The organism is Achromobacter sp. MYb9 (genome assembly GCF_002975275.1).
In the GTDB taxonomy this organism is placed as follows: Bacteria; Pseudomonadota; Gammaproteobacteria; order Burkholderiales; family Burkholderiaceae_B; genus Achromobacter.
This window is the reverse complement of sequence record NZ_PCOQ01000031.1, coordinates 1-57,671: the sequence shown is the minus strand read 5'-3', so window position 1 is coordinate 57,671 and position 57,671 is coordinate 1. Positions and strand designations below refer to the sequence as shown.

General features: G+C 65.3%; 49 protein-coding genes. 26 read left to right on the top strand and 23 right to left on the bottom strand.

What is annotated here, in order from left to right:
* The first annotated feature begins 189 nt into the window (after positions 1-189).
* Genes CQ050_RS27920 through CQ050_RS27900 form a run of 5 tightly spaced genes read left to right on the top strand, consistent with a single transcriptional unit; the run spans position 190 to position 5,938 of the window.
* Complete coding sequence (locus CQ050_RS27920; protein ID WP_105560080.1) at positions 190-966, top strand: Asp/Glu racemase; 777 nt, start codon at positions 190-192, stop codon at positions 964-966.
* A complete protein-coding gene (locus CQ050_RS27915; protein WP_105560079.1) occupies positions 963-1,799 on the top strand; it encodes an alpha/beta fold hydrolase in 837 nt (278 codons plus the stop codon). Before CQ050_RS27920 ends, CQ050_RS27915 begins: the two co-directional genes overlap by 4 nt.
* A 45-nt stretch (positions 1,800-1,844) precedes the next feature.
* Entirely contained in the window at positions 1,845-2,918 is a 1,074-nt protein-coding gene (locus tag CQ050_RS27910) for a 2,5-dihydroxypyridine 5,6-dioxygenase (protein WP_105560078.1), read from the top strand.
* Positions 2,915-3,601, top strand: a complete 687-nt coding sequence (locus CQ050_RS27905; RefSeq protein WP_105560077.1) for an isochorismatase family protein — start codon at positions 2,915-2,917, stop codon at positions 3,599-3,601. The genes CQ050_RS27910 and CQ050_RS27905 overlap by 4 nt, the downstream gene beginning before the upstream one ends.
* Positions 3,602-3,643: 42 nt before the next feature.
* The gene (locus tag CQ050_RS27900) at positions 3,644-5,938 is read left to right on the top strand and encodes a molybdopterin cofactor-binding domain-containing protein (RefSeq protein WP_105560076.1); all 2,295 of its coding nucleotides are present in this window, start codon (positions 3,644-3,646) and stop codon (positions 5,936-5,938) included.
* Here CQ050_RS27900 and CQ050_RS27895 read toward each other — a convergent pair.
* From CQ050_RS27895 to CQ050_RS27885, 3 genes are read right to left on the bottom strand one after another with little or no spacing between them, the layout of a single operon-like run.
* Positions 5,920-6,465, bottom strand: a complete 546-nt coding sequence (locus CQ050_RS27895; RefSeq protein ID WP_105560075.1) for a GAF domain-containing protein — start codon at positions 6,463-6,465, stop codon at positions 5,920-5,922. The genes CQ050_RS27900 and CQ050_RS27895 overlap by 19 nt on opposite strands.
* Positions 6,462-7,817 carry an MFS transporter gene (locus CQ050_RS27890; protein WP_105560074.1) on the bottom strand — a complete coding sequence of 452 codons (1,356 nt, stop codon included), beginning with the start codon at positions 7,815-7,817 and terminating at the stop codon, positions 6,462-6,464. Before CQ050_RS27890 ends, CQ050_RS27895 begins: the two co-directional genes overlap by 4 nt.
* A 34-nt stretch (positions 7,818-7,851) precedes the next feature.
* Entirely contained in the window at positions 7,852-9,081 is a 1,230-nt protein-coding gene (locus CQ050_RS27885) for an amidohydrolase family protein (RefSeq protein WP_105560073.1), read from the bottom strand.
* 263 nt (positions 9,082-9,344) lie between these two features.
* On the opposite strand from CQ050_RS27885, the gene CQ050_RS27880 reads away from it, so the two are divergent.
* Complete coding sequence (locus CQ050_RS27880; RefSeq protein WP_105560072.1) at positions 9,345-10,295, top strand: LysR substrate-binding domain-containing protein; 951 nt, start codon at positions 9,345-9,347, stop codon at positions 10,293-10,295.
* Between the two features lie 55 nt (positions 10,296-10,350).
* Here CQ050_RS27880 and CQ050_RS27875 read toward each other — a convergent pair whose 3' ends face one another.
* Entirely contained in the window at positions 10,351-11,487 is a 1,137-nt protein-coding gene (locus CQ050_RS27875; protein WP_105560071.1) for an FUSC family protein, read from the bottom strand.
* 163 nt (positions 11,488-11,650) lie between these two features.
* Between CQ050_RS27875 and CQ050_RS27870 the strand changes: the two genes are divergently transcribed.
* The 3 genes from CQ050_RS27870 to CQ050_RS27860 all read left to right on the top strand — a co-directional run bounded on the left by CQ050_RS27870 (position 11,651) and on the right by CQ050_RS27860 (position 15,488).
* Positions 11,651-12,667, top strand: coding sequence for an amino acid ABC transporter substrate-binding protein (locus CQ050_RS27870; protein WP_105560070.1), 1,017 nt, complete (start codon positions 11,651-11,653; stop codon positions 12,665-12,667).
* 175 nt (positions 12,668-12,842) lie between these two features.
* Positions 12,843-14,978, top strand: a complete 2,136-nt coding sequence (locus CQ050_RS27865) for an ATP-dependent helicase (RefSeq protein WP_105560069.1) — start codon at positions 12,843-12,845, stop codon at positions 14,976-14,978.
* Positions 14,979-15,206: 228 nt separating this feature from the next.
* Positions 15,207-15,488 carry a peptidylprolyl isomerase gene (locus tag CQ050_RS27860; protein WP_105560068.1) on the top strand — a complete coding sequence of 94 codons (282 nt, stop codon included), beginning with the start codon at positions 15,207-15,209 and terminating at the stop codon, positions 15,486-15,488.
* 94 nt (positions 15,489-15,582) lie between these two features.
* Here CQ050_RS27860 and CQ050_RS27855 read toward each other — a convergent pair whose 3' ends face one another.
* The 4 genes from CQ050_RS27855 to CQ050_RS27840 form a co-directional block, all read right to left on the bottom strand.
* Positions 15,583-16,323, bottom strand: a complete 741-nt coding sequence (locus tag CQ050_RS27855) for an ATP-binding cassette domain-containing protein (protein ID WP_105560094.1) — start codon at positions 16,321-16,323, stop codon at positions 15,583-15,585.
* A gap of 11 nt (positions 16,324-16,334) precedes the next feature.
* A complete protein-coding gene (locus CQ050_RS27850) occupies positions 16,335-17,297 on the bottom strand; it encodes a substrate-binding domain-containing protein (RefSeq protein ID WP_105560067.1) in 963 nt (320 codons plus the stop codon).
* 18 nt (positions 17,298-17,315) lie between these two features.
* Positions 17,316-18,257, bottom strand: coding sequence for an ABC transporter permease (locus CQ050_RS27845; protein ID WP_105560066.1), 942 nt, complete (start codon positions 18,255-18,257; stop codon positions 17,316-17,318).
* A gap of 145 nt (positions 18,258-18,402) precedes the next feature.
* Positions 18,403-19,953, bottom strand: a complete 1,551-nt coding sequence (locus tag CQ050_RS27840; RefSeq protein ID WP_105560065.1) for an FGGY-family carbohydrate kinase — start codon at positions 19,951-19,953, stop codon at positions 18,403-18,405.
* A gap of 123 nt (positions 19,954-20,076) precedes the next feature.
* Here CQ050_RS27840 and CQ050_RS27835 point away from each other — a divergent pair, with 123 nt between their 5' ends.
* From CQ050_RS27835 to CQ050_RS27820, 4 genes are all read left to right on the top strand, one after another.
* Entirely contained in the window at positions 20,077-20,406 is a 330-nt protein-coding gene (locus CQ050_RS27835; protein WP_105560064.1) for a YegP family protein, read from the top strand.
* Positions 20,407-20,565: 159 nt separating this feature from the next.
* Positions 20,566-21,501 (top strand): 3-keto-5-aminohexanoate cleavage protein, encoded by a 936-nt coding sequence (locus CQ050_RS27830; protein WP_105560093.1) that lies wholly within the window; start codon positions 20,566-20,568, stop codon positions 21,499-21,501.
* Positions 21,502-21,547: 46 nt separating this feature from the next.
* Positions 21,548-22,747: an ABC transporter substrate-binding protein gene (locus tag CQ050_RS27825; protein ID WP_105560063.1), complete on the top strand. Its 1,200-nt coding sequence runs from the start codon at positions 21,548-21,550 to the stop codon at positions 22,745-22,747.
* Positions 22,748-22,772: 25 nt separating this feature from the next.
* Positions 22,773-23,576: an SDR family oxidoreductase gene (locus tag CQ050_RS27820; RefSeq protein WP_105560062.1), complete on the top strand. Its 804-nt coding sequence runs from the start codon at positions 22,773-22,775 to the stop codon at positions 23,574-23,576.
* A 6-nt stretch (positions 23,577-23,582) separates the two neighbouring features.
* On the opposite strand, the gene CQ050_RS27815 is transcribed toward CQ050_RS27820, so the two are convergent.
* Positions 23,583-24,512: a LysR family transcriptional regulator gene (locus CQ050_RS27815; protein WP_105560061.1), complete on the bottom strand. Its 930-nt coding sequence runs from the start codon at positions 24,510-24,512 to the stop codon at positions 23,583-23,585.
* Positions 24,513-24,600: 88 nt separating this feature from the next.
* Positions 24,601-26,073: a DUF1254 domain-containing protein gene (locus tag CQ050_RS27810; protein WP_105560060.1), complete on the bottom strand. Its 1,473-nt coding sequence runs from the start codon at positions 26,071-26,073 to the stop codon at positions 24,601-24,603.
* A gap of 161 nt (positions 26,074-26,234) precedes the next feature.
* Between CQ050_RS27810 and CQ050_RS27805 the strand changes: the two genes are divergently transcribed.
* Complete coding sequence (locus CQ050_RS27805) at positions 26,235-26,825, top strand: hypothetical protein (protein ID WP_105560092.1); 591 nt, start codon at positions 26,235-26,237, stop codon at positions 26,823-26,825.
* Positions 26,826-26,884: 59 nt separating this feature from the next.
* Here the strand turns inward: CQ050_RS27805 and CQ050_RS27800 are convergent, their stop codons facing one another.
* Complete coding sequence (locus tag CQ050_RS27800; RefSeq protein ID WP_105560059.1) at positions 26,885-27,451, bottom strand: ureidoglycolate lyase; 567 nt, start codon at positions 27,449-27,451, stop codon at positions 26,885-26,887.
* Positions 27,448-27,687 (bottom strand): Arm DNA-binding domain-containing protein, encoded by a 240-nt coding sequence (locus tag CQ050_RS27795; protein WP_105560058.1) that lies wholly within the window; start codon positions 27,685-27,687, stop codon positions 27,448-27,450. Before CQ050_RS27795 ends, CQ050_RS27800 begins: the two co-directional genes overlap by 4 nt.
* 139 nt (positions 27,688-27,826) lie before the next feature.
* On the opposite strand from CQ050_RS27795, the gene CQ050_RS27790 reads away from it, so the two are divergent.
* On the top strand, positions 27,827-28,207 hold the full coding sequence (locus CQ050_RS27790; protein ID WP_105560057.1) for a cupin domain-containing protein: 381 nt from the start codon (positions 27,827-27,829) through the stop codon (positions 28,205-28,207).
* Between the two features lie 2 nt (positions 28,208-28,209).
* Here the strand turns inward: CQ050_RS27790 and CQ050_RS27785 are convergent, their stop codons facing one another.
* Together CQ050_RS27785 and CQ050_RS30920 are read right to left on the bottom strand one after the other, a co-directional pair.
* A complete protein-coding gene (locus CQ050_RS27785) occupies positions 28,210-29,454 on the bottom strand; it encodes an MFS transporter (protein ID WP_105560056.1) in 1,245 nt (414 codons plus the stop codon).
* An 86-nt stretch (positions 29,455-29,540) separates the two neighbouring features.
* Entirely contained in the window at positions 29,541-29,687 is a 147-nt protein-coding gene (locus CQ050_RS30920) for a hypothetical protein (RefSeq protein WP_158266090.1), read from the bottom strand.
* A 153-nt stretch (positions 29,688-29,840) separates the two neighbouring features.
* Here CQ050_RS30920 and CQ050_RS27780 point away from each other — a divergent pair, with 153 nt between their 5' ends.
* The gene (locus CQ050_RS27780) at positions 29,841-32,957 is read left to right on the top strand and encodes a WG repeat-containing protein (protein WP_105560055.1); all 3,117 of its coding nucleotides are present in this window, start codon (positions 29,841-29,843) and stop codon (positions 32,955-32,957) included.
* 2 nt (positions 32,958-32,959) lie between these two features.
* A complete protein-coding gene (locus CQ050_RS27775) occupies positions 32,960-35,851 on the top strand; it encodes a WG repeat-containing protein (RefSeq protein ID WP_105560054.1) in 2,892 nt (963 codons plus the stop codon).
* Between the two features lie 18 nt (positions 35,852-35,869).
* Here the strand turns inward: CQ050_RS27775 and CQ050_RS27770 are convergent, their stop codons facing one another.
* Complete coding sequence (locus tag CQ050_RS27770) at positions 35,870-36,730, bottom strand: oxaloacetate decarboxylase (protein ID WP_105560053.1); 861 nt, start codon at positions 36,728-36,730, stop codon at positions 35,870-35,872.
* Between the two features lie 104 nt (positions 36,731-36,834).
* Here CQ050_RS27770 and CQ050_RS27765 point away from each other — a divergent pair, with 104 nt between their 5' ends.
* Entirely contained in the window at positions 36,835-37,716 is an 882-nt protein-coding gene (locus CQ050_RS27765) for a LysR family transcriptional regulator (RefSeq protein ID WP_105560091.1), read from the top strand.
* Between the two features lie 33 nt (positions 37,717-37,749).
* Here CQ050_RS27765 and CQ050_RS27760 read toward each other — a convergent pair whose 3' ends face one another.
* From CQ050_RS27760 to CQ050_RS27745, 3 genes are all read right to left on the bottom strand, one after another.
* Positions 37,750-38,565: a siderophore-interacting protein gene (locus CQ050_RS27760; protein WP_105560052.1), complete on the bottom strand. Its 816-nt coding sequence runs from the start codon at positions 38,563-38,565 to the stop codon at positions 37,750-37,752.
* Between the two features lie 25 nt (positions 38,566-38,590).
* Positions 38,591-39,313 (bottom strand): PadR family transcriptional regulator, encoded by a 723-nt coding sequence (locus CQ050_RS27755; protein WP_233214339.1) that lies wholly within the window; start codon positions 39,311-39,313, stop codon positions 38,591-38,593.
* A 99-nt stretch (positions 39,314-39,412) separates the two neighbouring features.
* Positions 39,413-41,452: a transcriptional regulator gene (locus CQ050_RS27745; RefSeq protein ID WP_233214337.1), complete on the bottom strand. Its 2,040-nt coding sequence runs from the start codon at positions 41,450-41,452 to the stop codon at positions 39,413-39,415.
* A gap of 137 nt (positions 41,453-41,589) precedes the next feature.
* Here CQ050_RS27745 and CQ050_RS27740 point away from each other — a divergent pair, with 137 nt between their 5' ends.
* Positions 41,590-42,438: a class I SAM-dependent methyltransferase gene (locus tag CQ050_RS27740; protein WP_105560049.1), complete on the top strand. Its 849-nt coding sequence runs from the start codon at positions 41,590-41,592 to the stop codon at positions 42,436-42,438.
* A gap of 320 nt (positions 42,439-42,758) precedes the next feature.
* On the opposite strand, the gene CQ050_RS27735 is transcribed toward CQ050_RS27740, so the two are convergent.
* On the bottom strand, positions 42,759-43,781 hold the full coding sequence (locus tag CQ050_RS27735; protein ID WP_233214336.1) for a hypothetical protein: 1,023 nt from the start codon (positions 43,779-43,781) through the stop codon (positions 42,759-42,761).
* Positions 43,782-43,798: 17 nt separating this feature from the next.
* A complete protein-coding gene (locus CQ050_RS31210) occupies positions 43,799-43,936 on the bottom strand; it encodes a hypothetical protein (RefSeq protein WP_233214334.1) in 138 nt (45 codons plus the stop codon).
* A 499-nt stretch (positions 43,937-44,435) separates the two neighbouring features.
* Here CQ050_RS31210 and CQ050_RS27730 point away from each other — a divergent pair, with 499 nt between their 5' ends.
* Positions 44,436-46,283 (top strand): alkyl sulfatase dimerization domain-containing protein, encoded by a 1,848-nt coding sequence (locus CQ050_RS27730; protein ID WP_310032225.1) that lies wholly within the window; start codon positions 44,436-44,438, stop codon positions 46,281-46,283.
* A 65-nt stretch (positions 46,284-46,348) separates the two neighbouring features.
* Here the strand turns inward: CQ050_RS27730 and CQ050_RS27725 are convergent, their stop codons facing one another.
* Complete coding sequence (locus CQ050_RS27725) at positions 46,349-47,224, bottom strand: helix-turn-helix transcriptional regulator (protein WP_105560048.1); 876 nt, start codon at positions 47,222-47,224, stop codon at positions 46,349-46,351.
* Positions 47,225-47,349: 125 nt separating this feature from the next.
* Between CQ050_RS27725 and CQ050_RS27720 the strand changes: the two genes are divergently transcribed.
* A complete protein-coding gene (locus tag CQ050_RS27720; RefSeq protein WP_105560047.1) occupies positions 47,350-48,795 on the top strand; it encodes an MFS transporter in 1,446 nt (481 codons plus the stop codon).
* A gap of 38 nt (positions 48,796-48,833) precedes the next feature.
* Here the strand turns inward: CQ050_RS27720 and proC are convergent, their stop codons facing one another.
* Together proC and CQ050_RS27710 are read right to left on the bottom strand one after the other, a co-directional pair.
* Complete coding sequence (gene proC / locus CQ050_RS27715; protein WP_105560046.1) at positions 48,834-49,640, bottom strand: pyrroline-5-carboxylate reductase; 807 nt, start codon at positions 49,638-49,640, stop codon at positions 48,834-48,836.
* Positions 49,641-49,682: 42 nt separating this feature from the next.
* The gene (locus tag CQ050_RS27710) at positions 49,683-50,816 is read right to left on the bottom strand and encodes an alpha-hydroxy acid oxidase (RefSeq protein ID WP_105560045.1); all 1,134 of its coding nucleotides are present in this window, start codon (positions 50,814-50,816) and stop codon (positions 49,683-49,685) included.
* 260 nt (positions 50,817-51,076) lie between these two features.
* On the opposite strand from CQ050_RS27710, the gene CQ050_RS27705 reads away from it, so the two are divergent.
* Genes CQ050_RS27705 through dapA form a run of 5 tightly spaced genes read left to right on the top strand, consistent with a single transcriptional unit; the run spans position 51,077 to position 57,459 of the window.
* On the top strand, positions 51,077-52,504 hold the full coding sequence (locus CQ050_RS27705) for an FAD-binding oxidoreductase (protein WP_105560044.1): 1,428 nt from the start codon (positions 51,077-51,079) through the stop codon (positions 52,502-52,504).
* Positions 52,505-52,553: 49 nt separating this feature from the next.
* A complete protein-coding gene (locus CQ050_RS27700) occupies positions 52,554-53,636 on the top strand; it encodes an ABC transporter substrate-binding protein (RefSeq protein ID WP_105560043.1) in 1,083 nt (360 codons plus the stop codon).
* Between the two features lie 20 nt (positions 53,637-53,656).
* Positions 53,657-54,736, top strand: a complete 1,080-nt coding sequence (locus CQ050_RS27695) for an ABC transporter ATP-binding protein (RefSeq protein WP_105560088.1) — start codon at positions 53,657-53,659, stop codon at positions 54,734-54,736.
* A gap of 4 nt (positions 54,737-54,740) precedes the next feature.
* A complete protein-coding gene (locus CQ050_RS27690; RefSeq protein WP_105560042.1) occupies positions 54,741-56,516 on the top strand; it encodes an ABC transporter permease subunit in 1,776 nt (591 codons plus the stop codon).
* A gap of 37 nt (positions 56,517-56,553) precedes the next feature.
* Positions 56,554-57,459, top strand: coding sequence for a 4-hydroxy-tetrahydrodipicolinate synthase (gene dapA, locus CQ050_RS27685; RefSeq protein WP_105560041.1), 906 nt, complete (start codon positions 56,554-56,556; stop codon positions 57,457-57,459).
* Positions 57,460-57,671 lie beyond the last annotated feature (212 nt).

The window sequence follows — 57,671 nt, the reverse complement described above, 5'->3', positions numbered from 1 at the left end:
ATATCAAATTTTTCAATCCACGCGTAAACCCGAAGACAGATCACCAAAATAGTGCATGTTTTTCACCGTATTAGGTGAAAACCACTACGAAAACCAGGTTGGCTATCTGCCTCGCTCTTTGCAAGAATAGAGCGTATACGCTTCTTTTGAATTTATCGGAAACCCTAGGCCCACCCCTCAAGGCACCCCATGACGAAGAATTTTCGAATCGGCCAGATCGTCCCCAGTTCCAACACGACCATGGAAACCGAAGTCCCCGCGATGCTGCAGGCGCATTCGTCGCTTCGACCCGAGAACCGCTTCACTTTCCATTCCAGCCGGATGCGCATGAAAAAGGTGCAAAAGGAAGAACTGGCAGCGATGGATGCCGAAAGCGACCGCTGCGCACTGGAGCTCAGCGACGCGCGGGTCGACGTGCTGGGTTACGCCTGCCTGGTGGCCATCATGGCCATGGGTCGCGGCTACCACCGGGTCTCGCAGAAGCGCCTGTCCGAGCGCACGGCGGAGAACGGCGCGTCGGCGCCCGTGATCACCAGCGCCGGCGCCCTGGTCGACGCGTTGCACGTCATGGGTGCGAAGAAGATTGCGCTGGTGGCGCCCTACATGGTGCCGCTGACCGAACTGGTCATGGACTACATCGCCGCCGAAGGCTTCCAGATCGTGGACTGGCGCGCGTTGGAAATTCCCGACAATCTTGAAGTGGGCCGCCACGACCCCGCCCGCCTGCCCGGCATCGTTGCCGGCATGAACGTCGCCGACGCCGATGTGATCGTGCTGTCCGCCTGCGTGCAGATGCCGTCGCTGCCTGCCGTCTCGCAAGTCGAAGCCGAAACGGGCAAGCCCGTGCTGACCGCCGCCATCGCCACCACCTACGCGATCCTGAAAGAGCTGGGCCTGGACCCGGTGGTGCCGGGCGCGGGCGCCCTGCTCTCGGGCGCATATCCCTATTCCAGGACCGCACAATGAACCACGCAGCCAGCACCTACCTCTACGGCGGCCACGTCCACGCGAATGGCATCCGCCAGCACTATCTTCGCTATGGCGGCAACGCGGGCGAACGCGCCGAACGCCTGTCCGTCATCATCATCCCCGGCATCACCAGCCCCGCCGTGACGTGGGGCTTCGTGGCCGAACACCTGGGCCGTCAGTTCGACACCTATGTGCTGGACGTGCGCGGACGTGGGTTGTCGGCATCCGGCCCGGGCCTGGACTACGGGTTGGACGCGCAAGCCGCCGACGTGACGGCCTTCGCCCAGGCGTTGGGCCTGGACCAGTACGCGCTGGTCGGCCACTCCATGGGCGGGCGCATCGCCGTGCGCGCCGCTGGCCAGAAACCTCGGGGCCTGGCGCGCCTGGTGATCGTCGATCCGCCGGTATCCGGCCCGGGCCGCCGCGCCTATCCCGCCAACCTGGCCTGGTACGTGGACTCCATCCGCCAAGCCACCCACGGCATGACCGCCGAAGACATGCGCGCGTTCTGCCCCACCTGGACGGACGCGCAACGCCAACTGCGCGCCCAGTGGCTGCACACCTGCCATGAACCCGCCATTGTGCAGAGCTTCGAAGATTTCGGGCGTGACGACATTCATGCCGACTTGCCCGGCATCGCCGTGCCCCTGCTGCTGATGACGGCGGAGAAGGGCGGCGTCGTCGGCGACGACGACGTGGCCGAATGGCAAAGCCTGGCGCCGCAGACCCAGCATGTGCGGGTGCCCGGCGCCGGCCACATGATTCCCTGGGACAACGAAGCCGGGTTCTACGCCGCCTTCGGCGACTTCCTGGGCCGCCCGCTGGACTGAACCGCCGCCCATCCCTTCCTTCTGCCGCCTTCCCAAGGAAATCCCATGTCCGTCAGCGATATCGACCTGATCCACGCCTGGAAACAGGTGCTTGCGCTCTCCCGGCTAGAGGCCGGCCAGATCGTCACCGTGCTTACCGGCGCCGACACGCATCCGCAAACCCTGCGCTGCGCCATCGCCGCCGCGACCGACATGGGCGCCCGCGTCAACCGGCTGGATCTGCCGCCGGTCAATGCCGACAAGTCCATCAGCCGCGACGCCCTGGCCTACCTGGGCACCACGCCGCTGACGGGCAACCCGGCCGCCATCGCGGCGTTGACGGCCAGCGATCTGGTGCTGGACCTGATGACGCTGCTGTTTTCGCCGGAACAACACCAGATCCTGCAGACCGGCACCAAGATCCTGCTGGCGATCGAACCGCCCGAAGTGCTGTGCCGGCTGGTGCCCACGGAAGCCGACCGCACCCGCGTCCAGGCTGCCGCGCGCCGGATCGAGGCCTCGCGCCAGATGCACATCACGTCCGCCGCCGGCACCGACCTGCGCTGCCAATTGGGAGACCTTCCCGCGATCTCCGAATACGGGTTCGTGGACCAGCCCGGCCGCTGGGACCACTGGCCCAGCGGCTTTGTGCTGACGTGGCCCAACGAAGGCCAAAGCGAAGGGCGCGTGGTGCTGGACCGCGGGGACATCCTGCTGCCCATGAAAGACTACGTGACCGAGCCCATCGAACTGGTCATTGAGAAAGGCTACGTCACCCGCATCAACGGCGGATTGCAGGCCGAGATCCTGAAGGAATACATGGCGGCCTACGAAGACCCGGAAGCCTACGCCGTGTCCCATATCGGCTGGGGCCTGCAACCGCGCGCGCAATGGTCCATGCTGGCCCACTACAACAAGGAAGCCCACATCGGCATGGACGCCCGCGCCTTCGAGGGCAACTTCCTGTGGTCCATGGGCCCCAACAATGAGGCCGGCGGCAGCCGCACCACCGCCTGCCATATCGATATCCCCATGCGCCATTGCAGCGTCGCACTGGACGACCAGCCGGTCGTGATCCACGGCGTCGTGCAGGACGAACCCGGGCTGGCCCGCGCCGCCCGCCGCAAGGAAAACAAATGAGCCCCGCTGCCCAGACCATTCCCACCCAAGGCGCCGCCGGCGACATCTCCGCGTATTCGCGGCAAGGCTTTGGCAACCCGTTGCCATTGAAAGCCCCGTTCGGGCTGCTTATCGTCGACTTCGTCAACGGCTTTGCCGACCCCGCCGTGCTCGGCGGCGGCAACATTCCTGAAGCCATCGCGCAAACGCGTCATCTGCTGGCCCACGCCCGCGCGCGCGGCTGGCCGGTGGCGCACAGCCGCATCGTGTTCTCGGACGACGATGCCGACAGCAACATCTTCTGCCTGAAAGTGCCCGCCATGCTGGCACTGAAGGAACATAGCCACAACAGCGCCATCGTGCCGGAACTGGCCCCCGCCGCCGGTGAATACGTGGTGCGCAAGAGCACCCCATCCGCCTTCTTCGGCACCATGCTGGCGCCATGGCTGGCGCAACGCGGCGTGCAGACCCTGCTGGTGGCCGGGTGCGTCACCAGCGGCTGCGTGCGGGCCAGCGTGGTGGACGCGATGCAGGCAGGTTTTCGGCCATTGGTCGTGGCGGACTGCTGCGGCGACCGCGCCCTGGCTCCCCACGACGCCAACCTGTTCGACATGGCGCAGAAGTACGCCGCCGTCATGCCGCTGGATCAGGCAATCGCCGATACCAACGCCCTGGCGCCAGCCCCACTGTCTGATGCCGGGTAATGGCGGCATAATCCCTTTTCCGGCCCGGACGCCCCCTGCCCCATGAACCTGCCTCAGCCTCACGTACTGGTCGGCACGCTGCTTGCGCACCCCGACGCCTTGCTGATCGTGCGCGAGCCCTCTGCCCCGCCCCGGCCGGCACCGGGCCAACCCGGCACCGCATCGGATTACGTGCAGGCGACGCCCGAGATATTCATCGCGGTACTTGGCGACGGCGCAGAACCCGGCTGGCGCGTGCTGGCCTTCAATGGCCACGTGGACCTGGGCACGGGCATCAAAACGTCCCTGGCCCAGATCGTCGCTGAAGAGCTGGACATTCCGATGTCGCGCCTGGACATGGTGCTGGGCCACACCGCTACCGCCCCCAATCAGGGGCCCACGATTGCCAGCGCCAGCATCCAGATATCGGCGGTTCCGCTACGCCGCGCCGCCGCGCAGGCCCGCGAGCATCTGCTGGCCATGGCGGCGCGGCAGTGGGACTTGCCGCGCGATGCGCTGCGCGTGCGCGACGGGGTGATCCGCCCGGCAGACAGCAGCGACCCGCGCCAATTGCACTACGGGCAACTGGCGCGCGGCCAGCACACGCGGCTGATGCTGGCACCGCCCGATCAGGCGGTGCGCCTTAAACCCGTGGAAGACTACCGGATCGTGGGGCAAGGCGTCGCCCGCGTGGACATTCCGGCCAAGGCCACCGGCGAACTCAGTTTCGTGCACGATGTGCGCGTGCCGGGCATGCGCCACGGGCGCGTCGTGCGACCGCCCCACCCGGGACGCGACGCCGGCGACTTCATTGGCCATTGCCTGATCGATCTGGACCGGGAATCCGTGGCCCACCTGCCCGGCAACGTGCAGGTCGTGGCGCAGGGGGATTTCATCGGCGTGGTGGCGGATCGCGAAGAACAGGCCATTGCCGCGATGCGCGCGCTGAAAGTCCGCTGGAAGCCCATTCCCCCCGCGCCCCGCCTGGACAACCTGGCCGATGCCATCCGCGCCCAACCCGCGCGCGCCCGGCCCCTGATCGAAGACGGCGACGTCGATACCGCATCCGCAGGCGCCGCCACGCATCTGCGCCGCAGCTACGTCTGGCCCTACCAGATGCACGCCTCCATCGGCCCCTCGTGCGCCGTCGCGGACTTCCGCGATGGCCGCCTGACCGTCTGGACGGGGTCGCAAAACCCGCACATGTTGCGCACCGACCTGGACCGTCTGCTGAAACTGGGTGAAGGCCAGATAGACCTTGTGCGGCTGGAAGCGGCGGGGTGCTACGGCCGCAACTGCGCCGACGACGTCTGCGCCGACGCGGCGTTGCTGTCCATCGCGGTCGGTGCGCCTGTTCGCGTGCAGCTCACCCGCGAACAGGAGCACCAGTGGGAACCCAAGGGCACGGGCCAATTGATGGACGTCGCCGCCGCGATCAACGCCAACGGCGATCTGCTGGCCTACGACTTCGCCGTTCGCTATCCGTCCAACGACGCGCCCATCCTGGCGCTCTTGCTGACCGGCGCCATCCCGGGCGAGCCCCGCACGCTGGAAATGGGCGACCGCACGGCCGCGCCGCCGTACCGCTACCCGAACCGGCGCGTAGTCTGCCACGACATGGCGCCACTGGTGCGCGCGTCGTGGTTGCGCGGCGTGTCGGCGCTGCCCAATTCGTTCGCGCATGAATGCATGATTGATGAACTGGCGCACGCCGCCGGCGCTGACCCCGTCGACTACCGCGTGCGGCATCTGGACGATACGCGCGCCATCGCGCTGATCCAGGCCACGGCCGAGCGCGCGCAATGGCACCCGTTCACACCAGGCAGCCGCGGCACGCCCGGCCCCGACGGCCAATTGCGTGGCCGGGGCGTCGCCTATGCGCGCTACGTGCACAGCAAGTTTCCGGGTTTCGGGGCCGCGTGGGCCGCCTGGGTCATCGACCTGCGGGTGGACCCCGCCACCGGCCGCATCCACGTCGAACGCATCGTCGTCGGCCAAGACACCGGCATGGTCGTGAACCCGGACGGCGTGCGCCACCAAATACACGGCAACGTCAATCAGACGCTAAGCCGCAGCCTGCTGGAGAAAGTCGATTTCGACGCCGCCGGCGTGGCCAGCCGTGAATGGGGCGGCTACCCCATCATCGGCTTCAAGGAACTGCCGCCCATCGACGTCTTGTTGATGCCGCGCCAGGACGAACCGCCCATGGGCGCGGGCGAGTCCGCCTCGGTGCCCGGCCCCGCCGCCATCGCCAACGCGCTTTTCGACGCCACCGGGCGGCGCTTCAATGAAGCGCCCTTCACGCCCGACGTCGTGCGCGCCGCGTTGGCCACGCCCGCTCAGACGCTATCGAGCTGAGCGCGATCCACCTGCGCCGCCGCCGACTGCGCAGCCCGCATTTCGTCAAGAAAGATTGGCGCGCACAGGCCGGCGATCAGCGCCGCCAGATCGTGATCCGCCGCATCGTAGGCATGGCGGCCAGCCAGCAGGTTCAAAGAGCCGATCACCCGGCCCTGGTGCCGCACGGGCAGGTTCAATGCCGATTGCAGGCCACGGTCGATCAGCATCGACGCCTCGGAAAACACCGAGCGCACGTCGTCTTCGTTGCTGGCCACATACAAACGCCCCTGCTCCAGCACATGGCGCGACCAAGGGCCATTTCCCGTTGCCTTGAAGCCGCCCAGCGGGCTGATGCTTTCGTCGGACGTGTACAGGCGCTTCATCAGACGATGCTCTTCCAGATACAGCAGCGCGGTGAACAGCCGATGTCCAAAGGCCGCTTCCAGCAGCCCGGACACCACCTGCCACTGCGCCTCGCGGCTGCTTGCCAATCCCAGGGCGCGCGCGTGGCCCGCCCAGGGCGAAAACACCGACGGCGCCGTCATGCGTTGATCTCCTCAAGAACGACGCCGCGCGTGTTCTTGCCAAAGAACAGGATGCCCAGGCCGCCGACGAGCAGAATCGCCGTCATCATCGCGAACACCCCCGCAAAGCCCAACACCGGATACGCCACGCCCACGATGGTCGGAGAAGCAATCGAACCGATCCGCGCAAAGGCCGACGCAGCGCCCATGCCGGTCGCCCGGATGGAGGTGGGATAGATCTCGGCGGTGTAGGTGTACTGGCCCGCGATCACGCCATTCATGCCGAACGACAGCAACATGCTCAGCATGATGATCTGGTGTTCGCCGCTGGCCAGCGCCAGGCCCAGCGCCGACAGGCACGACAACAGCATGTAGATCAGGATCGTGTATTTGCGGCCAATCCTGTCGTTGAAATACGCGGCCGAGAAGTAGCCCGGAATCTGCGACAGATAGATCAGGATGGTGTACGAAAAACTCTTGGTGATCGTGAAGCCGCGTTCGACCAACAGGCTGGGAATCCACACCAGGAAGGCGTAGTAGCAGAACAGCACGGTGATCCAGAACACCCACACCAGCACGGTCGTGCCCAGGTAGGTCTTCGAGAACAAGGACGTCAGCTTGTCCATCGCGCTTTGCGGGTTTTCGGCGGCGGTGGCGGCACGGCGCGTCGCGATGGGCATGGGCAGCGGATGGCCCAGCTTCTGCTGCACTTCGGCCTCGATGGCCGAGCAGATGCGGTCGGCTTCGGCGGTCTGGCCCGTGTGTTCAAGCCAGCGCGGCGATTCAAACAGCGACTTGCGCCACCACAGCAAAAACACCACCGGCACGGAGGCAATCACCATGATCCAGCGCCAGCCGTCGTCGCTCATCGGAACGATGAAATAGCCCAGCAAGGCCGACAGCACGAAGCCGAACGAAAAGAAGCCCGCCAGCGCGCCCGTGAAGCGGCCACGGTATTTGCTGCTGACGAATTCGGCCAGGTACGGCGCGATGATGGCGCCTTCCGCTCCCATGCCAATGCCGGCGATCATGCGCAGGATGTAGAACTCGTGGTAGTTGCGCGCAAACGCGTTGATGAACGTGGCGACGCAGAACAGCATCAACGCCCACATCATGATTTTCTTGCGGCCGTAGCGGTCACCCAGGATGCCCGAGAACAGCGCGCCCACCAGAAAGCCCACGTACGTGCTGCTGGCGATCCAGCCGATCTGGCCGGTGGATAAGCCCCACTGCGTGCGCAACGAAGGGATGATGAAGGCGATGATGCCGGCGTCCAGCGCTTCAAACGCAAGTCCCAGGCCGCCGATCATCAGCAACCTGAAATGGAAGCTGGAAAACGGCAGCCGCTCCAGGCGGTCCGATACGGAATACATGGTGAAGATTTCCGGGAGTAAGGGTGAAAGAACGTCAGCAGGCGTTCTTGTGCAACAAGCCGCGGTTCATGATGAGCTTGATGGAATCGGGCTGCGTCAACAGGGCAATGTCGTCCAGCGGGTTGCCGTCGACCAGCAGCAGGTCGGCGTGCGCGCCTTCGCGGACTTCGCCCAGCAGGCCTTCCTGGTTCAGGATTTCGGCGCCGATCAACGTGGCTTGCTGGATCACCTTGGCGTTGCCCAGCACGCGGGCGCGCAAGGGCAGCTCGTCGGCTTGCATGTAGTGGGTTTCGCCCAGCAGGTCGCTGCCGTAGCCCATCTTCACGCCGACGTCGTCCAGGATTTCCAGCGCCTTCAAGCCTTGCGTGCGCACGGTGGCGATCTTCTTGACCGAGTCGGCCGGCAGGCCATAGCGCTCGCCGTCATTGGCCAGCCCTTCGTAGGTGATCAGCGTGGGCACCATGTAGGCGCCGTGTTCCTTCATCACCTCGGCTGCCTCGCGGTCAACCAGGTTGCCGTGTTCGATGGTACGAACGCCGCAGCGCACGGCACGCGTGATGGCGCGCGGCGTGTAGGCATGCGCCATCACATAGGTGTTGGCATTGCTGGCTTCTTCAACGATGGCGATCAATTCGGATTCTGAAAACCCCAGGTTCTGGATCGGGTCGTTCGGCGACGCCACGCCGCCCGACGCCATGACCTTGATCTGCGTGGCGCCTTTCAGGATTTCTTCGCGCACGGCCAGGCGGCAGTTGTCGACGCCGTCAACCACGCGGCCGATGTTGCCGATCTTGACCGAGCACGGGCACGGGTCCAGTTCGTCGTTACGCGGCCGGAAGTCGCCATGGCCGCCCGTCTGCGACAAGGCCTTGCCCGAGCAGAACAGGCGCGGGCCATCGACCACGCCATCCAGCACGGCTTGCGCCAGGGCCCAATCCGCCCCGCCGGCATCGCGTACCGACGTGAAGCCCCGGTCCAGCATGCCCTGCATGATGGGCAGCGCGCGCAGCAGCGCCAGCGCATTCGGCAGCGCCGCCACGCGCCCCAGGTTGAACGACGAGGCCACCACGTGCACGTGGCAGTCAATCATGCCCGGCATCAAGGTCATGCCCTTGGCGTCGACCACTTCGGCGTCGGGCACCGTCAGGTCGTCGGCGCTGATGCGGGAGATCATTCCGTCTTCGATCAATACGTTGGCCGCGTCTTCGAGGACCAATGATCGGGTATTCAAGATCTTGCAATTCTTAACAACAACCGGCTTCATAAATAAATCACGCTATCTGTTCAACATGCAGGAAATTCAGCATGGCGAACTCTACCGGTACAATCCAAACGTCCGATACCGGGTCTCCCCTTAGGCGTTCGACACAAAATTGAACAGCCTTATGAGCTTTACTCATACCCCCCTTTGCGGGGCTCACGTCCACACGGCTTCATATCTGGATTACGTATCCGCATTCCCTATCCGCAACGCATAGCGGGATTTCGCACACCACCATGAGACGTCGCTGCCCCACCCTGTCCGAGTTGAACGCGTTCACCGCAGCGGCACGCCATCTGTCGTTCTCCAAGGCGGGCAAGGAACTGTTCGTGACGCAAAGCGCGATCAGCCGGCACATTGCCACGCTGGAAAGCTATCTGGGCCACGCGCTGTTCATCCGCGCCACCAATGGCTTGCAGCTGACACGCATGGGCGCCACGTATCTCAGCCTGATCCGGCCCGCGCTGCATACGCTGGAAAGCGCCACGTCGCAGGTCATGGCCACGCAGCAGTCGGCCAAGTCGTTGAACGTATCGGCGGCGCCCACTTTCGCCGCGCAGTGGCTGTTTCCCCGGCTGAAAACGTTTCGCGCCTTCAATCCCGATATCTCGGTCAACTTCGTGCGCTACAGCGTGGCGGATTACAAAAGCACTGAACTGGATTTCGATGCATCCATTCAGTATGGCTACGGGGATTGGCACGATGGCGATGCCAAGTACCTGACCGGGCGTGAAACCCGCCTGGTGTGTTCGCGCGATTATCTGGAACAGCACCCCATCAACAGCCTGGAAGATATCAAGCAGTGCACACTGCTACAGCACATCGAGATTCCGCTGTCTTGGGAATATTGGTTCTCGACGTATATCGGCGATTATGACCGCGCGCGCTTTGGCCCCGGGTTCAATCTGTTTTCAATGATTATCCAGGCGGCATCGTCCGGCTTCGGGGTGGCCTTGATGCCGCATTGCCTGATCGAAAAGGAACTGGCGACGGGACAGCTGGTCGATGTGTTCGACCGCACGTTTGAAAGCCCGCTGGGGTATTACCTGTGCGCGCCGAATTGGCGCAGCAACATGGAAAGCTATGACCGCCTGAGCCAGTGGCTGTCGCATGAATGTTTGCATCGGGCGGCCGTGGAGGGTGGCACGGCGCCACTCCCCCCGCCGGATGCCGATTGCCCCTATTGCGTGGCGGGGCTGGCGGCCACGGGCGGATAAGCGCTACGCAAACATAAGGGCAACGGGCGGCATCCGCAGGCCCGAGCCAGCGCAATCAGTTCACCCGGTTCGGCAGCACCGCACGCATCCACCGGCTTAGGCGTGGCCGGATGCGCTGGTTATGCAGCAACACGGCGCCCAGCACCCCGATGAACGCGCCAATGACCGTATCCACAAACCGCGCTTCAATGACGTCGGCGGGATAGCCCTGGCCCAGATGCGGCGCTTCGGCCAGGAATATGGTCAACGGCGTAATCAGCGCCACCGCGCTGGCATAGTGCCTGACCACCAGCGTTTCAATACCGAATGACAGCGCCATCATCACCAAGGCAAGCGTCCACACATTCAACGGCAGGCTCAATAACGCCCACGCCACGCACAAACCTACCGCCGTTCCCAGTATCCGATGCAGTTGCCGATTCCACGCGGCCCACAGGCTTGCCCCCTGGATAATCGCCAGGCAACTGACCGGCACCCAATACGGGCGTGGCAGTTGCAGTAATTCGGCCACCAGCAAGGAAATGCCCACGAACAGGCCGATGATGACCGAGTCGTACACAACAAAATCAAACGTGGGTTTGGGCGGCACGGCTTCCGGCGGCGGTGGCGCCACGCGCGTCATGTGCAGGCAATACGCAAACGCCACCAGGCAGGCCACCAGGCATCCCAGCGCGACCATGCCGACGCGCATCGGCACATCTTCGATATGCCCGGGGGTATACGCGGCAATGGCGGTGGCCATGATGAAGAACAGGCTGCCCGGCGGCCCCAGCCGATAGCAGCGGCACACCATGTTCACCAAAATGGCGATGACGGTCAGCGCGGCAATCATCGCGGTCGGCCAGAACTGGGTCAGCGCGCCAACGGCGTAGCAGGCCACCATGCCGAACGAGGCGGCCAGCAACATCATCATCCGTTGCGCAAGTGAAGTATTGGGCAGGCTAAGAAACACCATGCCGCCAAGGCTGGACATCAGGCCATAGTCCATGCGGCCAAAATACGCGCCCACCATTAATGGCAAGCCGGAAGACAGCGCGGCCGCCAGTGGCATTTCCCAACGCCGGTCGCTGGCATTGACGCGGGTCAGTTCGCGCCACGTGCCTTGCACCTGCTGCTTGACGAAGCCACGTCCCGGGCGGTGCCGGGGCTGACCGCCGTCGCCAGCGTCTTCCGGTGGTTCTTTCTGGTTCATTTATCACCCCTGTGTTGGCCCGCAAGAATTATCCCGCGTAAATTCCGCCCAGTGGATTTAACGGGAATTCCCTGATACTCCCGCCCAGACGGCGTGGCTACCATTCCGCGCACCTCGGCCCGCGGCCGACAGAATACCAATGCGCCCATCGCGCGGAGACACCATGAAAGCACTCAAACACGTTGCGGCAGGCACCGCCTTATTCCTTTCGTCCTGGGCCGCCACGGCTGGCGTGACTTTCGACAGCGTCAAGAACAAGGGCTTTGTCCAGTGCGGCGTCTCGACCGGCGTGGCCGGCTTTTCGGTCAATGACAGCAAGGGCGGCTGGATCGGCCTGGACGTCGACCTGTGCCGCGCGCTGGCCATCACCATGTTTGGCGACCCCGCCAAATCCAAGATCATGGCCGTCAGCGCCGTGCAGCGTTTCACCGCGCTGCAATCCGGCGAAGTGGACGTGCTGCCGCGCAACACGACCCTGTCGCTGACCCGCGACACGACCCTGGGCCTGATCGGCGTCGGCGTCAATTACTACGACAGCCAGGGCATCATGGTGAACAAGTCCCTGAACGTGAAAAGCGCCAAGGAGCTGGACGGCGCGACCGTGTGCGTGCAGCCCGGCACGACGACCGAACTGAATCTGTCCGACTGGTTCCGCTCGCAGAACATCGTCTTCAAGCCGGTGGTGGTGGAACGCCTGGACGAGATCATCCGCGCCTTCGCGGTGGGACGCTGCGACGCGTTCACCGGCGACAAGTCGCAGCTGGCCGCCGCCCGCACCAACCTCGAGAACCCGGAAAAGTACGACATCCTGCCGGAAAACTTCTCGAAGGAACCGCTGGGCCCCATGGTCCGCCAAGGCGACGAACAATGGTTCAACGTGGTCCGCTGGACGATGTTCGCCATGCTTGAGGCCGAGGAATATGGCATCACGTCGAAGAACGTGGACGAGATGCTGAAAAGCACCAACCCCAATGTGCAGCGCCTGCTGGGCGTGACCCCGGGCATGGGCAAGAACCTGGGCGTGGACGACAAGTGGGCCTACAACATCATCAAGCACATCGGCAACTACGGCGAGAGCTTTGAAAAGAACCTGGGCCCCAGCAGCCCGCTGAAGCTGTCGCGCGGCTTGAATGCGTCGTACCGTGATGGCGGCCTGATGTACGGCTGGCCGGTGCGCTAAGCGCCGCCTTAGCGGGTGATACGAGGCCCCTGTAATGGGGCCTGAACGGCCGGCGGCCGCCCTGTGCGACCGCCGGCCGTCTGCATTGCGCGGGCGCACTTTCGGAATCGTTACACTGGCGTCTGACCCCAGCGACATTCCTCAGCGACTTCCTGCTCGCGCCTTCACCGCCCCGATGACGACAACTTCCCCTTCGACCCAGTTCCTCCCTGCCGGATTCGTTCCCACCGACGAACAGAAAAAGATCCAGGCCTCGCGGAACCGGACCAGTCTGGTGGTCGCCAACGCGGGGGCCGCCAAGACGACGACCCTGGCCCTGCGCATCGGCGAAGCGCTTGCCAGGGGCTTGCCGCCTGAAGACATCCTTGGCCTGACGTTTACCGACGAAGCCCGGCAGGTTCTGCAGGCGCGCTTGGTAGAGGTCGGCATCGCGTACAACACGGCCAAGCGGGTCAACGTCCAAACCGTTGAAGATTTTGCACGGCGCGTGCTGTCCGGCATCGAGGACGGCAAGCCGGAACCCCTGCCGTCCACACGGGAACAGCAGGACTATGCGCTGTCCGTGTTGGAGAACGTGGCGCGCAACCATCCGCAGTACACCGACCTGCTGGATATCCGCACGCACAACACGGCCGTCAGCCAGTTCCTGGACAACCTGCTGAAGCTGAAAGCCACGATGACGCTTGCGCCGGATGGCGGCGACGATCCCGTCTACGCGGCAGAAACCCTGAGACTGCCGCTGACGGATTACCTGTGGGCCGTGGAATATGAGAAACAGCGCGTCGATGTATTCGGCTATGTCGACGCCCGCGGTTTTTTCGACGCCACCTATGATCTGGCCTGCCTGCTACGGTCCAATCCGGATTCGCGTTTGGACCTGCCCCGCTACAAGCTGGTGGTCTGCGACGAACTGCATGACATGAACGAAGCGTCGTTCTGCATTGTGGAAGCGCTGGTCAGCGCCGACACCACCTACTTCGTCGGCGTCGGCGACAAGGACCAGGTCATTTATTCGCACCTGGGCGCGGACGAATCGTTCCTGCAGCATCGCATCGCGGCCAGCTTTACGGACTGCGCCCATTTCCCGTTGACGATGACGTACCGCCATGGCCCTCATCTGGCCTACGCGATGGAAGCCTTCAAGCAGAAGCCCGTCGACTCGAATCTGCCTGTGCGCACGGATATCCACGAACGAACCTACGCCAGCGCGCCCGGCGCTTGCGGCGCCGAAGTCGTCAAAGCCGTTCTGCAGTGGAAGCAAGACGGCCAGGCGCTGGACCAGTGCTGCATCCTGTTCCGCGACGCCCACCAGTCCATAGAAATAGAAAATGCCCTGATGAACGCCGGCGTGCAATATCGCACGCTGACCATGGACAGCTACCTGCTGCGCGAAGAGATTCTGTTCCTGCGCGGCATGGTCGCCATCGCCCTGGACGACTTCCATCACGTGGCGTCTCCCAAGACACGCGAGGCCATCGTGGAAGCGCTTGCCACGTTCGCGGAAGTGCCGCTGGAACCCGACGAACTGCGCGAAGCCAAAACCACGCTGGCCAAAGAACCGTCGGCGCTGAAGCACTTTTTCGACGGCCAGATCCAGCGCGTAGGCAGCGTGTCGGCCCGCACACGCATCGCGGACGCCGTGTCTTACCTGCGCGGCTTGTCAGTCGATTCCCTTGCCCAACCCGCACTGGAGCAAGTCTGCAACATCATGGACATGGATAAATTGGCCAAGCGCCTGTACATCCATCCCTACGAAGCGTCGGTGGTTACGAAGTCTGTCGCCGGATTCATCGCCACGGCACGGGATTCCGGAAAGACGCTGAATCAGTTCTCGGAATGGATCGGCGCCGCGGAAGCGTTTGCCGGTGGACGGCCAGGGAAAAACGCCGTCTTGATGGACTGCATCGTGAACGTGAAAGGCAAGGAATTCCCACACGTCGTCCTGCCGTTCCTGGACGCGGGAGAGTTTCCGAATCCGCTGCGGGAATTGGGGGAAGAAGAGAATCTGTTTTACGTCGCGGCAACACGGACGAAAACGCGGCTGACGCTGGTCTCGTCGGAGGACCCGGCGCGGCGTAGTGTGTTTGTAGACCGGATGCAGCTGGCGGCAATTCAGAAACGGGCGGATACCGCGTTACGTCGAAACATGGCCGCACCCACACAAGCCGTGGGGCACCGCGACCTTCGGGTCGCGTATGAGAACAAGGACGTGGTGAAGGCGCTGGGGGCACAGTGGGATAAGACCAGGAAGGTCTGGTATGTGCCCAGTGGAATGGATTTGGAGCCGTTCCGGAACTGGTTGGCGGACTGAGAAAAAGCCTTGGGACCCGAGTCATTTACTCGGAACCCGAGCCTGCATGGCGCACCGTTTCTTTTTGCAACATAACGGGTTCTCTTCCGCGTAACTTGAAAGCACATGCAAGAACGGGCGGGCTCACCGTCCGGGGCCGCCCGAATCCCCGTTTATGATTGCAAGGTAGCGAGTATGCCCAAATGCGTTACTCTCCCCTCCCTCAATCATTCCCCCCAAGGAGCCCCCATGGCACAAGCCTCCGCCCGTCACATCCTCGTTTCCACCGAAGCCAAGTGCAACGAACTCAAGACCGCCATTGAAAACGGCGCTGACTTCGCACAAGTCGCCAAGGAAAACTCCAGCTGCCCGTCGAGCCGTGACGGTGGCAACCTGGGCACCTTCGGCCCGGGCCAGATGGTCAAGGAATTCGATACCGTCGTGTTCAGCGCCCCGGTTGGCGAGGTTCAGGGCCCGGTGAAGACCCAGTTCGGTTATCACCTGGTTGAAGTGACCAGCCGCAAGGACTAAGTCCCGCTGCTGCACGCGAAAAGGCCGCCGCCAGGGGAAACCCGGCGGCGGCCTTTTTCTCGCTGCAATCAGTACCTGCTATGCCCGCCCTAACTCATTCCTTGCCCGTCATCACCATATGCGCCAGGGCATCGGCATTCAGCCCGGCCACGTCGCGCTCGATGACTTTGGCGCCGCTCTTCAGGATCGCGACGCGGTCGGCCAGGGCGACGACGTCGGCCATGTTGTGGCTGATCAGGATCACGGTGCGCCCTTCCTCGCGCAGCTTGCGCACCAGATTCAGCACCAGCGCCGTTTCCTTCACGCCGAGCGCCGCGGTGGGCTCGTCCATGATGACGACGCGGGCATCCCAGCGCAGTGCGCGGGCGATGGCGACGGCTTGGCGTTGGCCGCCGGACATGCGTTCGACGGGACGGTCCATGTCGTCGATGGGTACCGACAGGCGTTGCAGATAGCCGCGCGCGTCCAACGCCATGCGGCGCTTGTCCAGCACATTGAACGGCCCCACGCGACGCACGAGTTCCGCGCCCATGAAGACGTTTTCCCAGATGGACAGGCGCGGCGCCAGCGCCAGATCCTGGTAGATCGTCGCAATGCCTTGCACCAGGGCGTCATGGGGGGACCCGAACACGACCTTCCGGCCGTTCAGGCTGAGTTCCCCGCCCGAGGGTTCCTGCGCGCCGGAGATGATGCGGATCAGCGTGGATTTGCCGGCGCCGTTGTCGCCGCAGATGGCCATGACGCGGCCCTCGGGCACGTCCAGATCGACGCCCTTCAAGGCTTCGACCGCCCCATAGGACTTTCGGATCTGGCGTAGCGACAGCGCGGCGGTCATGGTGGTCACGGTTACTTTGCGGCGGGTTGCAGGAATTTCTGGACGTTGCCGGCGTCGACCAGCACGGAGTCCATGAACAGATACGGCCCGGCGACGACCTTGTCCTTGGGTTCCTTCTTGACGACGATGCGGTCGATGGCGTCGATGGCGCTTGCGCCCAACTGCTCAAACGGGATCATCATGGTGGCGGTGATCAGGCTGTTGGGGTCGGCGATGCGGCGGTAGGTTTCCGGGCCGCCATCGACGGACACCAGGGTGATGTCGCCTTTCTTCATGCCTTGGGATTGCAGCAGGTCGTCGATGACGTAGGCCTGGCCATCGAACGATGCCCACACGCCTTTGAACTGGCCCTGGTGGCGCAGGAACAGCGCCTGCATGCCATTGCGCACGTCATCGCGCCAGCTTTGGGTGCGGGCCATGCTGAATTTGGCCAGATCCTTGACGGCCGTGTTTTCGGTCAGGACGGCATCCAGCATCTTGCCGCGGATGCGCGTGCCCGAGTTGCCGTCGAAGCGGGCGGACAGGATGTTGCCCTGGTAGCCCATCTTGCCCAGCAGATACAGCACGGATTGCGCGCCGGTGGCGTATTCGTTGACTTCGACGTCGAACAGCATGTGCGGGCTGGCGCCCGACATCACGCCCACGACGGGAATGCCCTTCTCTTTGGCGGCTTGCAACTGGGCGTCGGTTTCCACGGGCTTGCCCATGGCGACGACGATGGCGCCGACCTTTTTGTTGACCAGGGTGTCCAGCTGTTCGGCCAGCTTGGGCAGCGACCCTTCGGCGTTCAGTTGCGTGACCGTCCAGCCTTTGGCGCGAGCGGCCTCGGCCGCGGCATTGGCCACGCGGGCATGCGTTTCGGACGACATCTGAAAGGCGACGATGCCCACGTCCAACGCGTAGGCGGCGCTGGCAGCCAGCGACTGCAAGGCAAATGCGCTGGCCAGCAGCGTGCGCTTCAAGGTTTTGGTCATGGTGGTTTCCCCTTCGAATCAGAATTTGAAGGCCGCTTTCTTCAGCACGGCCGATGACACCGCGACGGACGCGATCATGATGAAGCCCAGCACGATGTCCTGCACGTAGTACGGCGCGCCCATCAGTACCAGGCCGTTGCCCAGCACTTTCAGGATCAATGCGGCGACGAGGGTGCCGGGGATGTTGGCGTGGCCGGGGTTGAACATGGTCATGCCCAGCAACACGGCGGCAATGGCGTACAGGAAGTAGTCGCCGGCCATGTTGGGCGCGGCGGACGACAGGCTGGACGTCAGCAGCACGGCGGCCAGCCCGGCGCAGAGGCCGGACAGGGCCAGGCCGATGCGCTTCATGGTGCCGATGTTGATGCCGGCCAGCCGTGCGGATTCGCCCGCTTCGCCAGTGGCCGTCATGCGGGCGCCGGTGCGAGTCCACTTGATCAGGAAATAAGCGACCAGCACCGCGCCCAGCATCCACAGCACCAGCGCGGGGATGCCGAAGGGCTTGGCGCGGGCCAGGTCGGTGAACGCGGCAGGCCAGCGCCCCACATAGGACACGCCGTCGGTCAACATGAAGGCGAAGCCGCGTGCCATGGCCGCCATGCCCAATGTGGCGATCAGGGACGGGACGCGCAGGCGGGTGACGGCGATACCGTTGACCAGGCCGCAGACGAGACCGATGCCCAAGCCCGCGGCGATGGCGACCGGCACGGGCTGACCGGTGTGTACCAGAGCCCCAGTGACGACGGCGGCCAGGCTGGCAACATCGGCCACCGAAAGGTCCAGTTCGGCGGTCACCAGCGCCAGCGTGAAGCCGATGGCGATGATGGCCAGGAAGCTGGTTTCCTTGGCAATGTTCAGCAGATTGTTGGGCGCCGCGAAATTTGGAGCGGCGATGGCGAAGAAGCCCACCAGGATCAATCCCGCGATTGCCGTGCCGTACTTTTCCAGGATGCCGCGCATCGACTCAACCCTTGCTGCGTTGGTATTCGTTGTAGTGCAAGGGTTATCCACCACCTGCCGGGCGTTCACGCCCTGATGGCGTAGCAGTTTATACCCGGGCGGCGCGGCGCAGGACGGTCGTGTCGCCGCGCCGTACCTAGGGTTTTTACGGCAGGCGCATCGCGGCCAGATCATGCGACACCGGCATCAGCGCGGCTTCCGCTGCACGGAATTGCGCGTACATCTGGCGGTAGGCGTCGCGGCGGTGAGCTTGGGGCGCGTAGCGGTGCGCGGTGCGCACCAGGGCATCCTGCGCCGCAGCGAAGCCGTCGTAGCGGCCCAGCGCGGTCCAGGCGGCGACGGCAGCGCCCACGACACCCGGCTGTTCGGCCTGGCCCACGACAATGGCGCGCTCGCAGATGTCGGCCTTGACCTGGCACCACTGCGGGCTGGCCGCCGCGCCGCCGCCGAAGCGGATTTCTCCGACCGGCGCGCCCAGGGCGGCCTCGGCGCGTTCCAGGACGGTACGGTTCAGGAAGGCCACGCCTTCCAGCACGGCCCAGGCCAGGTCGCCCGGACCATGGCGCCGGTTCAAGCCGATGAAGGCGCCGCGCAGGTTCGGATCCCAGTACGGCACGCGTTCGCCCTGCAGGTACGGCAGAAACAGGGCCGGCTGCGGGTCGCGGGGCGCGCCCAGCAACGCGTCCATGGCGGGGCCGACGCCTGCCATCCCCTCTGCGCCCAGGCGGCCCAACAGCGGCAGCAGCCAGGCCACCGTATCGGCGCCGTTCTGGCCGGGGCCGCCAATCTGGTGAGTGCCGTTGCCCCAATCCACGGTCATCAGGCCCTGCGCCTGGACAGGTTCGGCGCCCACCGCGCCAAAGACCTCGGTCGTGCCCGATATGTTGTAAGCGTAGCCCTCGCGCAGCGCGCCCAAGCCTGCGACCGCCGCCCAGGTGTCGTTGGCGCACGCGATGACGCTGCGGCCCGCCAGACGGGCCAGCGCGCCGCCCAAGCCGGCTTGGACGGGGCCGACGACATCCAGGGGGGACAGCAGGGGTGGCACCCACGCGGGGTCGGCGCCCAAGGCCGCCAGCAGGCCAGGCCCCTGCGCATGTTCGCGAGCAGCCGCTGCCAGGCGCGCCATGGAAACGGTGTCGCTGGCTGCCCTGCCCGTCAGGCGGAAGTTCAGGTAGTCCTTCGGTTCCAGCACGACGCGCACCCGCGCGGCATGCTGCGGCTCGGCGTGCAGCAGCCACGCCACGCGCGCCCAGGGATGGAAAGCGTTGATCTGCTGGCCTTCGGGATGCCCGGCCGGCATTGCAGCCAGCCATCCCGCCACGTCCGGGGCCGCGCGCGTATCGCGCCAGGTGATGGCCGGGCGGATGGCGGCGCCTTGCGCGTCGACAAAGACCTGGGTGCGTGTCACGCCGCAGATGGCAACAGCTTGCACGGTGTCGAACGCCGCGCCCGCCTGCGCGGCCAAGGCGTCGGACAGGGATTGCAGGCCGCGCCACCAGGCGTCGGCATCGATCTCGTCCCAACCGGGGTGGCGGCCTGCCCCGGCGGGGCTATCCATCACGCAGGAATGGGCGATACCGCCGTTTTCGTCCACCAGCGCCGCGCGAAAGCGGGTGCCGCCCAGGTCTACCGCCAGGACGTATCCGTTGCGGGGAGTCTGGGGGGAAGTCGGGCGAAGAATCGGGCTGTCGGGCATAGCCGTCGATTGTATTTCAGCCCGCTATCCCAAAATCGCGCGCATCAAGTATTCTCGGCGCACGCCACCCGGCGTTCTGCAAGTTGCCCAGGCGTTACCCCTTCAACAAGAATGGAGACGACGATGAGCGGTTACTTTGTACTGAAGCGTAGCGGGACGCAGTTCATGTTCAATCTGCACGCGGGGAATCACGAGGTGATCCTGACCAGCGAGCCATACACGACCAAGGCCTCGGCCGAGGGCGGCGTCGCCGCCGTGCAGAAGTACTCGGCCGACGATGCGCGCTATATGCACAAGACGGCAAAAGACGGCTCGCACTACTTCACGCTGGTGGCGGCGAATGGCGAATCGGTCGGGCGCAGCGAGATGTACTCGACCGCGCAAGCGCGGGACAAGGGCATCGAATCGGTCAAGACGAACGGCCCGAAGTCGCCGACCAAAGACCAGACTTGATGGTGTTTTCCCGTAGAGCCGTCGCCCGCCCGGGCGGCGGCTTTTTTACGCGAGCCGGCAACGCCCGGCGTTCACGTTGCGCCGCAGCACCGTAAAGCCTATCAGTTGATAATTTCTGTTCAGGTGACAAGGCCAGGACCGTGCGACAGAATGAGCCGCATGAAAAAGCCCAAGAACAATGTGATCATCACCTGCGCCATTACCGGTTCGGTGCACACGCCGTCGATGTCGCCGTATCTGCCCGTGACGCCCGAGCAGATCACGCAGTCGGCGCTGGAAGCGGCCGAGGCCGGCGCAGCGATCGTGCATCTGCACGCACGCGATCCGGATACCGGCAGGCCCACGCAGGACCCCGCGCTTTACGCGCAATTCCTGCCGCGCATCAAGGCCGCCAGCGACGTGGTCATCAACATCACCACCGGCGGGTCGCCCGTGCTGCCGGTCAGCGAACGCATGCTGCCCGCCACAACGTTCAAGCCGGAGGTCGCCTCGTTGAACATGGGGTCAATGAACTTCGGCATGTATGAATTGCTGGAGCGCTTCAAGGACTTCAAGCACGACTGGGAACGCCCGTACCTGGAAGGCAGCAACGACCTGGTCTTCAAGAACACGTTCAAGGACATCGAGCACATCCTGACGGCTTGCAGCGACAACGGCACGCGCTTCGAAATCGAGTGCTACGACATCGGGCATTTGTACACGGCGGCGCATTTCGTCGACAAGGGTCTGCTGAAGCCACCCTTTTTGATCCAGTCCGTGTTCGGCATCCGCGGCGGCATCGGCACGCACCCGGAAGACGTGATGATGATGCGTCGCACGGCTGACCGCCTGTTCGGCGACGCTTACCGCTGGTCGGTGCTGGCCGCCGGACGCAAGCAGACGCCGCTGGCCACCCAGGCCGCGACGATGGGCGGTTATGTGCGCGTGGGCCTGGAGGATTCGCTGTGGGACGGCCCCGGAGAACTGGCGCATTCGAACGCGGATCAGGTGCGGCGCATCCGCCGCATTCTTGAAGACCTGTCGCTGACCATCGCCACGCCGGACGACGCGCGCGAGATTCTGCAACTGAAAGGCCGGAACAACGTCTCGTTCTGACGCGGCGCCGGAAATAACACAACAACCCACGCGGGGAGACAACACCATGAAGAAGACCTTGAATGCGGCCGCAGCCGCCGTATTGCTCAGCCTGGGCGGCGCGGCCAGCGCCGATGACGGCGTGATCCGCATCGGCTTCATCACCGACATGTCGGGCTTGTCCGCCGATGCGGACGGCCCTGGCGGCGCCGAAGCCATCAAGATGGCGGTGGCGGACATGGGCGGCGCGGTGGCGGGCAAGAAGATCGAAGTGCTGGTGGCCGACCACCAGAACCGCGCCGACATCGCGTCGTCGCGGGCGCGGGAATGGCTGGACCAGAAAGGCGTGGACATGCTGATTGCGGGCGCCAATTCCGCGGCGGCGCTGGCGATGGCGAAGGTGGCTGAAGAAAAGAAGGCGCCGTTCTTCGTGGTCAGCGCCGGCGCGTCCGAGCTGACCAACGCGCAATGCACACCCTACACGGTGCACTACGTGTACGACACCGTGTCGCTGTCTCGCGGCACGGCGCGGGCCATGTTGAAGGCCGGCAATAAAGACTGGTACTTCCTGACCGTGGATCACGCGTTCGGCCACGCGTTGGAGCGCGACGCGTCGGCGGTCGTTCAGGCCGATGGCGGCCAGGTGAAGGGCCGCGTGCGGCATCCGTTGAACACGGCCGATTTCTCGTCGTTCATCTTGCAGGCGCAAGCGTCGGGCGCCACGGTGCTGGGGCTGGCGAATTCCGCCAACGACACCAGCAATGCCGTCAAGGCGGCCGCGGAATTCGGATTGACGCCCGGGATGAAGATCGCCGGCCTGCTGGTGCTGATCACCGATATCCACGCGCTGGGCCTGGCCGCCGCGCAGGATATGTACCTGACCACGGCGTGGTATTGGGACCAGGACGACGCCTCGCGCAAATGGGCAGCGCGTTTCGAGGAACGCATGAAGAAGAAGCCGTCGATGCTGCAGGCCGGCGATTATTCGGTGACGACCACCTACCTGAAGGCGGTGCAGGCCACCAACACCACGGATGGCGACGCCATCATGAAATGGCTCAAGGCCAACCCGGTGAACGACTTCTTCGCCAAGGACGGCCGCATCCGCGCCGACGGCTTGATGGTGCACGACATGTACCTGATGCAGGTGAAGAAGCCGTCCGAATCCAAGGGGCCCTGGGACTACTACAAGCTGATCGCGCAGATTCCCGGCGACCAGATCTACACGTCGCCGCAGGAATCCACCTGCCGCCTGATGAAACCCTGATCCCACCCACTTCTGGAATAGCGCAATGACCCCGCATGATTCGACCGTCCTGCCGGTGGACCTGAGCGGCCGCCGCGTCATCATCACCGCCGGCGCAGGCGGCATCGGCGCGGCCCTGGCCGATGCCTTCGCCGACCGCGGCGCCCGCGTCCACCTGTGCGACGTGGACAAGAACGCCGCGGCGGCCAGCCGCCACGCCGCCAGCCACGCCGACGTCAGCCGCCGCGAAGACGTCGACCGCTACATGGAGACCGCGCTAGCGCACCTGGGCGGGCTGGACGTACTGGTGAACAACGCCGGCATTGCCGGCCCTACCGCCCGCATCACCGATATCCAGCCCGACGACCTGAGCGCCACGCTGGACATCAACCTGGCCTCGCAATTCCACACCGTGCGCCACGCGGTGCCTGCCCTGCGCCAGTCCGGCGGCGGCGCCATCATCAACATCAGTTCCGTTGCCGGCCGCATGGGCATTCCGATGCGCACGCCGTACACCGCGTCGAAATGGGGCGTGATCGGGCTGACGCGTTCTTTGGCGGTGGAGCTGGGCGGGTATGGCATCCGCGTGAATGCGCTGTTGCCCGGCCTGGTGGCGGGCCCGCGCATCGACCGGGTAATCGCCGCCCGCGCCCACAACATGGGGCTGACGGTAGAGGAAGAAACCAAGCTGGAGCTGGCCGGCGTCAGTCTGCATCAGTTCGTGCGCGCCGCCGATATCGCGAACATGGCGCTGTTCCTGGCGAGCCCTTACGGCGCGATGGTCAGTGGGCAGGCCATCAGCATCGACGGCGACCTGCAGTCCCTGCCCTGGCAACCGCCGGCCGACTGAAGCGCACTAGGTGATGAGCTGAATCGTATCCGCATAGACGCCTGTGCGCCGCGCTTGCGCCGTGGCGTGCAGCGCTCCCAATAGCCGGCCGGTCAGCTCGTGGTTCTGTGCGTCCCGACGCGTGATCAACACGAATTCGAACCACTGCCGCGAGGCCAGCGGCAGCGCCACCAGGTCGGGGTAGACCGACGCGATGTCGGACGCCGACAACGCGTTGACCAAGCTGATGCCCTTCACGGCACGGACGGTTCCCGGCACCAGCGTCATATGCGCCTGCATGCCGAATTCCAGCTGCGCGGAATCGCCGGTATCGCCCTGCGCCACCACGTAGTCGGACCAAAGCGGCTTCACGAAGGTGTCAGGCGCGATATCCGCCACGGCCACCACGCCGCGTCTGGCCAATGGATGTTCGCGATGCGCGATGGCCATGACATCGGTGCGCAGGAACGGCGTGAAGTTCAGGCGCGGGCTGTCGCCCCCGACCGCGCCCAGGCCGAAATCCGCGCGCATGGTCTCCACCGCGCTGATCAGCTGCACCGACGACTCCACGTCGACCGAGAACGGCCGCTTGCCGTGTTCGTCCAGGTAGCGCTTCACGGCCTCGGGCGCATAGCTCAGCGCCAGCGCCGGCGACGACGCGATGCGCAAGCCACGGCCGCCGAACTGCTCGATGCTGTGCAGCGCTTCGTCGATGCGCACCAGTTCGTCCAGCACGAACTTGGCCTCGGTGTACAGGTACTTCCCCGCCTCGGTGGGCCGCAAGGTCTTGTGCGAACGGTCGAACAGCTGCACGCCCGTGGCGGCTTCCAGGCGCGAGACTGCATGGCTGATCGCCGGTTGCGTCAGGTTCATCACTTGCGCCGCCTGGCGCGTCGATCCGGTCATGACGACCGTATAGAAGATACGCAGATCATGGATATTGAAGTTGCGCTTCATGCCCCTGAACCCTCCCGATGGGACAAGCGGCCGGCCTTGGCCCGGCCGGTCTTCGGCGTCCCAATCCAGGCGATGCGCGCCGATGTGCCTATTGCGCCACCCGCTCTATTCCCGGCGATTCCCACTTGCCTTCCAGCAAGGCCGGCTTCGGCCAGTAGTAGCGCATCGTCACCATGAACGGGCCTTGCGGCGCGGGCAGCCAGTTGGATTCCTTGCCCTTGCCTGGCGATTTTGCCTGGATGTAGATCGTCAAGCCCCCGTCTGCGTCCTTCTTCAGGGACGACAGCATGGGCGAGTTGATCAAGTAGCGATTGATGGGATTCGAGACCAGCAACTGCGAGGGCAACCCGTACATGGTCATGGACCAGAACGCGTTGACCGGCGGCAGGCTGCGCGGCGCGAAACGCACCTTGTAGGCGTACTGACCATCCAGCTCCTGGCCGCGGCTGTCCTTTTCCAGCACCGGATACAGCGCTTCATCGCGGCTGTTGGCGCCAATGCCGACCTGCGTGCCGGTGGCGCGCGACAGATAGTCGTTCTTCAGCGTGTTGCGGTCGCCGAACAGCGTGTCGGTCTTGCCGGCAAGCGCCGCGCGGTTCTTGTCGATGTCGTTCTGCGCCGAATGCATGCCTTCTTGCAGCGCGCGGCGCAATGCAGGGTTCATGCCCTCGGTTTTGAAGGGCTGCCCAGGCTTCAAGCCAATGCTGGCGAAACGTTCACGCAGCCATTTCTCGGTGGGGTGCGTAGGCGCGAATTGCAGCAAGAAAGCCAGTTGGTTGTAGAACTCGAGCGACGAGCGCATTTCGCCGGGAGGCACCGGCGGGATCCAATCCACCGCAGGCGGCGCGGGTGGCGCAGGCCGCTTGGCGAAGGCCGACAAGGGCTGGATCTTGTAGCGCGCCTGGATGCGTTTGACGTTCTCAAGGTCTGCCGGGTTGAACAACTGGGTCCGGCCCACCATGTTGACCAGTTCGGTTTCCGACTTGATCACCTTGGTGATGCCCTTGGGCACGCTGCCTTTCCAACGCGGGCCGGCGATCAGGAAGTTGCCGCCGCCGTTGCCGGTGGTGCGGCTGCCGATGTAGGCAAAGTTGTACGTGTACAGGTCCATCAATTGCAGGACGAAGTAACGGCGCTTTTCCATGGGGGGCACGGAAATGACGACGGGTTCGGCGCGCAGGTCCAGGATGGCGAACGAATAAGGCGTATCGGCGTTCGGCGTGACGAATGCCGTGTCTTCGGGCGTGAAGACGCGCGAAATACTGTTCACTGTATTGAACGGCCCCTTGTATTGCGGGTTGTTCTTGTCGATGCTGAACGCGTACATGGTCTGGTAACTGGCGACCATGGGCGTGCCGTACAGATAGGCCTCGCGGGCGATGCTGCGCGCCTGCTGGCCCGTCACGCCCTGGATGCCCACCGATTGCGACCCGGTTGCCTCGTCCGGCGACGTGAAGCTACACCCGGCCAGACCGCCTGCCAGCAGCGCCGCCGTGAACCACCGCGCGGGCTTGCCACGCAAGGCGGAGGAAAATCCAGTGCTACTCTGGCGGTCGCGCATGGTGGCTCCAACACGTGGCTGATGTTGGCAACGCCCTGGTGGCGGCAGCGTCGCGGGCTAAGCAGGAAATCCGGAAAACGATTCTGGCATATTTCCCGTTGATGAAAAAGGACCGGTGCAGCAAGTTCAGCACGGGTTCGCACAGGAACAACACAACAGGCATGGGCATACTGAATCAAGAGAAGGACGGCGACGAACTGGGCGCAAACCTGCGAGCACCGTCGTACTACGTGCTGCAGGCTTCGTGCCGCTGCTCCCAATGCGGAGAATCCACGCCCGTGTTCGCGCTGGCCGTGCCGCCCGACCACGAGAGCACGGAAGGCGACCTTGACCTGGACGCCGAGGGGGACAGCACTGGGCTGGACCCTGGCGCGTTCCACCAATGGCTATTCAGCCCTGCGCAATGGCAGCACATCGAGGGGCCCGCGCTGCTGTCGCAGGTTGGCATCTTGTCGGACCCCGTCGCACGCACGCTGCGCGCACTGGCCCCCACCGTGCGGCAGAACCCGGAGCGCAACGGCCAGTGGACCAATTTCTGCGAACACTGCGACAGCGCCGTGTGGGAAGGTGCGCTGTACCCGACTCCCGGCCAGCCCTTCTGCCCGAAGGACGATGCGGCGGCGGCGCAGATCGTGGTGCATGCGGTGGACGAACCCCTGGCAGCGTTTACCGCCATGTGCTGGACGGACGGCTACCGCAACAAATGGCCGCTGTTCAAGCGCCTGGGCGCAGCGTGCCGCAAGGCGGAATGACCGTCGCGGAATAACCATCGCGGAATGAAGCGGGAATTGCGCCGCGCGCCTGGCCGCGCTTATTGCATGGCGGTTTCCGGCGTCATTTCGGCCAGGCTTTCCAGCTGATGGAGGGGAATCTCCACGATGGCGCTTTCCGTGGCGCGCGCCTCGGTGGTCAGATGCTGGATCAGGTCCACCGTCGTGGACCTGCGCGTCAACATCAGGCAAGTAACTTCGTGCTCGACGACACGGGTCGCATGCCAGCAACCCGGCCGCATGCAGACGCCCTGCCCCTGCGGCACGCGAAACGCGGCCAGCGTGGTGAGATCCGGGCTGCCGTCGGCGGCGCTCTTTGCAACCACCTGGATGATCTGGCCCGTCAGCGGCACGATGGCCTGTTGCGTCAGCAGGTGCTTTTCCAGACTGGCGATTTCCACGGACGGGCTGCGGTAGTTGACCCACAGCAGTTCGGCGTCGCCGCCCGCGCCCGTGTTGAACACGTGTTCCTGCCAGAAATCCGTGGCCGGATTGGAAAACAGCGGCACGCCATTGCCGTCCGGCATGGGCTTGCCCAGCATCCAGCCGTAAGCCGAAAAGGCCTGCGGCGTAAGGTCGTTGACGATCAGTTGCGTGTGGCTTGTCATGCGGAACCCTGTGATGGCTTCGGAAGCGTGCCGCGCTTGGGAAACTCGGCGTCGTAATCGAAATCGCCGCGCGCGATGGCTTCCAAAATGGCTGCCCGGCGGTCGGCGGCGCGTTTCAGGTTGGCGGCGGTGGGCTTGACGCGGATGCGTTCAACGCAGTGCCGGCCGTCATAGAAGAAGCCGATCTCGATGGACGATTCGGACGCGGGCCTGACCCCATCGAACCCCTGGCTCATCGCCTTTCCCGTTATGGTTGCTGATGGGGGACATGATATCGCTTCGCGGCGCCACGCTGGAACCGGCGCGCGCGCCTGGGACGAATCCGGTTCGCCTCGTTACTATGACAGCACGACTCCCCACCCGAGGATGCGCAAAATGGCTACCGATCTGTCGTCGCATTATGTCTTGCTGGACGCCTCCGGCGCGGCTTCCACCGTCAACGGCGGGGATGCGTTCTGGTCGCAGACGCCCGAGGAACTGGACCGCTACGGCCGCGGCTGGCTGGTGTCGGAATACACCTTCGCCGCCGACTGGCCGCAATGGGAGATGCACCCTGAAGCGGACGAAGTCGTGCGCCTGATGTCGGGCGCGGCCGAGCTGCATCTGGAATGGCCGACAGGCATCCAGGCAGTGAAGATGCTGGGCGGCGACGCCTACGTGATCCCGAAAGGCGTCTGGCACACGGTGAAGGTGATCGAGCCCTGTCGCATGCTGCACATCACCATGGGCGCGGGCACGCAGCACCGGCCGCTGTAGCGTCAGCCGGGCGCGCTGGCGGTCTGCCTCCGCGTGATTTCGCGGTCATCGATCGGCCAATGCAACATGGCCGACAAGACACCCAGCGCCATCGCGATCAACCAGATCAGGTCATAGGACCGGGTAGCCTCGAACACGATGCCACCCAGCCACACGCCCAGGAACGACCCCAGCTGGTGGCCAAAGAACACGAAGCCGAACAGCGTGGTCAGGTACCGCACGCCGAACACCTGCGCGATCAGCCCGTTGGTCAGTGGCACCGTGCCGAGCCAGATGAAACCCATGACGGCCGCGAAGGCATAGACCGTCCAGGAAGACAGGGGCAGCAACAGGAACAGCGCGATGGCCGCGGTGCGCACCAGATAGATGCCGGCCAGCAGGTACTTGCGGCGATGCCGCGCCCCCAGGATGCCGCAGGCATACGTGCCCATCACATTGGTCAGCGCGATGATTGCCAGCGCGCCCACCGCGTCGGACGCGCGCAGGCCCTTGTCCATCAGGTACGCGGGCAAGTGTGTGCCAATGAACGCCAGCTGGAAGCCGCAAGCCAGAAACCCCAGGTTCAATAGCCAGAAACCCGGCTGGGCGAACGCTTCGCGGATCGATGCGCGCAGGGACAGGCCGGCGTCCGGCGCGGCCGGGTCGTGCGCGGCGCGGGCCGGTTCACGCAACGGCCAGGCCAAGGGCAGGACGATAGCCAGCAGCACCGCGAACACCAGCAGGGCGCTGACCCATCCGCCGCCACCGATCAGCCATTGCGCGGCTGGCACCAAGATGAACTGGCCCAATCCGCCGACGGCGCCCGCCACACCCAGCGCCCAGCCCCGGCGTTCGGGCGGCACCAGCCGGCTCAGCGCCCCATAGATGACGGCGAACGCGGAGCCGGATAGCGCGATGCCAATGCACACGCCCGCCGTCAGCAGGAAGGCGACAGGCGTCGCCGCGTGCGCCATGCCGACCAGGCCCAGCGCGTAGAACACCAGCCCCCCGCCAATGACCTTGGCCGATCCGTAGCGGTCGGCAATCATGCCGGTGAAGGGCTGGGCGATGCCCCAGGTAAGATTCTGCACCGCCATCGCCATGGCGAAGGTTTCACGGCTCCAGCCCCGGTCCATCGAGACCGGCAGCAGGAACAGACCCTGTACATGGCGCACGCCCAGGGCCAGGCCCATGACGATGCCGCCGGCCAACACCAGCAGCCACAGCCGCGAGGCATCGGGGTAAGACCTGGCAAACGGGGACGGCATGGTGCTCTCTCCTGTCTGGCGCGGCGCACTGGCGTCAAAGGCGCGTGGCATCCATTACAGAAGCGCCAAGCCGGGACTTCAACCGATTATTTTTTGTCCGCGACATGCACGGGGGGAATGTGACCCGGCGGGATCGACGCGGGCGCATGGACCGAGAACACCGAGCCCTTGCCCGGCGTGGACCGCAGCCGGGAGACACGGTGGTCTTCAGGCTGCGGTACGTGATGGCGCATTAACGTTTTCTTCTTAATCGTTACATTTGCCGCTTTATTGTTTGCTACTGCTGGTTACAGTGCTGCCTCTCCCAATTTTTGACAGGCAGCTGACATGTGGCACGTCCGGCTTGGCGCATTCCTTCCCGCGGGCCTGCCCCGCGCCCTCCTGCAATGAGGGCCGCGATCAAGCCCCTGACGCTGGCCTTGGCGTTTGCCCTGCCCAGCCTGGCCAGCCCGGCGCACGCCGATTCGTGGATCAACCGGTGCACCGCCAGCTACTACGGCCAGGGCTCCGACACGTACTGCCATCAGGCCTACAGCGAAGGCCTGGCGGCCGTGCTGACCGGCTCGGCCGACGACCCGGCGGGCGTCTGGGGCTACCTCGACAAGCAAGGACGCATGGCGATCACCCCCGCCTACGCCGAGGCCTCTCCGTTCCAGAATGGCCTGGCCGCGGTGAGCCAGGACGGTCTTTGGGGCTACATCGACACCCGGGGCCAGTGGGTCATCAAGCCACGCTTCGGCAGCGCGTCGGGATTCAATGCCGAAGGCACGGCCTTGGCCGAAGAAGACGAACGCGACGTGCTGATCGATCGTCAGGGCAAGGTCATCAAGACCTTCGAGCTGGGCACGCGCACGTGGGGTTTCCGGCCCGGACAGAAATTGGCGTCGATCGAAGTGCCTACGCCGCCGCGTCTCTTTAATATCGCCACGGGCAAGGCCGCCTCGTTGCCCGCAGGCGTGATGGCGCTGGCCGCCCCCACCGAGGGCTATCTGCCAGCCCAGTTGCGCGAATCCCGCTACAACGGCTGGTGGGGCCTGTTGGATGACAACGGCCGCTGGGCACTGTCGCCGGACGTGCTGCGCTCGCAGGCCGCGCCGATTCGCGACGGCGGCGTGCTGGCCGTGCGCCGCGATGAAAAATGGCAATTCGTGGATCCGCGCGGTGCTGCGCTGTCGCCCGCACGCTACGAACGCGTGCAGCGGGTGGCGGCCGGCCTGTGGCTGGTGACGCCCGAAGACGGCAAGGCGGCGCTATTGGACGCCAAACTCCAGACGCTGCACACCTTCTCGAATGCCTACGTCGGCTTGCAGGAGCGCGATGGTTGGCGTTACCTGCCGGATGTCTCGATGACGCTGTTGATCAGCCCGGCCGGCACGCTGGAGCAGTTGGCGCTGGACCATGGCCGCGTCGAGATCAATCAGGGGCGGGCCTGGGTCTACGGCGTGCGGGCGTCGTCGCCGGGCGCGGCGGACGCCGGCGCGGCCGATGACGCCACCCGCGCGACCGGCCTGATGGATGCCGCGAAGGAAGGAACGCCGGCCGAGGCCGATCCCGGCGAGGCCGTCGACGCCGCAGGCATTGCCGGCGACGCCGGAGCCCCCGCGGATGCGGTTCCCGCGGCGGCGGCGGCCGATACCGCCGCGACCGTCATGACGGACGTCGCGGCCCCGCCGACGGCCGCGGACAGCGCGCAGGCCGCGTCCGACCCGAATGCCGATACCGCGGCGGCCACCGACGTGACGGTATCCGCCGTTCTGGCAGACGGCGACAGTCAGACGACGTCCATGGCCGCGCCGGGCGTCGAAGCCCTGATCCAGATCTACGCCGAGGACGGCAAACCGCTGCTGGACGCCGACACCGTCGCGCGATTGCGCGCCTACGAGATCACCGCCTTTTCCCCGGGCAAGACCGCCGGGCGCAGCGGGGCCGCGGCGGGCATGCCGCTGGCGTTGCTGCGAACCGGCGACTACCAGCAGCCGCCGTCGATCCTGACGGCGTCGGGCACGGTGGTCTCGAACCCGGAATGGGAGGCCATCGACGCCTATGACGCAACGATGCCGCTGGTCGTGCGCACCTCCGGCGGCAAGTTCGGCGCCATCGACGGCAAAGGCGCCTGGGCCGTGCCGCCCAAGTACAGCGGCATCCGCAAGTTCAGCGGCGCCTATACCTGGGCCCGCACGTCGAACATGTCCCGCGACGACGCCTTGCTGATCGACGCGCGCGGCAAGACGGTGCCCATTCCCGCCGACGTCGCGGCCGACGCCACGCACCTTGACGGCGACCTGCTGCTTTACCGCGCGCCGGACGAGAACCGCGCACGCCGCTGGGGCATCTGGAACATCCGCCGGGGCGCGCCGGCGCTGAAACCCGTCTACGAACACATCGAGGAATTCGAAGACGACTGGGCCCGCGTCCAGGACAAGGACCACTGGGGCGTCGTCAACCGCGACGGCCAGTGGGTCGTGCGCCCCACGCACGAGAGCGCCTACAAGATGGAATACCTGGGCGACGGCTTCATGCTGGTGGACGACCCCGACGCCAAGGACACCGCCAACCGCTACGCGGACAGCCCGTACCGTCTGGTCAATCTTCGCACCGGCAAGGCCAGCGCCACCGTCTATGGCAAGCCCGCCAAGATCAAGGACGGACGCTATATCGGCGAACTGGCGGACGGCAGCCCCGTGCTGTTCGACGCGCAGGGCCACGCAACCCGCCTGTCGCAAGGTAAGCCGGAAAGCCGGGAGCAGTACGGCGACTGGGTCATCATGCGCAACGACGAACGCGAAGGCGCAATCGACGCCCGGGGCAATTTCGCCGTGCCCGCCCTGTATGGCGAATTCAATCCCTTCTTCGTGCAGCCGGAAGGCCTTGCACGGGTCAACCTGGGCACCGGATACCGCCTGATCGACCAAAGCGGCAAGACGGTGCTGGAAAAACGCGGAGACGGCTTTCCGCTAGCGTCGATGCAACGCCTGCTGTTCACCGACGCTTCGGAATCCAGCGCCATCATGACTGACCTGCAAGGCCGGGAAATCACGCGTTTCCCCGGCCGCTATTCGGTCGAGTACAACGGCGCCAGCGAAGGCGTGGCGCCCTACAGCGACGAAAGCGGCCGCTCGGGTTTCGTGAACGCGGACGGCAAGCGCGTCGTCGGCGCGCACTTCTCCCAACTCGGCCCGATGAAAGACGGCCTGGCCCGCGCGCGCCGCCTGGAGCGCACCGGCAAGCTGTATGGATTCATCGACTTGACCGGGCGCTACGCGATTCCGCCCGCGTTCAAGTGGGCCGACGATTTCCATGACGGGCGCGCGATGGTCCTTCGGGACGGTGGGGTCGAATTCATCGACACCCACGGCAAAATGACCGCCCTGTTCGGCGTGCTGTGCGACACAGTGGTGATCTTCGACGCGGAGGAAAACCTCACGTGGCCGAAAGAGGCGCTGACCTGCCCCGAAGCCACGCAAGTGCCTCCCCCCGTCCTCGACAACGCCAAAGCAGAATAACCATGACGTCACGCGTGATCCGCACCACCCGACTCGCCTGCGCGATTGCCGCGCTGGGCGCATCCCTGTCCGCGCATGCGCAAAGCGGCCATCTGTATTGCCTGGAAGAAGGCAGCTACCGCACCGACACCAACGCCGACGACATCTCCAACAGCAGTCCCTTCACCAACGGCTGCATCCGCGCGCTGTCGGACGGACGCGCCGCGGTGTTGCTGCCCTCGGCCCTGGAAAACATTAACCGCGTCCCCATGGACCAGTCGCTGCGCCGCCACGCCTGGGGGTTCCTGGACTCGAACGGCCGGCTGGCGATCCGGCCGCTATTCGAGGATGTGCGCGACTTCCGCCACGGCCTGGCTGCCGTGCAATGGAAGGGAAAATGGGGCTTTATCGACACGCGCGGGCGCATGGCCGTGCCGCCGCGTTTTGACAGCGTCCAGGACTACGCCGAGATCGGCCTGGCCGTGGCCATGCTGGACGGACGCCAGCAATTGATCGACCGCCAGGGGCAACCCGTGGGCGAACCCCTGGACACGGGCATCCAGAACCTGTTCCTGGCCGATGGCGTGCCGGCCCGGGCCGCGGTGCAATACAAGCAGGAATACCGCGGCATCAATGGCGAACGCCGTTTCGCCAAGCCCGGCATCACCATCACGCAGTCCTATGGCCAGGGTCTGTACATCGCCATCAATGACGAACACCGCTACGGCGTGGTGGACGGCGATTGGAACTGGGTGGTCGAACCGGCCTACGAAGACATCCTGACGCAGCACGACAGCCGCCCGGCCGTGGCCTATAGCCGCGACGGCGCCGTGCTGATCGGCACGGACGGCAAGGTGACCGGCGCGGACCAGCATTACAACAGCCTGCAGCCGGTGGGCAAGGCGTTCTGGAGCGCCGAACTGGATGGCCGCAAGGGCTATGCCGTGCTGGATGCCGCTGGCGCGGTCGTCACGACGATGAAGCCGGACGAAGCCCAGGAGTCCCAGCGTTTCCAGGACACCCTCGTCTACCCCGTGGGGGAAACGCTCATGGCGCTGGTGCCGGGGCAGCCCGCACCGATCAAACTGAGCGGCGCGTCGACGCCGACCCAGAACGAAGAAGGCTTCGTGATATTCGCTGACCAGACGGGCGCGCCCGCCGGCGTGCTGACGCCCAAGGGCGTCTGGCTAGGCGGCGACACCGCGCCTGCCTGGTTGCCACAGGCAGGACCGATGGAGCTGCGCCATGGCCGGCTGTGGATCCGGAAGCAGGAAGGCGGGTTGCTGAACGTCCTGGATGCCGACGGCCGCGTACTGCTCAAGCCCGAAGCGGTGGAAGCGACGCAGAGCATGGAACTGAAGGCGCCGCCGTTGAACATCCCGGGCGCGCCGCTGGGCATATTGGGCCAGGGGCATTGCCAATGCGGCATGACAGGCGCCGGCCTGATTCTGGCCGACGGCAGCTGGGTCACCGATCCGTGGTGGACGGACCTGATTGCGCTGGACGATTCCGATGAGCGCCGGGTCGACGACCCGGAATACCAGGACGGCCCGAACGCGCTGAAGCCCGAACAACTGCGCTACGCGGCCGAGACCGAACGCGGCCTGCAACTGCTGGACGCCAACGGCAAGCCGTTGCCACTGCCGCCGCAGCAGCATATCGGCACATTCCGCCACGGCTATGCGCTGACCTACGCCGCCGGCGTCAACCGCATGATCGACCGCGAAGGCAAGACTTACGACCTGCCCGATGTCTTCCAGACCGACATCGTCGCGCCCGGCGTGGTCCGGTTCTTGAAGACGGCCAGCGAAGACGCGCGATGGGGTCTGTACGATTTCGTGGCCGGCAAGGAACTGGCCGCCCCCGCTTTCCACCAGATCGGCCACTTCCAGAACGGCCAGGCCGTGGCCTCGCTGGGCGCGGACCGCGTGGGCGTGATCGATCTGCAGGGACGCTGGGTGGTGCCGGCGGCGCATCACGGCGTCGCCCGCATCAACGACAAGCTGTGGAAGGTATGGCAGGCCGGCGGGCAGGCAGAAGACTATGAACGCGCCGCGGCCGTGTTCAACGACCAGGGCCGCGCGCTGACGTCGTTCCAGCCGCACCTGCAGGTAACCGCGGCAGCGGGCGGAACCATTTCGGCAGACGGCGAGCAGAACCGCTGGATCGTGTCGGCCGACGGCAGCAGCGCGCTGGACCTGCAAGACGCCACCTACGCTCGCGTTGGCGACTGGCTGGAGATCCGCCGCGCCGTGCGCTATGGCTATCTGAACGCACAGGGCGCATGGCAGATTCCCCCCACGGCGGCTGTCGGATCGATCTTCCAGGGCACGCCTGCGCGCGCGCTGTCCACCGACGCCACCGGGACGCGATTGATCGACGCCACGGGCAAGACCGTCTCGACCCTGCCGGACGGCGAATGGCGCTGGCCGCAAGGCTCGGACTGGCTGCTTCGGCATTACGTCGCGAACGGCAAGCCCATGACCGAATACACCGGGCCGGACGGCAAACCGCGCATGAAGGTGGAAGGCACGGCGTCGGCGTTCTCGGCCGGCCGCGCGGTCACGCTGCTATCTACCCGGGCAGTGCGCGCGGTCGACGCCAAGGGGGCATTGAGCGGTCCGGCGTTCGACGCGCTGGGCGCCCTGCACGACGGCCTGGCGGCCGCGCGCACCGACCTGGACTTCGGCTACGTGGATGGCCAAGGCAAATTCGTCATTCCCACCGCCTACAGTGCGGTCACGCCTTTCGCCGGGAAGCGCGCCGTGGTGTCCACGATGGATCTGTCGAAGATCATCGACCCTGCCGGCAATGCGCTGGCCCGCGTCGAGATGGTGTGCGGCATGCGCGCGCTGTACGGCAGCGCCGGCCAGCGCCTGTGGCCGCTGTCCCTGCCGGCGCGCTGCCGCCGCTAGGGTCGAGGCGTTGGACGCTTATTGCGCGTCCAACGCCAGATAGCGCTGCGTCTGCACGATGGCTTCGCGCTCCTTGAAACTTGTCAGGCGGTCGGCCAGCGCGCTGCTGTCGCCGGTCTGCCGGATGGCCGCCAGCGTGGCCTGCATGGCGTGGATGGCGGCGCGTTGCAGGTCCGACGGAATGATGGCCAGGCGATAACCCATCGCCGCCAGGTCGGGCAATGGCACCAGCGGCGTCTTGCCGCCGTAGAACATGTTGATCAGCTTTAGTCCCGGCAGGCGTTCGGCGATGGCCCGTATCTGCGCCAGCGTTTCGGGCGCCTCAACGAAAACCATGTCGGCGCCCGCCTTCACATAGCGTTCCGCGCGCGCGATCGCGGCGTCAAAGCCTTCGACCGCGATCGCGTCCGTGCGCGCGATGACCAACGCATCGGCATCCGAAAGCGTCTGGCGCGCAATGTGCACCTTGCGGCACATTTCGTCGGCGTCCACCAGGCTCTTGTCGTCCAGGTGGCCGCACCGCTTGGGAAAGGACTGGTCTTCGATATGGAAGGCCGCCACGCCCGCGCGCTCCATGATGCGCACGGTGCGCTCCACGTTGGCCGATCCGCCGAAGCCCGTGTCGGCATCCGCCACCACCGGCAGGCCGCTGGCGTCGACGATCTTTTCCACCCGGTCCATCACTTCGGTAAAGCTCAGCAGCCCGATGTCCGGATAGCCCGCCGCGCGCGCAATGGCGCCGCCGCTGGCGTACACGGCATTGAAGCCCGCAGCGGCCACCAGACGGGCCGACATGCCGTCATAGGCGCCGGGCGCCACGACGATGTCTTGGGCCAGATGCTGGCGCAACAGGGTGCTGGGTTTGATGGGCGTGTTCATGCGGGTTCCTTGAGGGCAATGAATCGATGCCTGCATCATCGGCCCGCTGCAATAGAATGTCCAATATATGGAAAATTGATAATCAGTACTTTTCAGGTATGGATATGGAACTGCGTCATTTGCGCTATTTCGTCGTAACGGCCGAGGCCCAGCACTTCACGCGCGCGGCGGAACTGCTGGGCATGGCGCAGCCCCCGCTCAGCCAGCAGATCCGTCAGTTGGAGCAGGAAGTCGGCACGCCGCTGTTCGACCGCACGGGCCGCGGGGTCATGCTGAACGACGCGGGCCGGGCCTTCCTTGCCTGCGCGCAAGACATCCTGCACCGCGCGCAAGCCGCCGTGCAGACGGCGCAGCGCGCCGCGCGCGGCGAGGTGGGAGAACTGACGTTGGGCTTCACCGAATCCGCATCATTCAACGGCGTGGTGACGGCGCTGATCCGCCAATACCGGCAGCAATATCCCGACGTGGAGATGACGCTGTCGCAAGGCGATAGCGAAACGCTGGTGGCGCGCTTGCGCGAAGGCGCCATCGACGCCGCCTTCGTGCGGCCGCCGTTCGCGCTGGATGGCGGCCTGACGTTCACGCAGCTGGCGGAAGAACCGCTGGTGGTGGCCTTGCCCCTGGGCCACGCATTGGCGCGCAGGAAACGGCTGACGCCCGCGGACCTGACACAGGAGCGCTTCATCCTGTATTCCCGAAAGTCCGGGTATGGCCTTAGCGCGGACATCATGGCGGCGTGCCGGCAGCACGGCCTGAACCCGCTGATCGGCCAACGGGCGCCGCAATTGTCGTCGGCGGTGAACCTGGTGGCGGCAGGCATGGGCGTGGCGGTGGTGCCGGAGTCGTTGCGCCACCTGCGTCCCGACGGCGTCGTCTACCGCCCTTTCGCGCTGGACTGGCCGCGGGCGGTGCTGGGCCTTGCGGTGCGGCAGGACCGGCTTGAAGGAAAGGTGGAAAACCTGCTTCGCCTGACGCGCAAGGCGTAAGGCGTCATGGGCGGTGGCCACGTCGCAGGTCGGTCAGTCCTCGTGCGACTCGTGCACGGCCACGGCGCCACGCTTCCAATAGCTGGCGGCGCGAATGCGGCCCTTGTCGATGCCATGCTGCGACACCATGATTTCGCGCACGGCCTTGGCCACGGCGGATTCAGCCGCCACCCAGACATAGCCCTCGCCAGCGGGCAGCACCAGTTCGCGCGCCGCTTCCAGCAGCAAGGTGCTGTAGCCCGGCGCGGTGCCGTCGCGGTGCAGCCAGCGCACGGACGTTTTAGCGGCCGACGGCAGCGGGATCTGGTTAGCGGCGGACGGCACTTCAATCAGCACCATCGCCTGGGCGGCGGCGGGCAGTTCTTCCAGGCGGCGCGCCATCGCCGGCAGCGCGGTTTCGTCGCCGATCAGGACGTGCCAGTCGAAGGCCTTGGGCACCACGAAGGAACCGCGCGGGCCGCCGATGCCCAGCGTCTGGCCGGGTTCGGCCTGCTCGGCCCAGGTGGACGCTGGGCCATCGCCATGCAGCACGAAGTCAACGACCAGTTCGCGGCGGGCCGCATCGAAATAGCGCGGCGTGTAGTCGCGCGCCGCCGGCTTGGGCATGCCCTCGGGAAACTTGACGCCATCAGGGCCGACGGTAGGGACCACCGGCGGCAGCGACGGGTCGGCGGGGAAAAAGAGCTTTACGTGGTCGTCGAACGAGGCGGACACGAAGTCTTGCAGGTCGTCGCCAGTGAAGGTGATGCGGGCCAGCAGGCCTGCGATGCGTTCGGTGCGCGCGACAGTCAGCACGCGCATTCTCAGGTTGTGGCGCACGCGCTCCACGTTCAAATCGGTACGGGTCATTAACGTTCCAAATCGGGGGAAAGGATCAAGCACAGGGCTTGCCGTTGATCTCGTCGGTGGCGCGCGCCAGGATGGCGGCAATGCGCCGTTGTTCGGCAGGCGACGCGTCGGTGCGATCCAGCAACGCCTGCCGGAGGGCGTGCCGGGCTTCCACGAATTCCGGAAGCCAGCCGGTGCGCATGTCCTGGCCTTCCGGGCCCAGGTTGCGGGGCTCGCCGCTCCAGGCCTGGCGCATCCAGTCCATCTTGCGGGCGATGTGCTTGAAACGGTTGAACATCATGGTCAGGCGGCTACGGTTGGCCTCCAGATGCGCCTTGCCGGGTTCCGCCAGGTGGTAGCGCTTCTTGGCGCCGTCCTGCTCAACGGTGGCGTAGCCCAGCTCTTCCAGATAGGTCAACGCGGGGTAGACCATGCCCGGGCTGGGCGTGTAGAAGCCGTTGCTGAGCGTGCCCAGGGCCTTGATGAGTTCGTAGCCGTGGCTGGGGCTTTGCTCAAGCAGGCCCAGCAGCATCAATTGCAGATCATCGGCCGACACGCGGCGGCCGCGCGTGAAGCCACGCCCGTCGCCGCCGAAGCCGTCGGCATCGCCCCGGCCATCGGGCGAGCCCGAAAACCAGTCGCCGCCCGAGGCCGCATGGCGGGGATGATGGCCATGATGGTCGTGGTGGCCATGATGGCCGTGGTGATCGTGATGACCATGGTGGCCATGGTGGCCATGGCGGTCGTTTTGAAAATGGGAATGTCGCATCGGTTCGCTCTTAAGATGTATCTTTAGATATATATCTTACGATACACCCACAAAAATCCAGCCGTCAAGTGCGACGTTCAAACCCGCGCGCAACGGGCTTCACTCCGACCCGATCCGTCTGGCGCCCGCTTTGAACAAGGCCTGGGCCTCGGGCGTCAGCCGGAACGCAGCCAGGAAATCTCCCACGCGGTAGGCGGGATGCGACTGGCGGATCAGGGCCAGGAAGCCCAGCGCCTCATCCACCCGGTCGGCGATGGCCAGGCAGTGGGCGGCAATCGCCAGGATGTGCACATGGGCGTTGGGACGCATCGCCGCCTTGACCGCCCAGTCGGCAGCTTCCTCGATCTGTCCCAATCGGACCAGCGCAAGCGCCCGTACGGCCAGCATGCCGAACATCAAGGGGTCGAAGGGGCTGAGATGGCGCGAATGGTCCGCCGACCCGATCGCCGCCTGGGCGTCGCCCGACTGGCAATGGACGAACCCCAGCGTGTAGTGCCCAAGGGCGAAATTCGGGCTGAGATCCACGGCGCGCCGCAATTCCGCGAGCGACGGCTCCTGGCTCCCGCGCAGCCATAGCGCCCGGCCCATGGCCCAATGCGCCGCCGGATCCCGGTCGTCGGCGCTCAGGCTCTGGCCAGCGGCTTTGAACGCCAGGTCCACCGCCGCTTTCTGCTCGCCCCAGCGCTGGAACGCCGCCTGCCAATAGGTGAAGGACAGTCCCGCATAGGCCCGCGAATATGTGGGGTCCAGCCGCACCGCCATCTCGAAAAAATGCTGCGCAAGGGCATTGTCCGCCTGGTTGAACCGGTACATATGCCACAGGCCGCGATGATGCGCCGACCACGCATCCAGTGAATTCGGCGGTGTGAGAATGGCACGGCTGCGCTCGGCGGATTCGATCTCGATGTCGATCGACGCGACGATCCGATTGCCGATCTCGTCCAGCGCCACGAATGCGTCGTCCAGCGTATGGTCGAAGGCTTCCGCCCAGACGATGCGCGCCGTCCGCGATTCGACGAGCACCACGTCCACGATGATCCGGTTGGTCAGCCGGCGCAGCGAGCCGCTCACCACAAAGTCCACATTCAGCGTGCGGCCGGCCTCCTCCGGCCCCACGCTGCGCTGGTCCAGGGCGAATACCGTCCCCTGCGCAATCACGAACAGACTACGCAGCTTGGCCAATCGGGTGATGATGTCGTAAGCCAGCCCATCGCCCAGCCCGCCCCGCACGCCGCCGCGGGCCGATGCGTCCGCGAATGGCATGACGACGATCGAGGCCCGTCCGGTTCTTTCCCTGCCGCCTTCGGACGGGTCGGCGATCAGCGGCTTGTCGGCGCCGCCCGCCGGTGCCAGCGGGTCTTCCGGTGTAAGCCGAAGCAGCCTCCAGGCATGGCGCAGCGGCCGCCAATCCAGCCCCTCGTCCCCGAAGGCGCGTATCGCGGCGGCCAGGTGCTCTTCGCCCTCGCGAAGCCGCCCCCGGTCGTTTAGCGATTGCAGCATCAGCGCGTGCGCGCGCCGGTCGAAAGGAGCAAGACGCAACCAATTGTCCAGGCAGTCGTAGCGCTCCTCGGACCCAGCCGGTAGACACGCGGCCAGGTGTTCCATCACCGCCGCCTGGCAGCCCCTTAATCGCCGCCGTTGCGCCACCACCCAGCTGTCGAAAAGCGGGCACGACTTGAGCTGCAGGCCGTCCAGGAAATCACCAGCGAACAACGCCGCCAAGCTGCGCAGCCGCTCCACGCCGACGCTGCTGATGCCTTGCCGCATCGCCTGCTCGATATCGAGGACATCGACAAGGCAATCTTGCAGGTCGAGCGTCACCGCGTCTTGATCTGCCAGGATCCGGCGGCGGTCCGGCCCGTCGAGCAAGGCTCTTGCCTTGCTGAGGCACCATCGGAGTTCCCCGCGGGGATCATTCGGAACGTCCCAGAGCAGCTCGCACAGGTGCGTGCGCGTCACCGCGTGCGGGACGAGCGCAAGATAGGCGATCAACGCGCGCAGCTTGCGTGAGGGCGGCAAGACCAAGGCGGCGCCCGCCCGGCTGATCCTCATCGGCCCAAGCATGCGGACACGAATGGCGGTTCCATCCCCGGGAAAATCCGGATGATCCGCCGAGACAGATTCCACGCCGGCTACCACGCCCGCCTCCACGTCCCGGCCTTACGGTTGACTCCAGATCGCACGACACGCGTATGCCTACGCACTCCTGCCTGTGATTCCGCGTCGTGCCGGTGATATCCGCCAGCGCGCCACCCCCGTCCTAATGGAGACAGACCATGTCCGCATTCACCACCGCCCAGGCTCAAATCCAAGATCACGCGCAGCCCGACCTGACCGCCCTGAAAGCCCGGCAGCAAGCCACCTGGTCTTCCGGAGATTACGCCGTCGTGGGCACCACACTGCAGATCGTCGGCGAGCAACTGTGCGAATCCCTTGACGTCCGTGCCGGACAGAAAGTCCTTGATGTCGCGGCCGGCAACGGCAACGCCTCGCTGGCTGCGGCCCGGCGCTGGTGCGAGGTCGTCGCGACCGATTACGTTCCCGCGCTGCTGGGACGTGCCCGCGAGCGCGCCGCGGCCGAACGCCTGAAGATCGAATTCCAGGAAGCCGATGCCGAGGCACTGCCCTTTGCACCGGCCAGCTTCGACGCCGTGATCTCCACTTTCGGCGTGATGTTCACGGCCGACCAGGACAAGGCCGCCGCCGAGCTGATCCGCGTATGCCGCCCCGGCGGCAAGATCGGCCTGGCCAATTGGACGCCGGACGGCTTCGTAGGCCAGGTATTCAAGACCATCGGCAAGCATCTGCCGCCGCCGGCCGGCGTCAAATCGCCCGCGCTGTGGGGCACCCGGGCGCGCATCGACGAGATGTTCGGAAGCCACGCCACCGCAATCCAGGCGGAGCCCCGCCATTTCGTGTTCCGTTACCGTTCGCCGGAACACTGGCTGCAGGTCTTCAAGACCTATTACGGGCCGGTCCTTAAAGCGTTTTCCACGTTGGAACCCGCTGCGCAGGGCGCCCTGGAAAGCGATCTCATAGCGCAAATAGACCGGTTCAATCGCTCTGGCGACGCAGGGGTGGTGGTGCCCAGTGAGTACCTCGAGATCGTGATCACCCGCCGGTAACCGGGCGGCGAGCCACGTCCCCTTGCAACCGGAGTCATCCGGGCGGACGGCAAGCAGTAGATGGTCCATGGCGCGACACCTTCACGCCCGTGCGCGCACGGGCGGCTCGAACGACGCGAAGCAGTGGCATGCAAAGCTGGCACGCGGGCTGCCGCCCAGGCCAGGCGGAACTGATCCTCTGCCTGAAATCATACGCCTGACGGCGGCGGCCGGGCGCGCCCGCGGCGGTCAGGCGCGACGTTCAAACACCCCTGCCGCAATGCCCGCCACGATCAGCGCCATGCCCGCCAACAGCGAGGCGGCTGCCGGTGTTCAGAAGGCTAGAGCAACGTGAACAGCAACTTGGACAGCGTGCTCTTCAACGGCCATTGCATCGAGATCAAAAGCAGCATGGGCAAGGCGGCCGGCAGCAGGATCTTCAACAACACGGATTTGTTGACGATGGCGCCCCGCATCGACGCGACCGCCTGATAGATGGCTTGCACGTCCGCCACCGGCCCCAGTTCGGGCGCATCCAGCATGGGATCGTCGGGTACGTCTTTGCCCTGTATCCATTTTTCATGGACCGACCGCCCGTGCCGGGACACGAACGCGCCGTAATCAAGCAGCGCTTGCCGCTTGACGCGCAATAGCAATGGCGTGAACACCAACAGCGGCGCCACGCCGATGATCGCAAGCACCACCAGCAGCGCCACAATCTGGCCGTAAAGCGAGGGCACCATCACCCCGTGATACAGCACTTCATGCGCCCAGACACCCGCCACAACCGCCGACACGGAAAACAGGAAGGGGCCGTACACGACCGGCAGCCGCGTTAGAAAGCCCAGACCGCCCATGCGGTCGGGGTGGCTGGGCACCAGCTTCAGGGGCAACGCCGCGATCCTCAACAGCAGCAGTCCCAACACTATCAGCCGCCATACCCAGGCAAGCAGCAGGATCGAGAAAATAGGCCGCGTCACCAGCAATAGCCACCAGACGCCGAAGCTGAGGCTGTGGTTGCCTGAATCCGCCCAGCGCAGCTCGTCCAAGTTGGGAGAAAAGAACAGGACGGCGATCCACGTGACGACAAACACGGTAATGACGATCCACGGCGCAACCCGGTTGCGCAGCGCCGACACGCCGATCAGGACTTGATCAAACCTGGCGGACAAGGCGTCATCAACAAGCCCCGATCGCCGGAACTCGCGCAGGCCCAACGGAATGAGTTTCTGGGCGATGCCTTCGGCCAGCACCAGCAATGGAATGGCAATAAGACAACGAACATGAATGCCGATATGGCCCAGCAATGGCTCGTTGTCTTCCAGTGATTCGATTGCCGTGCCGGCGAGCCACGCGGCGATCACCAAAGGCAGCCAGGCAATCAGGCGACGGCACGTCGCGCAAAGCCGCCGCCGCCGGCAGGGATCAACCCGATTTTGCGCTGGACGCGATAGAAGACGTCATCACGCACCAGCGAAAACTGATCAACCGCGTTGGCCGCCCCATGATGCTGATCCATCCTGACTCCCGGTATATACCGTCTGCGCCATCGATACATCGAACACGTCATTGATTACTGCAACGCCACGCACCCGCGAGCACAGCCAGACCGCCAACAAGGCAATTACCGCTTCGCGTGAATATTGCATGCGGGCCGTGCGCTTTGCAAGACAGGCATATGACGGCAATAACCCGTCGTTAAAACCTGCGAGCCACGCACGGCATCATGCCGAAGCTGTTTGCCGAACCCCGTATTTTCGTGACCTTGTTGCCCGATGGAACCGCGTATCCGACGCCGGTTCGCCCATTTCAATGCATGGAGAAGTCGTCATCATGAAGCTCACTCGCGGTGCGAACGCCCCCTCATCCATTCACAATCGCCCTGGCAAGCCATTGAAGGGCGGTCGCTTGACGTCGGCCGCGTTGGCAACGTTACTGTTTGCGACTGCCCCCCGGCGTGGTCGCAACAGGGGTCAAAACCGGCCGAAGACGCGACCAAACAGGCGAATGCCGCGCTCTTGAAAGCGCTGCCTTTTTCGGACAAGACGTCATTCGACCTGGCCCACAAAGGGTTCATCGCCCCGCTTTCCGCCGAGATGATCAAGGGCGCCCAAGGCAACCTGGTGTGGGACCCAGGCAAGTACAACTTCATCAAAGAAGGCTCTGAGGCGCCGGATACCGTCAACCCCAGCCTGTGGCGCCAATCGCAGCTTTTGAATATCTCTGGTCTATTCCAGGTCACGGACGGTATTTACCAGGTGCGCAACCTGGACCTGTCCAACATGACGATCGTCGAGGGCAAGGAAGGCCTGACGATCATGGATCCGCTTATTTCGACCGAGACGGCCAAGGCCGCGCTGGACCTCTATTATCAGCACCGGCCAAAGAAGCCCGTGGTCGCGGTTATCTATACCCACAGCCACGTGGATCACTACGGCGGCGTGCGCGGCGTGGTGGACGAAGCCGACGTAAAGGCCGGCAAGGTCAAGATCTACGCCCCGCTGGGCTTTCTTGAACACGCCGTGGCGGAAAACGTCATGGCGGGCACCGCGATGAGCCGACGCGCCAGCTACATGTACGGGAACCTGCTGCCGCCCAGCCCGACCGGCCAGGTCGGCGCCGGCCTTGGCACCACGACGTCCGCAGGTACCGTGACGCTTATCCCGCCCACCGACATCATCGAAAAGACGGGCGAAACACGCACCATCGACGGATTGACGTATCAGTTCCTGTACGCCCCGGGCAGCGAAGCCCCCGCCGAAATGCTGTATTACATCAAGGAAAAGAAGGCGCTGAACACGGCGGAAGACTCCACCCACACCTTGCACAACACCTATTCGTTGCGCGGTGCGAAGATCCGCGACCCGCTGGCCTGGTCGAAGTACCTGAATGAAGCGCTGGCCATGTGGGGCGATGACGTGGAAGTCATGTACGCCATGCATCACTGGCCGGTGTGGGGCAAGAAAGAGGTCCAGGAACAACTGGGCACGCAGCGCGACATGTACCGGTACATCAACGACGAGACCTTGCGCCTTGCCAACATGGGATACAACAAGGAGGAAATCGCCGAACAGGTCAAGCTGCCGAAGGCGATCGCCACCAAGTTCTCCAACCGCGGCTATTACGGCTCGTTGAACCACAATGTACGGGCCACGTATGTGCTCTATCTTGGCTGGTTCAACGGCAACCCCGCCACCCTGCATACGCTGCCCATCGAAGAAGGGGCAAAGCGCTATGTCGACATGATGGGCGGCACGGACGCCTTGCTGAAAAAGGCCCGGGAATACTACGCCAAGGGCGACTACCGCTGGGTGGCCGAGGTGGTCAACTACGCGGTCTTCGCGGACCCCAAGAATCAAGCGGCGCGCGACCTGCAAGCCGACGCCCTGGAACAGATGGGCTATCAGGCCGAAAGCGGTCCGTGGCGCAACTTTTACCTGACCGGCGCAAAGGAACTCCGCGAGGGCGTGAAGAAGTTGCCCGTGCCTGACACCGCCAGCCCCGATACCGTCCGGGCCATGACGCTGGACATGCTCTTCGACTATTTCGCGGTCCGCTTGAACCGCGATAAGGCCGAAGGCAAACACGTGGTACTGAATCTGGACTTCACCGATACCAAGCAGCAGTACACGCTTGAGATGGTGAACAGCGTCCTGAACCACACGGAAGGCAAACCCGCGAAAGACCCCAGCGCCAGCGTATCGCTGACCCGCAAGACGCTGAACGACATCATGCTGAAACAGACGACGCTCAAAGACGCGCTGGCCAAGGGAGACGTCAAGGTCACCGGAGATCAGGCCAAGCTGAACGATGTCTTCGGTTCGCTGGACGACTTCGAATTCTGGTTCAACATCGTGACGCCGTAAGCACCGGGACGGCAACGGGGCGGCGTTTGCACGAGCCGCCCCCCCCCCCGGTCGGCATTCCGTCTTCAACCGCGGCCCGCCGCGGCTTCCGCGCGGGCCTGCAGCCAGCGTGTGAAGTCCTCGGCGCGCGGCTCGTCCGGCGCCGGCGCATAGACGACCAGCCGCAGATGGCGGCTTTCATCGACCGACAGCGTGGCATGTTCGAACGCCAGGTCGCCCAATGATTCCACATGCAGTCTGCGCTGGCCCATGCAGGCGCCATGCACGTCGTGCTCGCGCCACCAGCCCTTGAAATCCGGCGACACGCTTTCCAGTTCGTCGACCAGTTCGGCAATGTCCGGCGCGCCCGCCGCGCTGGCGAAGTCGCGGCGGAAGGTCGATAGCATCGCGGGCGCCTGCGCCTGCCAGTCGACGAACACCTGCCGCATCGCGGGCGCCACGAACAGCATCCACAACAGGTTGCGCCGGCCGGGCGGCTGCGCCGAGAAATCGAAGACGTGATCAGCGGCGGCGTTCCACACGACGACGTCCCAGCGCAAATTCAGAATGTAGGCGGGCCGCGCGGACAGGTCGTCCATCAGCCGGCGCACTTGTGGCGGCACGGTGCACCAGGTACGGCCGGGTTCTGCTGGCGGGCGTTGGTGCGCAAGCAGATACAGGTGGCGGCGTTCAGCCGCGTCCAGCTTCAGCACGCGCGCCAAGTTTTCCAGGAAGGTGGCCGACACACTGATGTTGCGCCCCTGTTCGAACCAGGTGTACCAGGCCAGGCCCACACCGGCCAGCGCGGCAACCTCTTCGCGGCGCAGCCCCGGTGTGCGGCGGCGGCTCCCGGCCGGCAGCCCCAAGTCGGTGGGGCTGAGACGTTCGCGGCGCAGACGCAGGAATTCGGACAGGTCCGCGCGCGTGCGGTCCAGACGTTGGGGAATCGGAAGGTCAGTCATCGGGCGATGGAGGCAGGCGTTCTGGTCGGCAGGCTATTGCGTCTAGTAATAGCATAAACGGCTAAATTGTATAAGGCTGGAAGCCCGCCCAGAATAGCGCCAATCCCGTTTCCGATGGCGTTTCCATGACTTCGACTTCCCTGCGCGCCACTTGCGCGCCCCCCGCATCCGGCGCGCCCGCGCTCAGCCCGCTGGGCCTGGCCGTGCTGCTGTCTGGCGGCTTCATCACGATCTTCGACCTGTTCGTGGTGAACGTGGCCATCCCCAGCATGCAGACCACGCTGTCGGCCAGTTTTGCGCAGATCAATTTCATCATTGCCGCCTACGAATTGGCATACGGCGTGCTGCTGATCGCAGGCAGCCGGCTGGGCGACCGCCACGGCCGGCGCCGCTTGTTCATGTTGGGCATGGCCGGTTTTGCGCTGGCGTCCGCGCTATGCGGATTGGCGCCCACGGCCGACACACTGATCGGCGCACGCATCCTGCAAGGCGTGGCGGCCGCGATGCTGTTCCCGCAGGTGTACGCGCTGATCCGCGTCAGCTATGACGGCCACGCGCGGCGGCGCGCATTCGGCCTGTTCGGCATGACGCTGGGGTTGGCCGCCATCGCCGGCCAGGTGCTGGGCGGCGGGATCGTGCATGCGGACGTATTCGGACTGGCGTGGCGCGCCATCTTCCTGATCAACGTGCCATTGGGGCTGCTGGCGTGGCCGCTGGCGCGCCACATTCCCGAATCCCGCGAGGCGTCAGGCCCGGCGATGGACTGGCCCGGCGCGACGCTGGTGGGCGCGGGGCTGGCCTTGCTGCTGCTGGCGCTGATCGAAGGGCCGGCGCGGCAGTGGCCGGCCTGGACTCTTGCCAGCGGTGGCGCTTCGATCGTCCTGCTGGCGCAGTTCGTGCGCATGCAGCGCCGCGTGCAGGTCCGGGGCGGCATGCCGCTGGTCGACATGAGCTTGCTTGCACAGCCCCGCTTTGCCGCCGGCTGCCTGCTGGTGATGCTGGTGTTCTCGACCGCCAGCGCAATGTTCCTTTGCTACGCCCTGCTGGTGCAGACCGGCTTGGGCCTGGACGCATTGACCGCCGGGCTGATATTCGCCCCGGCCAGCGTGGGTTTCGTGGCGGGGTCGATGGCCGCGCCGCGGTTGGTGGCGCGCTTTGGCACCGGCGCCATCGCGATGGCCGCGTTGCTGTATGGCGGAGCGACGGCGACGCTGATGGCGCACGTCGGCGCCGCGGGCGCCACGCTGGCGCCCTGGTCGCTGGTCCCGGCGCTGGTGTGGTTGGGCGCGGCGCAGGGCGCGGTCAACACGCCGCTGGTGAATCTGGTGCTGGGCCTGGTTGAAGACCGCCAGGCCGGCATGGCGGCGGGCGTGGTGTCGACGTTGCAGCAAGTGGGCGCCGCGCTGGGCGTGTCGGCCGCCGGCATGCTCTTCGGTGGCGCGCTGCATGCGCACGCGGATGCCGGCGCGCCCGAGCGTTACGCCCAGGCGTTCGCGTCGGCCCTGCAATTCAACGTGGCGGCAATTGCGGCGTCGACCTTACTGCTGTGGTGGCTGGGCCGGCGACGCTGAAAAGGTCGACGTCGCGTGCTTTTCAGCGATATGCCGGCCTACCCTGCCGACAGCTCGCGTGCGCGCTGTTCGGCCTGATGCACCGCCTGCGCGATCGCGTCGGCAACGCCAGCTTGCCGCAAGTGCGACAGCGCGGCGTGGGTGGTGCCGCCCTTGGAGGTGACACGCTCCTGAAGGTCGGCCAGCGGCACGTCTTCGCTGGCGGCCAGCCCCGCCGCGCCGCGAAACGTGGATACGGCCAGCCGGCGCGCATCGGCGGCGGAAAATCCCAGTTCCAGTGCGCCCTGCGCAAGCGCCGCCATGAAGTGGAAGACGTAGCCCGGCCCGCTGCCCGTCACGGCGGTCACCGCGTCGATCATGGCTTCGCTGTCTGTCCAGATGCGATCGCCCACCGCGGCGAACAAGGCGTCCACCCGCGCGCGTTCGGCATCGCCGCACGCCGGCGTGGCGTAAAGGCCGGTCATGCCCAGCCCCACCTTGGCCGGCGTATTCGGCATGGCCCGCACGATGCGCGCGTGGCCACCCAACCAGTCCGACAGCGACGCCAGTTGCACACCCGCCGCGATGCTGACCACGGTGGCCGCTGGCGACAGATGCAGACGCACCTGGCCGCAAGCTTCGCGCAACACCTGCGGTTTGGTGGCCAGCACGCACAACGCGGCGTCGGCGATTTCGGGGCCAACGCTTTCGCGGCAGCGCAGGCCACGCGCGGACAGCGCATCGCGCGTGGGCGCATAGGGCTCGATCACAAGGAAGTCGGCTTGTTGGCGGCCCTGTTCGAGCAGCCCGTCAATGATGGCGGAGGCCATGTTGCCCCCGCCAATGAAAGCGATCTTTTCACGCATGTTGCTCTGATTCCAGGAAAGATGGGATGGCAAGAAAAGCATTCAGCGCTTTCGCACAGCGGTGGCGTCCACCGCGCCGATGCGGTCGCGGCCCAATAGCCTGAGGGTGTTGCCGAGTTCGGTGCGCAGGATCGCCAGGACTTCGTGTGCGCCGGCCGGTCCGCGCCCTGCCAATCCGTACAGGGGCGCTCGGCCCAGCAATACGGCGCGCGCACCCAGCGCCACGGCTTTGGCAATATCGCTACCGCGCCGCACGCCGCCGTCCACCAGAATTTCCAGCGACTGCCCAAGTTCTGCCGCCACCTCTGGCAGCACCTCGAGCGGGCACGGGGCGCTTTCCAACTGCCGACCGCCGTGGTTCGACAACACGATGCCGTCGACGCCATGCGCGTGCGCGCGCCGCGCATCGGCCAGGCCCTGGATGCCCTTGATCACGATGCGGCCGCGCCAATGCCGACGCAGCCAGGCGACGTCGTTCCAGCTTAGCGCCAGGTCCATCTGCCGGCTTAGCACCGAGGCCTGTTCCGTGATGTTCTCGCGCGCGTTGGCGCTAACGGCCAAGTTCTTCAATTGCGGGCCGCCGTGGCGCAACATCCGCCAACACCAGCCCGGGTGCGCCGCCAGGTCCATCAGCAGCCGGCGCGATGGCCGCAGCGGCAGCGAGAAGCCATTGCGCTTGTCGTGGTCGCGGTTGCCGTGCACCGGCACATCCACCGTCAGGAACAGCACGGTGTAGCCGTTCTGCCAGGCGCGGTCCATCAGGTGTTCGGCGATGCGACGGTCGCGCTGCACATACAGCTGCAGCCAGAGTTCGCCCGGCGTGACGGCGCGCACGTCTTCCAGCAACGAGGTCGACGCAGTGGACAGCACGAAAGGCAAGCCGGCCTGATGCGCGGCGCGCGCCAGATGCACGTCGGCTTCCGGCCAGAACAAGCCGTTCAGGCCCGTGGGCCCGACGATGGCCGGCATGGCGGCCGAGGCGCCCAGCACCGTGGCGTCCAGGCGGCAATCCGTCACATCCACCAGCACGTCGGGGCGAAATTCCAGGTCGGCGTACGCGGCCCGGTTGCGAGCAAGCGCCAACCCGTCTTCCGCCCCGCCCTCCAGATAATCAAACGCCAGCCGGGGCAGCCGCTTTTGCGCCTGCCGCCGGTACTCCATCACGCTGGGAAGCATGTCCCTTCCTTGATTTGCAGGAGCCGAATAGAATTGCACTTCACACGATATGATTGTATTTCGATCATTTTAAAAACCGCAATCGGGGGCTGCCATTAGGCCGCTGGCGCCCGGTATCAGACGGATTCACCCCTAGTACATACCCTAGAATCGATTGAAATACGATTAATCAAATCGAAAAGCGATTTAAGTAATCGTATGCTGTGCCTCAATGCGCTCGGATTTCCATTGACGTCCGAGCCCCATTCGGGACCACAGACATGACCAACGGCACGACCCTGCTAGACGCGTTGACCCAGGCCCTGGGCACCGACGCCCTCCTTCATTCCGACGCCGATACGGCCGGCCATACCGAAGATTGGCGTGGCCGGTACAAGGGCCCGGCCCTGTGCGTTGCCTTGCCCGGCAACACCCAGCAAGTGGCCGACATCGTCCGTTTGTGCAACGCGCACGCCACGCCGGTGCTGCCGCAGGGCGGCAACACCAGCCTGTGCGGCGGCGCCGTCCCGGATGCCGACGGCAAGCCGCCCGTCATCGTGAACCTGGCGCGCATGCGCAAGATCCGCCGCGTCGACGCCGCCAACAACTCCATGGAAGTCGAGGCCGGCTGCGTGCTGGCCACCGTGCAGCAGGCCGCGGCCGCCGAAGGCCGCCTGTATCCCATCAGCCTGGGGGCAGAAGGCTCCTGCCAGATCGGCGGCACCATCGCCACCAACGCGGGCGGCACGGGCGTCCTGCGCTACGGCAACACGCGCGACAACATCCTGGGCCTGGAAGTGGTGCTGCCAGACGGCGCCGTCTGGAACGGGATGACCGCGCTGCGCAAGAACAATACGGGCTTCGATCTCAAACACCTGTTCATTGGCGCCGAAGGCACCATGGGCATCGTCACCGCCGCGGTATTGAAACTGCATCCGCTGCCCACCGCCCACGCCGTGGCCTGGTTGGCGCCGGACAGTCCTCAAGCGGCGCTGGATATCCTGGGCCTGTTCCAGCGCGCTTGCGGCTCGCGCCTGTCGGCCTTCGAGATGATCGACAGCAACCAGCTGGATATCGTGATGACGCATGTGCCGGGCCGCAAGAACCCGCTGGCCGGCGCGCATCCCTGGCACGTGCTGGTTGAACTGTCGGACACCGGCAGCGGCGCCGAACTGCAAGACCTGTTGCAGCAGATACTGGAACAAGCCTCCGAGCAAAACCTGCTGCATGACGCCGTCATCGCCAGCAACGACACGCAGCGCGCCGCGCTCTGGGAGGTGCGCCACAGCGTGTCGGAAGGCAACAAGAAGGCGGGCGTGGGGCTGACGACCGACAGCGCCGTGCCGGTCGCCAGCGTGCCGCATTTCATCGAAGCGGCCACCGCCGCGGTGCGCCGCCTGGTGCCGGACCTGCCCGTGCTGATCGTGGCGCACCTGGGCGACGGCAACGTGCACTTCATCCCCTTCTTCACGTTCGACGCCTGGCAGGCGCTGCCCCAGCGCGACGCGATGGCCGCCGAGATCCGCCGCGCCGTCAACGACGTGGCCGACGCGCTGGGCGGCACGTTCAGCGCCGAGCACGGCGTGGGCCGCACGTCGCTGGCCGAAATGGCGCATTACAAATCGCCCGTCGAACTGGCGATGATGCGCGCGCTGAAGTCCACCTTCGATCCCGCCAATCTTTTCAACCCCGGCCGCTTGCTGCCTTGAGCCGTCGTTCTTGATCCGTCGTCCCTGACCCGACCCGCAGGAGTCTTCCATGAAATCGACCCTCCACAACGCCTCGCGCCGCAGCGCGCTTAAAACCGTTGCCGCCGGCGCCGCCGCGCTGGCCATGCCCATGATCTGGACGCCGTCGCGCGCGGCGTCCAAGCGCATCGTCGTGCGCGACGACGGCGGCATCTACAGCAAGGCGTATGGCGCCGTGTTCTACAAGCCGTTCACGGAAGCCACCGGCATCCAGGTCGTGGGCGTGCAGGCAAACGCCGAACCCACCGCGCAGATCCGCAGCATGGTGGACACCGGCAACTACACCTGGGACATGGCCAAGATCAGCCAGCCCGCCATTCTGATGCTGACCGAAGGCGGCAAGGTCTACCTGGAAAAGCACGGCCTGGAATCCGACCCGGTCGTGGCCACCATCCCCAAGCAATACATGTCGCCCTACGGCGTGGGCAACAACGTCTACGCGACCGTGCTCGCCTACCGCACGGACGCGTTCAAGGGTCGCCGCGCCCCGGCCTCGTGGGCGGATTTCTGGAACGTGAAGGACATCCCCGGCCGCCGCGGCTTGCGCAAGCACCCGTTCGACACCATCGAAGAGGCGCTGATGGCCGATGGCGTGCCCACCGACAAGGTCTACCCCTGCGACATCGACCGCGCGCTGGCCAGTCTGGACAAGGTCAAATCGTCAGTGGACGTGTGGTGGAACACGGGTGCCCAGGTCGAGCAGATGCTGGGGTCGGGTGAAGTCGACATGATCGCCACGTGGGTGTCCCGCGCGCAATCGGCCATCGCCAACGGCGCGCCGGTGCAGATCGTCTGGGACCAGAACATCTGGGGTTGCGACAACTGGTCCATCCTGAAAGGCACGCCCAACGCCGACGCCTGCCGCGAATTCATCAAGTTCGCTTCCGACCCCAAGCGGCAGGCCGCGCTGGTGGAATTCTTCGCCGCCGGCGTAACGCAGCCAGCCGCCTTCGACTACATCAAGGCCGACGTGGCGCGCAATTGCCCCACCCACCCCGACAACATCAAGACAGGTCTGCACATCAATGCGGCGTACTGGCTGGACAAGCAGCGCGACGTGCTCGAGCGCTTCAACGGCTGGGTCCTGAAGTAATTCTCTTCTGAATGAACACCATGTCTTCTTCCAATCTGCAAATCTCGGGCCTGGGCAAACGCTACGGCGACTTCGTCGCCTTGGCGCCCACGCACCTGGACGTCGCCCGCGGCGAGTTCCTGACCCTGCTGGGTCCGTCCGGCTCCGGCAAAACCACCCTGCTGAGCCTGATCGCCGGCCTGGCGCAGCCCGACGAGGGCCGCGTGCTGATCGACGGCGCCGATGTCACCTACGGCGCGCCGTATGAACGGGATATCGGCATGGTGTTCCAGAACTATGCGCTGTTTCCGCATATGAGCATCGAGGAGAACATCGCGTTCCCCCTGAAGATGCGCAAGGTGCCGGCCGCCGAGGCCCGCCGCCGCGCCCACGAAGCGCTGGAAATGGTGCGTTTGCCGCACGTCGCCGCGCGCCTGCCGCGCGAACTTTCCGGCGGCCAGCAGCAACGCATCGCGCTGGCGCGTTGCATGGTCTACCGCCCGGCCATCATTCTGATGGACGAACCGCTGGGCGCGTTGGACAAGAAGCTGCGCGACCAGATGCAGCTTGAGATCAAACGCATCCACCGCGAGCTGGGCACCACCATCGTGTACGTGACGCACGACCAAGAAGAGGCCATGACCATGTCCGACCGCATCTGCCTGATGAACGGCGGCGCGATCGAACAACTGGGCACGCCGGCCGACCTTTACTTCCGTCCTCGCACCCTGTTCGTCGCGGACTTCCTGGGCGAATCGAACCTGCTACAAGGCGAAGTGACGTCGGTGGACGGCGACACCGTGACAGTGAAGCTGGCCCACCAGGGCGTGACCGGGCAGGCGCTGTCCAACGGCGCGCCTATCAAGGCGGGCCAGAAAGTCACGGTGATGCTGCGTCCGCAGAACCTGCGCGTGGCGACCGCCGGCCCCGGGCTGACGGGCAAGCTGCTGGACGTGATGGTGACAGGCAGCCTGACCAAGCTGTATCTGGATTCAGGCGTGGCGGATGCCGCACCGATCGTCGTGGCCTACCCCACCCAGCGCCAGGCCGAGCAATACGCTATCGGCCAGCCGCTGACGGTCAGCTGGCAGGCCGCGGACGCGGTGGCCATTGCGGAGTGAACGCATGACAACCCTTGCCAATCCTCGCAAGCGCATGAGCCCGGGCCGCCGCCATTTCCTGATGGCGGCTCCGCTGGTCGTGCTGCTGCTGGTGCTGCTGATCTACCCCGTCGGCCAACTGCTGCTACTGAGCGTCGTCGGCGAACAAGGCTTCAGCCTGGCGCAATACCATCGCCTGTTCGAATCGTCGGTCTACGTGAACGTGCTGCTGATCACGTTGAAGATCTCGTTGTGGACAACGTTCTTCTCGGTGGTGGCGGGCTATCCCGTGGCCTACCTGATCTCCAGCCTGACGGCCAAGCGCAAGACGTCGCTGCTGTTCTGGGTGCTGTTGTCTTTCTGGACCAGCTTCCTGGTCCGCACCTTCGCCTGGGTCGTGCTGCTGGGCCGCAACGGCGTCGTCAATCAGTTGCTGCAGGCTCTGGGCATCCTGGATGCGCCGGCCAACCTGCTCTACAACTTCGGCAGCGTGCTGGTTGGCATGGTGCATGCACTGATGCCGTTGGCGGTGCTGACGATGCTGTCCGTCATGGAAAACATCGACCGCAACCTGCCCCGCGCCGCGTCCACGCTGGGCGCGCGACCCGGCACGGCATTCTGGAAGATCTACTTCCCGCTGTCGATGCCGGGCGTGGCGGCGGCCGCCATCATGGTGTTCGTGACGGCCATCGGCTTCTTCATCACGCCCGCGCTGCTGGGTGGCCGCAAGGAAACGATGATCACGCAGATCATCATCGATCAGGTTCAGCAAACCATGAACTGGGAGTTCGCCGGCGCGGTGTCGGTGTTGCTGCTGGTGGTCGTGCTGGTGGTTTTCGCCATCTACGACAAGGTGCTGGGCCTGTCCACCATGACCGGCGGCGCGTCCACCCGCGTGCGCGCATCGGGCAAGGAAAGCCTGTCCCGCCGCGCGGGCGACGCGGTGTTGACCGTGCTGGCCAACGTGTCCGACGCGCTGTTCGCGTTGCTGCCCAAGCGGCTGCGCCGTTCGGTGTCGGGCACCGGCCAGTCGCGCACCTTGTGGTGGGTCGTGCTGGGCGTGCTGGCTTTCCTGAGCGCCCCCGCGTTCCTGATGATCCCGCTGTCGTTCGATTCGGGTTCCGGCCTGACCTGGCCGCCCAAGGGCTTTTCGCTGCAGTGGTACGAACAGATGTTCACGTCGCCGGTGTGGATGCAGGCGATCACCCGTTCGTTGATCGTGGGCGTGGGCACCGGCCTGCTGGCCATGTTGATCGGCACACCCGCTGCCTTCCTGCTGGTGCGCGCCAATATGCGGGGCAAGTCGGCGATGCTGGCGTTCGTGTTGTCGCCCATCGTCGTGCCGCGCATGATCATCGCCGTGGGCATGTTCTATTTCTTCGCCCGCGTCGGCCTGGTGGGCTCCACCATTGGTCTGATCCTGGCGCATACGGTGGTCGCCGTGCCCTATGTGGTGATCACCATGATGGCGGTGCTGCGCAACTACGACACGCGCCTGGACCTGGCTGCGCAAAGCCTGGGCGCAGGCCCCTGGGCCACGCTGCGCTTCGTGACCTTCCCCATTCTGGGGGCTGGCCTGATGTCGTCGTTCCTGTTCGCGTTCGCAACGTCGTTCGATGAACTGACGATTGCGCTGTTCGCCTCGGGCGGTTTGAACGCCACGTTGCCCAAGCAGTTCTGGGACGAAGTGACGCTACAGATTTCTCCGGTGATCGCCGCCGTCTCGACGTGCCTCTTCATCTTCATTGCCGCGCTGATCTGGCTGGCCGACCGGCTCCGCCGCCGCAGCCTGGCCAACTGACCCCTGCGCGTTTGTATTACCTCTTAGGATTCGCAACATGCTGAATGCAACCCATCTTCGCGGCGTTTTCCCCGCCATCCCGACGCCGGTCCACGCCGACGACACCATCAACGTCCCGGCCGCCCGCGCGCTGATCGCCTACCTGCTCAAGCAAGGCATCGACGGCATCGTGCCGTTGGGCGGCACGGGCGAATACGGCGCGCTGCCCCGCGCCGAACGCATCCGCATGTGCAAACTTACGGTGGAAGCCGTGGAAGGCCGCGTGCCGGTGATTCCCGGCGTGCTGGACCCCGGTTTCCACGACGCGCTGCAGGCCGGCCGAGAATTCGCCGAAGCCGGCGCCGATGCGTTGATGGTGCTGACGCCGTACTACACGACCCCCACGCAAGCCGGCATCCGCGACTATTTCCTGCGCTATGCGGACGCGTCGCCGCTGCCCGTCATGATTTATGAAATCCCGTACCGCACCCGCATTGCGATTGCGCCGGAAGTGCTGCACGAATTGTCGCGCCACGAGAACATCATCGGCATGAAGGCGTGCAACACCGACATGTACCATTTCCTGCGTACCGTGGCAGGCGTGGACGAGTCGTTCGCGGTCTTCAGCGGCGAAGATACGCTGCTGCCCGTCCACCTGGCCGCAGGCGCTCGCGGCGGCATCGTAGTAACGGCAAGCCTGCTGCCCACCGCCTGGCGGAAGGTGTACGCGTTGGCGGCCGAAGGCCGCACGCAAGAGTCGATGGCGCTGCATCGCCGTTTGATTCCGCTGATGAATCTGGCGTTCGCAGAGACGAATCCGGGGCCGATGAAGTCGGTGATGGATTTGATCGGCGTGAACGCGCCGGAAGTGCTGGATCCGCTGGTATCTCCGGCAAACGACTTACAGGTAGCGCTGCGGGCAGAGTTAGGGCCTTTGCTCAAGGAGTTCGAGGGGGTGGTTTAAGGGGGGGGATTTGGTTTGGGGTGGTTTGGAGAGGGGCTTTTTTTGCTGGGCTTTGCTTTTTGAGGTTGTTGGTTCTTTAGACGCCCGTCGCGGCAGCCCCCCGGGGAGTGCGGGTCAACGATTGCGGTCCGGAGCCTTCGCTCCGGACTGCCCCGTCGTCATCCTCGTCACTGCCTTTGGCAGTTCCTTCGGATTCCCTCGGGCTTATCGAC

Coding starts and splice junctions, on each gene's coding strand:
- CQ050_RS27920 (WP_105560080.1), top strand. CDS start 190: ATGACGAAGAATTTTCGAATCGGCCAGATCGTCCCCAGTTCCAACACG.
- CQ050_RS27915 (WP_105560079.1), top strand. CDS start 963: ATGAACCACGCAGCCAGCACCTACCTCTACGGCGGCCACGTCCACGCG.
- CQ050_RS27910 (WP_105560078.1), top strand. CDS start 1,845: ATGTCCGTCAGCGATATCGACCTGATCCACGCCTGGAAACAGGTGCTT.
- CQ050_RS27905 (WP_105560077.1), top strand. CDS start 2,915: ATGAGCCCCGCTGCCCAGACCATTCCCACCCAAGGCGCCGCCGGCGAC.
- CQ050_RS27900 (WP_105560076.1), top strand. CDS start 3,644: ATGAACCTGCCTCAGCCTCACGTACTGGTCGGCACGCTGCTTGCGCAC.
- CQ050_RS27895 (WP_105560075.1), bottom strand. CDS start 6,465: ATGACGGCGCCGTCGGTGTTTTCGCCCTGGGCGGGCCACGCGCGCGCC.
- CQ050_RS27890 (WP_105560074.1), bottom strand. CDS start 7,817: ATGTATTCCGTATCGGACCGCCTGGAGCGGCTGCCGTTTTCCAGCTTC.
- CQ050_RS27885 (WP_105560073.1), bottom strand. CDS start 9,081: ATGAAGCCGGTTGTTGTTAAGAATTGCAAGATCTTGAATACCCGATCA.
- CQ050_RS27875 (WP_105560071.1), bottom strand. CDS start 11,487: ATGAACCAGAAAGAACCACCGGAAGACGCTGGCGACGGCGGTCAGCCC.
- CQ050_RS27870 (WP_105560070.1), top strand. CDS start 11,651: ATGAAAGCACTCAAACACGTTGCGGCAGGCACCGCCTTATTCCTTTCG.
- CQ050_RS27865 (WP_105560069.1), top strand. CDS start 12,843: ATGACGACAACTTCCCCTTCGACCCAGTTCCTCCCTGCCGGATTCGTT.
- CQ050_RS27860 (WP_105560068.1), top strand. CDS start 15,207: ATGGCACAAGCCTCCGCCCGTCACATCCTCGTTTCCACCGAAGCCAAG.
- CQ050_RS27855 (WP_105560094.1), bottom strand. CDS start 16,323: ATGACCGCCGCGCTGTCGCTACGCCAGATCCGAAAGTCCTATGGGGCG.
- CQ050_RS27850 (WP_105560067.1), bottom strand. CDS start 17,297: ATGACCAAAACCTTGAAGCGCACGCTGCTGGCCAGCGCATTTGCCTTG.
- CQ050_RS27845 (WP_105560066.1), bottom strand. CDS start 18,257: ATGCGCGGCATCCTGGAAAAGTACGGCACGGCAATCGCGGGATTGATC.
- CQ050_RS27840 (WP_105560065.1), bottom strand. CDS start 19,953: ATGCCCGACAGCCCGATTCTTCGCCCGACTTCCCCCCAGACTCCCCGC.
- CQ050_RS27835 (WP_105560064.1), top strand. CDS start 20,077: ATGAGCGGTTACTTTGTACTGAAGCGTAGCGGGACGCAGTTCATGTTC.
- CQ050_RS27830 (WP_105560093.1), top strand. CDS start 20,566: ATGAAAAAGCCCAAGAACAATGTGATCATCACCTGCGCCATTACCGGT.
- CQ050_RS27825 (WP_105560063.1), top strand. CDS start 21,548: ATGAAGAAGACCTTGAATGCGGCCGCAGCCGCCGTATTGCTCAGCCTG.
- CQ050_RS27820 (WP_105560062.1), top strand. CDS start 22,773: ATGACCCCGCATGATTCGACCGTCCTGCCGGTGGACCTGAGCGGCCGC.
- CQ050_RS27815 (WP_105560061.1), bottom strand. CDS start 24,512: ATGAAGCGCAACTTCAATATCCATGATCTGCGTATCTTCTATACGGTC.
- CQ050_RS27810 (WP_105560060.1), bottom strand. CDS start 26,073: ATGCGCGACCGCCAGAGTAGCACTGGATTTTCCTCCGCCTTGCGTGGC.
- CQ050_RS27805 (WP_105560092.1), top strand. CDS start 26,235: ATGGGCATACTGAATCAAGAGAAGGACGGCGACGAACTGGGCGCAAAC.
- CQ050_RS27800 (WP_105560059.1), bottom strand. CDS start 27,451: ATGACAAGCCACACGCAACTGATCGTCAACGACCTTACGCCGCAGGCC.
- CQ050_RS27795 (WP_105560058.1), bottom strand. CDS start 27,687: ATGAGCCAGGGGTTCGATGGGGTCAGGCCCGCGTCCGAATCGTCCATC.
- CQ050_RS27790 (WP_105560057.1), top strand. CDS start 27,827: ATGGCTACCGATCTGTCGTCGCATTATGTCTTGCTGGACGCCTCCGGC.
- CQ050_RS27785 (WP_105560056.1), bottom strand. CDS start 29,454: ATGCCGTCCCCGTTTGCCAGGTCTTACCCCGATGCCTCGCGGCTGTGG.
- CQ050_RS30920 (WP_158266090.1), bottom strand. CDS start 29,687: ATGCGCCATCACGTACCGCAGCCTGAAGACCACCGTGTCTCCCGGCTG.
- CQ050_RS27780 (WP_105560055.1), top strand. CDS start 29,841: ATGAGGGCCGCGATCAAGCCCCTGACGCTGGCCTTGGCGTTTGCCCTG.
- CQ050_RS27775 (WP_105560054.1), top strand. CDS start 32,960: ATGACGTCACGCGTGATCCGCACCACCCGACTCGCCTGCGCGATTGCC.
- CQ050_RS27770 (WP_105560053.1), bottom strand. CDS start 36,730: ATGAACACGCCCATCAAACCCAGCACCCTGTTGCGCCAGCATCTGGCC.
- CQ050_RS27765 (WP_105560091.1), top strand. CDS start 36,835: ATGGAACTGCGTCATTTGCGCTATTTCGTCGTAACGGCCGAGGCCCAG.
- CQ050_RS27760 (WP_105560052.1), bottom strand. CDS start 38,565: ATGACCCGTACCGATTTGAACGTGGAGCGCGTGCGCCACAACCTGAGA.
- CQ050_RS27755 (WP_233214339.1), bottom strand. CDS start 39,313: ATGCGACATTCCCATTTTCAAAACGACCGCCATGGCCACCATGGCCAC.
- CQ050_RS27740 (WP_105560049.1), top strand. CDS start 41,590: ATGTCCGCATTCACCACCGCCCAGGCTCAAATCCAAGATCACGCGCAG.
- CQ050_RS31210 (WP_233214334.1), bottom strand. CDS start 43,936: ATGGATCAGCATCATGGGGCGGCCAACGCGGTTGATCAGTTTTCGCTG.
- CQ050_RS27725 (WP_105560048.1), bottom strand. CDS start 47,224: ATGACTGACCTTCCGATTCCCCAACGTCTGGACCGCACGCGCGCGGAC.
- CQ050_RS27720 (WP_105560047.1), top strand. CDS start 47,350: ATGACTTCGACTTCCCTGCGCGCCACTTGCGCGCCCCCCGCATCCGGC.
- proC (WP_105560046.1), bottom strand. CDS start 49,640: ATGCGTGAAAAGATCGCTTTCATTGGCGGGGGCAACATGGCCTCCGCC.
- CQ050_RS27710 (WP_105560045.1), bottom strand. CDS start 50,816: ATGCTTCCCAGCGTGATGGAGTACCGGCGGCAGGCGCAAAAGCGGCTG.
- CQ050_RS27705 (WP_105560044.1), top strand. CDS start 51,077: ATGACCAACGGCACGACCCTGCTAGACGCGTTGACCCAGGCCCTGGGC.
- CQ050_RS27700 (WP_105560043.1), top strand. CDS start 52,554: ATGAAATCGACCCTCCACAACGCCTCGCGCCGCAGCGCGCTTAAAACC.
- CQ050_RS27695 (WP_105560088.1), top strand. CDS start 53,657: ATGTCTTCTTCCAATCTGCAAATCTCGGGCCTGGGCAAACGCTACGGC.
- CQ050_RS27690 (WP_105560042.1), top strand. CDS start 54,741: ATGACAACCCTTGCCAATCCTCGCAAGCGCATGAGCCCGGGCCGCCGC.
- dapA (WP_105560041.1), top strand. CDS start 56,554: ATGCTGAATGCAACCCATCTTCGCGGCGTTTTCCCCGCCATCCCGACG.